General features: G+C 65.4%; 60 protein-coding genes (1 of these 60 running past the window's edge). 28 read left to right on the top strand and 32 right to left on the bottom strand.

From position 1 onward, the window contains the following. The 3 genes from GSQ92_RS31430 to GSQ92_RS11310 form a co-directional block, all read right to left on the bottom strand. Positions 1-162: PEP/pyruvate-binding domain-containing protein (locus GSQ92_RS31430; protein WP_159013454.1), on the bottom strand; the 162-nt coding region annotated here is incomplete at its 3' end. A gap of 11 nt (positions 163-173) precedes the next feature. Next, positions 174-2,249 carry a glycine--tRNA ligase subunit beta gene (glyS, locus tag GSQ92_RS11315; RefSeq protein ID WP_158805166.1) on the bottom strand — a complete coding sequence of 692 codons (2,076 nt, stop codon included), beginning with the start codon at positions 2,247-2,249 and terminating at the stop codon, positions 174-176. A 51-nt stretch (positions 2,250-2,300) separates the two neighbouring features. Next, positions 2,301-3,158: a glycine--tRNA ligase subunit alpha gene (locus GSQ92_RS11310; RefSeq protein WP_174246720.1), complete on the bottom strand. Its 858-nt coding sequence runs from the start codon at positions 3,156-3,158 to the stop codon at positions 2,301-2,303. 137 nt (positions 3,159-3,295) lie between these two features. Between GSQ92_RS11310 and GSQ92_RS11305 the strand changes: the two genes are divergently transcribed. After that, positions 3,296-3,697, top strand: a complete 402-nt coding sequence (locus GSQ92_RS11305; RefSeq protein WP_158805167.1) for a ketosteroid isomerase-related protein — start codon at positions 3,296-3,298, stop codon at positions 3,695-3,697. 214 nt (positions 3,698-3,911) lie between these two features. Here the strand turns inward: GSQ92_RS11305 and GSQ92_RS11300 are convergent, their stop codons facing one another. Genes GSQ92_RS11300 through GSQ92_RS11290 form a run of 3 tightly spaced genes read right to left on the bottom strand, consistent with a single transcriptional unit; the run spans position 3,912 to position 5,935 of the window. Further along, the gene (locus GSQ92_RS11300) at positions 3,912-4,571 is read right to left on the bottom strand and encodes a hypothetical protein (RefSeq protein WP_158805168.1); all 660 of its coding nucleotides are present in this window, start codon (positions 4,569-4,571) and stop codon (positions 3,912-3,914) included. Between the two features lie 9 nt (positions 4,572-4,580). Next, positions 4,581-5,234, bottom strand: coding sequence for a leucyl/phenylalanyl-tRNA--protein transferase (aat, locus tag GSQ92_RS11295; RefSeq protein ID WP_158805280.1), 654 nt, complete (start codon positions 5,232-5,234; stop codon positions 4,581-4,583). A gap of 56 nt (positions 5,235-5,290) precedes the next feature. Further along, positions 5,291-5,935 (bottom strand): helix-turn-helix transcriptional regulator, encoded by a 645-nt coding sequence (locus GSQ92_RS11290; protein WP_158805169.1) that lies wholly within the window; start codon positions 5,933-5,935, stop codon positions 5,291-5,293. Positions 5,936-6,383: 448 nt separating this feature from the next. On the opposite strand from GSQ92_RS11290, the gene GSQ92_RS11285 reads away from it, so the two are divergent. Next, positions 6,384-6,620: a hypothetical protein gene (locus GSQ92_RS11285; RefSeq protein WP_158805170.1), complete on the top strand. Its 237-nt coding sequence runs from the start codon at positions 6,384-6,386 to the stop codon at positions 6,618-6,620. 43 nt (positions 6,621-6,663) lie between these two features. On the opposite strand, the gene GSQ92_RS11280 is transcribed toward GSQ92_RS11285, so the two are convergent. From GSQ92_RS11280 to GSQ92_RS11230, 11 genes are all read right to left on the bottom strand, one after another. Next, complete coding sequence (locus tag GSQ92_RS11280; RefSeq protein WP_158805171.1) at positions 6,664-6,933, bottom strand: hypothetical protein; 270 nt, start codon at positions 6,931-6,933, stop codon at positions 6,664-6,666. 161 nt (positions 6,934-7,094) lie between these two features. Further along, complete coding sequence (locus GSQ92_RS11275) at positions 7,095-8,042, bottom strand: cation diffusion facilitator family transporter (RefSeq protein WP_158805172.1); 948 nt, start codon at positions 8,040-8,042, stop codon at positions 7,095-7,097. A gap of 23 nt (positions 8,043-8,065) precedes the next feature. Then, positions 8,066-8,728, bottom strand: a complete 663-nt coding sequence (locus GSQ92_RS11270; protein ID WP_158805173.1) for a tyrosine-protein phosphatase — start codon at positions 8,726-8,728, stop codon at positions 8,066-8,068. Between the two features lie 27 nt (positions 8,729-8,755). Continuing rightward, positions 8,756-9,538, bottom strand: coding sequence for a succinate dehydrogenase iron-sulfur subunit (locus GSQ92_RS11265; RefSeq protein WP_159013448.1), 783 nt, complete (start codon positions 9,536-9,538; stop codon positions 8,756-8,758). Positions 9,539-9,726: 188 nt separating this feature from the next. Continuing rightward, positions 9,727-11,538, bottom strand: coding sequence for a succinate dehydrogenase flavoprotein subunit (gene sdhA / locus GSQ92_RS11260; RefSeq protein WP_158805175.1), 1,812 nt, complete (start codon positions 11,536-11,538; stop codon positions 9,727-9,729). Between the two features lie 60 nt (positions 11,539-11,598). Beyond that, positions 11,599-12,000: a succinate dehydrogenase, hydrophobic membrane anchor protein gene (gene sdhD, locus GSQ92_RS11255; protein WP_158805176.1), complete on the bottom strand. Its 402-nt coding sequence runs from the start codon at positions 11,998-12,000 to the stop codon at positions 11,599-11,601. Between the two features lie 11 nt (positions 12,001-12,011). Next, a complete protein-coding gene (gene sdhC / locus GSQ92_RS11250) occupies positions 12,012-12,446 on the bottom strand; it encodes a succinate dehydrogenase, cytochrome b556 subunit (protein WP_158805177.1) in 435 nt (144 codons plus the stop codon). Between the two features lie 155 nt (positions 12,447-12,601). Then, a complete protein-coding gene (locus tag GSQ92_RS11245; protein WP_159013447.1) occupies positions 12,602-13,630 on the bottom strand; it encodes an aspartate-semialdehyde dehydrogenase in 1,029 nt (342 codons plus the stop codon). A 133-nt stretch (positions 13,631-13,763) separates the two neighbouring features. Then, positions 13,764-14,639: a CDP-alcohol phosphatidyltransferase family protein gene (locus GSQ92_RS11240; RefSeq protein WP_254065850.1), complete on the bottom strand. Its 876-nt coding sequence runs from the start codon at positions 14,637-14,639 to the stop codon at positions 13,764-13,766. Then, on the bottom strand, positions 14,636-15,394 hold the full coding sequence (locus GSQ92_RS11235; protein WP_158805179.1) for a phosphatidylserine decarboxylase: 759 nt from the start codon (positions 15,392-15,394) through the stop codon (positions 14,636-14,638). Before GSQ92_RS11235 ends, GSQ92_RS11240 begins: the two co-directional genes overlap by 4 nt. 16 nt (positions 15,395-15,410) lie before the next feature. Further along, positions 15,411-16,598 (bottom strand): LysM peptidoglycan-binding domain-containing protein, encoded by a 1,188-nt coding sequence (locus GSQ92_RS11230; RefSeq protein ID WP_158805180.1) that lies wholly within the window; start codon positions 16,596-16,598, stop codon positions 15,411-15,413. Between the two features lie 359 nt (positions 16,599-16,957). Here GSQ92_RS11230 and GSQ92_RS11225 point away from each other — a divergent pair, with 359 nt between their 5' ends. Beyond that, positions 16,958-17,542 (top strand): TIGR00730 family Rossman fold protein, encoded by a 585-nt coding sequence (locus GSQ92_RS11225; protein WP_158805181.1) that lies wholly within the window; start codon positions 16,958-16,960, stop codon positions 17,540-17,542. A 200-nt stretch (positions 17,543-17,742) separates the two neighbouring features. Beyond that, the gene (locus GSQ92_RS11220) at positions 17,743-18,558 is read left to right on the top strand and encodes a 23S rRNA (adenine(2030)-N(6))-methyltransferase RlmJ (RefSeq protein WP_158805182.1); all 816 of its coding nucleotides are present in this window, start codon (positions 17,743-17,745) and stop codon (positions 18,556-18,558) included. A gap of 172 nt (positions 18,559-18,730) precedes the next feature. Here the strand turns inward: GSQ92_RS11220 and GSQ92_RS11215 are convergent, their stop codons facing one another. The 3 genes from GSQ92_RS11215 to GSQ92_RS11205 all read right to left on the bottom strand — a co-directional run bounded on the left by GSQ92_RS11215 (position 18,731) and on the right by GSQ92_RS11205 (position 20,703). Next, positions 18,731-19,318 (bottom strand): NUDIX domain-containing protein, encoded by a 588-nt coding sequence (locus GSQ92_RS11215; protein WP_159013446.1) that lies wholly within the window; start codon positions 19,316-19,318, stop codon positions 18,731-18,733. A 5-nt stretch (positions 19,319-19,323) separates the two neighbouring features. Then, positions 19,324-19,956, bottom strand: a complete 633-nt coding sequence (locus tag GSQ92_RS11210; RefSeq protein WP_158805184.1) for a 2OG-Fe(II) oxygenase — start codon at positions 19,954-19,956, stop codon at positions 19,324-19,326. A gap of 84 nt (positions 19,957-20,040) precedes the next feature. After that, positions 20,041-20,703 (bottom strand): ribonuclease D, encoded by a 663-nt coding sequence (locus tag GSQ92_RS11205; RefSeq protein WP_174246721.1) that lies wholly within the window; start codon positions 20,701-20,703, stop codon positions 20,041-20,043. A 158-nt stretch (positions 20,704-20,861) separates the two neighbouring features. Here GSQ92_RS11205 and GSQ92_RS11200 point away from each other — a divergent pair, with 158 nt between their 5' ends. From GSQ92_RS11200 to GSQ92_RS11190, 3 genes are read left to right on the top strand one after another with little or no spacing between them, the layout of a single operon-like run. Next, positions 20,862-22,511, top strand: a complete 1,650-nt coding sequence (locus GSQ92_RS11200; protein ID WP_158805185.1) for an alpha-keto acid decarboxylase family protein — start codon at positions 20,862-20,864, stop codon at positions 22,509-22,511. A gap of 9 nt (positions 22,512-22,520) precedes the next feature. After that, positions 22,521-23,252, top strand: coding sequence for a YoaK family protein (locus tag GSQ92_RS11195; RefSeq protein ID WP_371418551.1), 732 nt, complete (start codon positions 22,521-22,523; stop codon positions 23,250-23,252). 3 nt (positions 23,253-23,255) lie between these two features. Next, positions 23,256-24,689 (top strand): aspartate ammonia-lyase, encoded by a 1,434-nt coding sequence (locus GSQ92_RS11190; RefSeq protein ID WP_159013445.1) that lies wholly within the window; start codon positions 23,256-23,258, stop codon positions 24,687-24,689. 212 nt (positions 24,690-24,901) lie between these two features. Here the strand turns inward: GSQ92_RS11190 and GSQ92_RS11185 are convergent, their stop codons facing one another. The 3 genes from GSQ92_RS11185 to GSQ92_RS11175 form a co-directional block, all read right to left on the bottom strand. Next, positions 24,902-25,264, bottom strand: a complete 363-nt coding sequence (locus tag GSQ92_RS11185) for a VOC family protein (RefSeq protein WP_159013444.1) — start codon at positions 25,262-25,264, stop codon at positions 24,902-24,904. A 65-nt stretch (positions 25,265-25,329) separates the two neighbouring features. Further along, positions 25,330-25,986: a YafY family protein gene (locus GSQ92_RS11180; protein WP_256367095.1), complete on the bottom strand. Its 657-nt coding sequence runs from the start codon at positions 25,984-25,986 to the stop codon at positions 25,330-25,332. 78 nt (positions 25,987-26,064) lie between these two features. After that, positions 26,065-26,940: an oxidoreductase gene (locus GSQ92_RS11175; RefSeq protein WP_158805189.1), complete on the bottom strand. Its 876-nt coding sequence runs from the start codon at positions 26,938-26,940 to the stop codon at positions 26,065-26,067. 69 nt (positions 26,941-27,009) lie between these two features. Between GSQ92_RS11175 and GSQ92_RS11170 the strand changes: the two genes are divergently transcribed. Further along, entirely contained in the window at positions 27,010-27,426 is a 417-nt protein-coding gene (locus tag GSQ92_RS11170) for a helix-turn-helix domain-containing protein (RefSeq protein ID WP_158805190.1), read from the top strand. Positions 27,427-27,793: 367 nt separating this feature from the next. Here GSQ92_RS11170 and GSQ92_RS11165 read toward each other — a convergent pair whose 3' ends face one another. Genes GSQ92_RS11165 through GSQ92_RS11150 form a run of 4 tightly spaced genes read right to left on the bottom strand, consistent with a single transcriptional unit; the run spans position 27,794 to position 30,456 of the window. After that, positions 27,794-28,615: a class III extradiol ring-cleavage dioxygenase gene (locus GSQ92_RS11165; RefSeq protein ID WP_158805191.1), complete on the bottom strand. Its 822-nt coding sequence runs from the start codon at positions 28,613-28,615 to the stop codon at positions 27,794-27,796. Positions 28,616-28,620: 5 nt separating this feature from the next. After that, positions 28,621-29,184, bottom strand: coding sequence for a YceI family protein (locus GSQ92_RS11160; RefSeq protein ID WP_158805192.1), 564 nt, complete (start codon positions 29,182-29,184; stop codon positions 28,621-28,623). Between the two features lie 24 nt (positions 29,185-29,208). Then, complete coding sequence (locus GSQ92_RS11155; protein ID WP_158805193.1) at positions 29,209-29,805, bottom strand: cytochrome b; 597 nt, start codon at positions 29,803-29,805, stop codon at positions 29,209-29,211. Between the two features lie 21 nt (positions 29,806-29,826). Continuing rightward, entirely contained in the window at positions 29,827-30,456 is a 630-nt protein-coding gene (locus tag GSQ92_RS11150) for a YceI family protein (RefSeq protein ID WP_158805194.1), read from the bottom strand. A 113-nt stretch (positions 30,457-30,569) separates the two neighbouring features. On the opposite strand from GSQ92_RS11150, the gene GSQ92_RS11145 reads away from it, so the two are divergent. The 7 genes from GSQ92_RS11145 to GSQ92_RS11115 all read left to right on the top strand — a co-directional run bounded on the left by GSQ92_RS11145 (position 30,570) and on the right by GSQ92_RS11115 (position 34,704). Then, positions 30,570-31,610 carry a LysR family transcriptional regulator gene (locus GSQ92_RS11145; protein WP_159013443.1) on the top strand — a complete coding sequence of 347 codons (1,041 nt, stop codon included), beginning with the start codon at positions 30,570-30,572 and terminating at the stop codon, positions 31,608-31,610. After that, positions 31,501-32,004 carry a GNAT family N-acetyltransferase gene (locus GSQ92_RS11140; protein WP_158805196.1) on the top strand — a complete coding sequence of 168 codons (504 nt, stop codon included), beginning with the start codon at positions 31,501-31,503 and terminating at the stop codon, positions 32,002-32,004. Before GSQ92_RS11145 ends, GSQ92_RS11140 begins: the two co-directional genes overlap by 110 nt. Positions 32,005-32,160: 156 nt before the next feature. Next, entirely contained in the window at positions 32,161-32,466 is a 306-nt protein-coding gene (locus GSQ92_RS11135) for an AtpZ/AtpI family protein (protein ID WP_254065853.1), read from the top strand. A 21-nt stretch (positions 32,467-32,487) separates the two neighbouring features. Then, positions 32,488-33,240: a F0F1 ATP synthase subunit A gene (locus GSQ92_RS11130; protein ID WP_158805198.1), complete on the top strand. Its 753-nt coding sequence runs from the start codon at positions 32,488-32,490 to the stop codon at positions 33,238-33,240. A 50-nt stretch (positions 33,241-33,290) separates the two neighbouring features. After that, positions 33,291-33,524 carry an ATP synthase subunit C family protein gene (locus GSQ92_RS11125; protein WP_158805199.1) on the top strand — a complete coding sequence of 78 codons (234 nt, stop codon included), beginning with the start codon at positions 33,291-33,293 and terminating at the stop codon, positions 33,522-33,524. 22 nt (positions 33,525-33,546) lie between these two features. Continuing rightward, positions 33,547-34,170, top strand: coding sequence for a F0F1 ATP synthase subunit B (locus tag GSQ92_RS11120; protein WP_158805200.1), 624 nt, complete (start codon positions 33,547-33,549; stop codon positions 34,168-34,170). A gap of 12 nt (positions 34,171-34,182) precedes the next feature. Further along, complete coding sequence (locus GSQ92_RS11115) at positions 34,183-34,704, top strand: F0F1 ATP synthase subunit B (RefSeq protein WP_158805201.1); 522 nt, start codon at positions 34,183-34,185, stop codon at positions 34,702-34,704. Positions 34,705-34,900: 196 nt separating this feature from the next. On the opposite strand, the gene GSQ92_RS11110 is transcribed toward GSQ92_RS11115, so the two are convergent. The 3 genes from GSQ92_RS11110 to GSQ92_RS11100 all read right to left on the bottom strand — a co-directional run bounded on the left by GSQ92_RS11110 (position 34,901) and on the right by GSQ92_RS11100 (position 39,575). Further along, positions 34,901-38,371: an AAA family ATPase gene (locus GSQ92_RS11110; RefSeq protein WP_159013442.1), complete on the bottom strand. Its 3,471-nt coding sequence runs from the start codon at positions 38,369-38,371 to the stop codon at positions 34,901-34,903. 8 nt (positions 38,372-38,379) lie between these two features. Further along, positions 38,380-38,991 (bottom strand): DsbA family protein, encoded by a 612-nt coding sequence (locus GSQ92_RS11105; RefSeq protein WP_158805203.1) that lies wholly within the window; start codon positions 38,989-38,991, stop codon positions 38,380-38,382. A 68-nt stretch (positions 38,992-39,059) separates the two neighbouring features. Further along, positions 39,060-39,575, bottom strand: coding sequence for a DUF721 domain-containing protein (locus GSQ92_RS11100; protein WP_254065854.1), 516 nt, complete (start codon positions 39,573-39,575; stop codon positions 39,060-39,062). Between GSQ92_RS11100 and GSQ92_RS11095 the strand changes: the two genes are divergently transcribed. Together GSQ92_RS11095 and GSQ92_RS11090 are read left to right on the top strand one after the other, a co-directional pair. Further along, on the top strand, positions 39,574-40,725 hold the full coding sequence (locus GSQ92_RS11095; RefSeq protein WP_159013453.1) for an A/G-specific adenine glycosylase: 1,152 nt from the start codon (positions 39,574-39,576) through the stop codon (positions 40,723-40,725). The two genes, GSQ92_RS11100 and GSQ92_RS11095, sit on opposite strands and share 2 nt — an antisense overlap. Positions 40,726-40,735: 10 nt before the next feature. Beyond that, positions 40,736-41,845 (top strand): S-(hydroxymethyl)glutathione dehydrogenase/class III alcohol dehydrogenase, encoded by a 1,110-nt coding sequence (locus tag GSQ92_RS11090; protein ID WP_158805204.1) that lies wholly within the window; start codon positions 40,736-40,738, stop codon positions 41,843-41,845. Positions 41,846-41,877: 32 nt separating this feature from the next. Here GSQ92_RS11090 and GSQ92_RS11085 read toward each other — a convergent pair whose 3' ends face one another. Next, complete coding sequence (locus tag GSQ92_RS11085) at positions 41,878-42,999, bottom strand: AI-2E family transporter (RefSeq protein WP_158805205.1); 1,122 nt, start codon at positions 42,997-42,999, stop codon at positions 41,878-41,880. A gap of 294 nt (positions 43,000-43,293) precedes the next feature. Here GSQ92_RS11085 and GSQ92_RS11080 point away from each other — a divergent pair, with 294 nt between their 5' ends. The 8 genes from GSQ92_RS11080 to GSQ92_RS11045 all read left to right on the top strand — a co-directional run bounded on the left by GSQ92_RS11080 (position 43,294) and on the right by GSQ92_RS11045 (position 50,885). Continuing rightward, positions 43,294-44,187: a helix-turn-helix domain-containing protein gene (locus GSQ92_RS11080; RefSeq protein WP_158805206.1), complete on the top strand. Its 894-nt coding sequence runs from the start codon at positions 43,294-43,296 to the stop codon at positions 44,185-44,187. Then, the gene (gene sseA / locus GSQ92_RS11075) at positions 44,184-45,035 is read left to right on the top strand and encodes a 3-mercaptopyruvate sulfurtransferase (RefSeq protein ID WP_158805207.1); all 852 of its coding nucleotides are present in this window, start codon (positions 44,184-44,186) and stop codon (positions 45,033-45,035) included. Before GSQ92_RS11080 ends, sseA begins: the two co-directional genes overlap by 4 nt. Before the next feature lie 49 nt (positions 45,036-45,084). After that, positions 45,085-46,251 carry a cystathionine beta-lyase gene (metC, locus tag GSQ92_RS11070; protein ID WP_158805208.1) on the top strand — a complete coding sequence of 389 codons (1,167 nt, stop codon included), beginning with the start codon at positions 45,085-45,087 and terminating at the stop codon, positions 46,249-46,251. After that, positions 46,248-46,658, top strand: a complete 411-nt coding sequence (gene hisI / locus GSQ92_RS11065) for a phosphoribosyl-AMP cyclohydrolase (RefSeq protein ID WP_158805209.1) — start codon at positions 46,248-46,250, stop codon at positions 46,656-46,658. Before metC ends, hisI begins: the two co-directional genes overlap by 4 nt. Before the next feature lie 112 nt (positions 46,659-46,770). Then, positions 46,771-48,324, top strand: a complete 1,554-nt coding sequence (locus GSQ92_RS11060; protein ID WP_159013441.1) for an ISL3 family transposase — start codon at positions 46,771-46,773, stop codon at positions 48,322-48,324. A gap of 85 nt (positions 48,325-48,409) precedes the next feature. Beyond that, positions 48,410-49,144 (top strand): DUF72 domain-containing protein, encoded by a 735-nt coding sequence (locus GSQ92_RS11055; RefSeq protein WP_159013440.1) that lies wholly within the window; start codon positions 48,410-48,412, stop codon positions 49,142-49,144. Between the two features lie 33 nt (positions 49,145-49,177). After that, positions 49,178-49,951: a VOC family protein gene (locus tag GSQ92_RS11050; protein ID WP_158805211.1), complete on the top strand. Its 774-nt coding sequence runs from the start codon at positions 49,178-49,180 to the stop codon at positions 49,949-49,951. A gap of 169 nt (positions 49,952-50,120) precedes the next feature. Further along, the gene (locus GSQ92_RS11045; protein WP_158805212.1) at positions 50,121-50,885 is read left to right on the top strand and encodes an SDR family oxidoreductase; all 765 of its coding nucleotides are present in this window, start codon (positions 50,121-50,123) and stop codon (positions 50,883-50,885) included. 35 nt (positions 50,886-50,920) lie between these two features. On the opposite strand, the gene GSQ92_RS11040 is transcribed toward GSQ92_RS11045, so the two are convergent. After that, entirely contained in the window at positions 50,921-51,835 is a 915-nt protein-coding gene (locus GSQ92_RS11040) for a LysR substrate-binding domain-containing protein (protein ID WP_158805213.1), read from the bottom strand. A 109-nt stretch (positions 51,836-51,944) separates the two neighbouring features. Between GSQ92_RS11040 and GSQ92_RS11035 the strand changes: the two genes are divergently transcribed. The 3 genes in view from GSQ92_RS11035 to GSQ92_RS11025 are tightly spaced (each overlapping or abutting the next) and all read left to right on the top strand, a layout consistent with a single transcriptional unit that may run on beyond the window. Further along, positions 51,945-52,697 carry an SDR family NAD(P)-dependent oxidoreductase gene (locus GSQ92_RS11035; RefSeq protein WP_158805214.1) on the top strand — a complete coding sequence of 251 codons (753 nt, stop codon included), beginning with the start codon at positions 51,945-51,947 and terminating at the stop codon, positions 52,695-52,697. After that, positions 52,690-53,535, top strand: a complete 846-nt coding sequence (locus GSQ92_RS11030) for a transketolase (RefSeq protein ID WP_158805215.1) — start codon at positions 52,690-52,692, stop codon at positions 53,533-53,535. Before GSQ92_RS11035 ends, GSQ92_RS11030 begins: the two co-directional genes overlap by 8 nt. Next, a protein-coding gene (locus tag GSQ92_RS11025) for a transketolase family protein (protein ID WP_158805216.1) crosses the window boundary here: on the top strand, positions 53,532-53,630 show its beginning. It continues 903 nt past the right edge of the window; the window shows 99 of its 1,002 coding nt (coding positions 1-99); it begins with the start codon at positions 53,532-53,534; the stop codon falls past the right edge of the window. The genes GSQ92_RS11030 and GSQ92_RS11025 overlap by 4 nt, the downstream gene beginning before the upstream one ends.

The following is a 53,630-nucleotide window of genomic DNA, read 5'->3' as shown; positions in this document are numbered from 1 at the left end:
GAAGGCCGTGCAGAGATCAGTTGTGATGGTGAAACCGGGCGGCACCGGCAGGCCGATCCCGGCCATCTCCGCCAGGTTTGCCCCCTTGCCGCCGAGCAGGTTGCGCATTTCGGCGCGGCCCTCGTTATGGCCGGCCCCGAAGTTGTAGACCCACTTCGTCATCACATCAGCCATTACACGGCTCCCGTGGTTTCTAGTCGCGAGAAGTCTGCGGCTCGATCCATCGTGCCGCGCAGCCGCTTGAGCAGCCGCAGCCGATTGTCCCGCAGTTCAGGCACGTCGGTATTAACGATGACCGCCTCGAAGAAGGCGTCAACCGGGGCACGCAACCGCGCGAGCGCCGCCATGGCGCCCGAGAAATCCTCGTCGGCAAGGCGCGGCCCGATCGCCGCTTCGGCGGCGTCGAGCGATTGCACCAGTGCCGTTTCCTCAGGTTGCGTCAGCCGCATCGTATCGACCGGGCCCTCGGGCAGTGGCGCCTTACGCTCCTCGATGCGGAGGATGTTGGCGGCGCGGCGGTAGGCGGCAAGGAGATCCGCGCCCTCTGTCGTGCCGAGCAAAGCCTCGACCGCATCGGCGCGGCGCAGCAGGCGATTGAGGTCGTCATCATTGGCGGCCGCGAAAGCAGCGGCGAGCACGTCGTGACGGCGGCCCTCGGTGCGAAGTTGCACGCGGAGGCGTTCGACGATGAAGGCGAGCACGTCGTCGGCGAGAGCGGCTTCGCTGTCCGTCGGCTGCGCGAATGCTTGGTGTGCATGCCGCACCAGTTGGCGCAGTTCAAGCCGCAGGTCGTTCTCGCGGATGAGGCGCAGGACGCCCAAGGCGGCGCGGCGCAGCGCATAAGGATCGCCCGAACCGGAGGGCTTCTCGCCGATCGCGAAAAATCCCGTGAGGATGTCGAACTTCTCGGCAAGTGACACTGCTATCGAAACTGGCGCGGTCGGCGTCGGGTCTTGCGGCCCGCGTGGCGCATAGTGGTCGCGCACGGCATCGGAGACTTCGATCGTTTCGCCGTCATGGAGCGCGTAGTAGCGGCCCATGGCGCCCTGAAGCTCGGGGAATTCGCCGACCATTCCCGTCGTCAGATCAGCTTTCGCGAGTTGCGCGGCACGACGCGCTTGCGCCGGGTCCGCACCTACCAATGGCGCAATGATTCCGGCGAGCGTTTCCATCCGCCACACGCGCTCTCCCTGATTGCCGAGCTTGGCGTGGAAGGTCACGCGGTCGAGGGCCGGGAGGCGCGACGCAAGGGTATCCCGGCGGTCCAGATCCCAGAAATGCCGCGCATCCGATAGCCGCGCGCGCAGCACGCGCTCGTTGCCCGCGACGATCGCCATGCCACCATCCGGGGCCGCGATATTGGCGGCGAAGACGAAGGCCGGTGCGGGTTTTCCGAAGGCGTCGGTGAGCGCGAAATAGCGTTGGTTCACGCGCATGGAGACCTGTCTCACCTCAGGTGGCAGCTCCATGAATTCGGCATCGATGCGGCCGAGCAGTGGCACCGGCCATTCGACTAGGCCGGTCACCTCATCGAGTAGGCCATCGTCGGGTACCATGTGGTATCCAGCGGTCTCCGCGACCCGCGCCAAACCCTCGGCGATCTGCGTTCGCCGTTCGACGGGGTCGGCGAGCACGAAGCGCGCGCGCAGGGCGGATTCGTAGTCGGCACTTGACGCGATGGCGACGCCGCCGGGCGCAAGAAAACGGTGGCCTTCGGTCTTGTTGGTGCTGGCCAATCCGTGGCCGTTATCCTCGCTTTGGGCGAGATCGAACGGCACGACGGTGCCATCGAGCAGGCACAGGATCCGGCGTAGCGGACGGACCCAGGTGAAGGCACTCGTGCCGCCCCAGCGCATGGATTTCGGCCAGGGGAAGCGCCGCAACAGGGCCGGGATTGCTTCGGCGATCAGCGCTTCGGCCGGGCGGCCGGCGGTGCGCTTGGTGAGCAGCCAGTAGCCACCCTCCTCGCGCAGATCGTCGCGCGCGGCGCCGTGTTTGCGGAGAAAGCCGGCGACCGCTTGCTCTGGCGCGGCGAGCTTCGGTCCGCGTTCGTCGGTTGTGGCGGCCGGAACCTCGGCGGCCACCGTGCCGATCCAGGCGATCCGCCGGGGGCCATACAGCACGCGTGTCGTAGTGGGGGCGAGAGTGGCCAGGGCTTCGGTCAAGAGACGGCTGAGGTCCTCGGCGGCGCGCTGCTGCATGCGCGCCGGGACCTCCTCGGAGAAGAGTTCGAGCAGGAGCTCAGGCATGGACCGAGCCCGGCCGTAGCGGTGGGCTAGCCGGTGGATCGGCCGACGCCATCAAACTTCACCCGCCAGCCAGGCCTCGGCGCAGCCACGAGCCAACGCACGGACCCGGCCGATATAGGCCGCGCGCTCCGTCACGCTGATGACGCCGCGAGCGTCGAGCAGGTTGAACAGGTGGCTCGCCTTGATGCATTGGTCGTACGCCGGCTGCGCCAGCTTGCAGCTGAGCAGGCTGGCGCACTCGGCCTCGGCATCCGCGAAATGCCGTATCAGCATCTCGGTATTCGCGACCTCGAAATTGTAGCGACTGTAGTCCCGCTCGGCGCGCAGGAAGATATCGCCATAGCTCACGCCCTGACCGTTGAAATCGAGGTCATAGACGCGCTCGACGCCTTGGACGTACATCGCCAGCCGCTCAAGCCCGTAGGTCAGTTCCATGCTCGGCAATTCGCAGGCGATGCCGCCGACCTGCTGGAAATAGGTGAATTGCGTCACCTCCATGCCGTCGCACCACACTTCCCAGCCGAGGCCCCAGGCGCCCAGGGTCGGGCTCTCCCAGTCATCCTCGACGAAGCGAATGTCGTGCAGGGCGGTGTCGATGCCGATGGCGCGGTAGCTGCCGAGCAACAGCGCCTGGGCATCCGCCGGGCTCGGCTTCATGAGCACCTGATATTGGTAATAGTGCTGAAGCCGGTTCGGGTTTTCGCCGTATCGCCCATCGGTCGGGCGGCGGCTCGGCTGCACATAGGCGGCTTTCCACGGCCGCGGACCGAGCGCCCGCAAGGTCGTCGCCGGGTGAAACGTACCGGCGCCCATCTCGACGTCATAGGGTTGCAGGATGACGCAGCCTTGCGCCGACCAATACTCGTGCAGGCGCAGAATTATGGCCTGGAAGCTCAGGGGCTTGGCCATCGATGAAGCCCCTTCGACGGGGGGCTTGCACTGGTCCATCGAACTCGGGTTCATGGGCTCGCCACGCTACGGGGCCACTCCCTTACGGCCCCTCAGGCGCCAGGGCAAGGCGAGCGAGCGAGAGGGTTGGATCCGGAATGAGCGAGACGGCGCGGGTAATCGAGGCTTACTACCGAGCCTTCAACGCGGGCGACAAGGCGGCGTTTCTCGCTTTGCTCACCGAGGATGTCGTCCACGACATCAACCAGGGCGAGCGACAGGTCGGGCGGGAGGCGTTTGGCCGCTTCGTCGACCACATGACGCGCTGTTACAGGGAGCGGCTGGAGAATCTGGTGATCCTAACCGGCCCGCCCGGTAGTGGCGCGGCGGAATTCACTGTCCATGGCAGCTACATCGGCACCGATGAGGGGCTGCCGGAGGCAAAGGGCCAGACCTATGTCTTGCCGGCCGGCGCCTTCTTCGAGGTGCGGGACGGTAAGGTCGCTCGCATCACCAACTACTACAGCCTGCCGGATTGGATCAGGCAGGTCGGCGGCTGACGTTCTCGAGGCGTTGGGACGGACGGGCGCCTCGAGCGGGATGCGTTTGGTTTGCGACCATGCTCATTCCAGCACGTCACGCTCGGCGAAGGCCGAGCATCCACGCCTTTGTTTGCCCGAACGAAGGCAGGCGTGGATGGCATGCGGGGGGCCGCCCCGCCTTCGCATGCCATGACCGATCTTTGGAGCGCCGTTCAGACCAAAGACACTAGGCTTAAGGTCCCGACAGCCCCGTGATGCCCGAAACCATGCTTTGAAACAGGCTCGGCGGAAGATTGACCGTTGGCATGCCGTCGGGCGGATCGAACAGATCGGGCGGCTGATCGACATAGTTCACACTCAGCGCCGTGACGCGGCCGGACGGGATCCGGCCGGAACTGTCAGGCTTGTCGCCCTTGCCCTCGGCGCTCAGGATAATGCCGTCATTGGTGATGCAGCTATCGCCAGCGCCATGCGGCCCCTCGATCCGCCAGACGGTGCAGGCGATGCCGGCGACGCTGCGGGTGCCGGCGCGGCTGAAATGGAGGTTCGACCCAGGGTCGAGCTGGCGGTGCAGGAAGCCGCCGGTCGCGACGGCGAAGCTCATGCCCTTATCAGGCGACACCAGGATGACCTGTTCGGCGCCCCGGTCGATCAGCAGGTAGTCGGGCCGGCCGACTTCCGATAGCCGCAGCTTCTGGTTGGCGGCTGAGATATCCGCCTCGACCCGCAACGCACCGCTTCCGGTGCTCTGGACATCATAGACGATGGTCGCGTCCCGCATCGGCAGGATCGAGGGATACTCCTGCGCCGCGGCACCGGTCGCGACGCAAAGGGCACCGGCGGCGCCGAACACGAGCCGACGCAAGATCAGGCCAGAGGGGAGGGATTGCATGAGGCGATGCTACTCCAATTCCGTAACGATACGGTTGAGAAGATCCGCGTCGATCGTCTCGACCCAACGCGCGTCGATCCGCAACGCCCTTTCGAGCCGGTCGCGGTAATCCTGTCGGGCGATCTCGATGGTGCCGAATTGCGCCAGGTGATCGGTCACGAACTGGGTGTCGAGGAGCGTGAAGCCACCCAGCCGAAGCCGCGCGACAAGCTGGACCAGGGCTACTTTGGAGGCGTCTCTCGCGCGGGAAAACATGCTCTCCCCAAAGAACGCACCGCCAAGGACCACGCCATAAAGCCCGCCCACCAGCCGGTTCCCGGACCAGCATTCGATACTATGGCCATAGCCCATCATATGCAGCTCGCAGAACAGCCGCTCGATCTCCGGATTGATCCAGGTATCGGCGCGGCGCGGCCCGGTTTCGGCGCAGAGATGCAGCACCTCGGCGAAGGCGCGGTCGGCCGTTACCTGGAACTCGCCGGACAGGACGGTCCGGCGCAGGCGGCGCGGCAAATGGAAGGTATCGAGCGGGAGCACGCCGCGCAGCTCAGGGTCGAGCCAATAGAGCCTCGGGCTGCCGCGCGTTTCGGCCATCGGGAACAAACCCGCCCGATAGGCACGGAGCAGAAGCTCCGGTGTGACATCGATCTGGCGGCGGGACATGCGAGGCATGTGGGGCGATTCCGCCTGGGGAGAACTAGCGCCGGGCGCGGTAAACATTATTGGCTCGCCCAGACGATGCGATGCATCCACAGAATCGCATCCACCGGCAGGCTGACATCGCCGCGCGCCGGGTTGAGCGACCGGGCGTCCACGCTCCGCGCCGAGCGGCGGGCGATCTGACGGACCAGGAAACGGCCCTTGCGATCCCGCAGCACCACGCGGTCGCCGCGCCGGATCGGGGCGAGGGGCGAGACGATCACAATGTCACCGTCACGATACACCGGCTCCAGCGCATCGCCGCCAACCTCGATGGCATAGGCGCGCGGATCGAGCACTTCGGGCAAGCCCGCCTCATCCCAGTCGCTGCCGGTCGGATTGCCGGTGTCGTCGAAAAAGCCGGGCAACGTCGCTTGGGCCAGGCCGATGAGGGGGAGGCGCCGGGTCGCTGGCCGGGAACCCGCGGGCAGCGCCCGCGCACCGCTCACGAGGGCGGCGAACTCCTCGAGCGTGGCGTCAGCCGCTTCGAGAACCTTGGAGACGCTTTCGGTGCTTGGCCAGCGCTCGCGGCCCGTTTGGGTCGCTCGTTTGGACGGGTTGAAGGTGGTCGCATCCAGGCCTGCGCGGCGAGCCAGGCCTGAGGCAGAGAGCCCACGTTCCGCTGCCAGCGTATCGATGGCGCGCCAGACGTCTTCATGCCGCATTCAAAATCCCATCACGCTCGGCCCGCCTGCCGGAGCGGCACTCTGACGAAGATCGTCCTGGCCGAAAATAAGATAATTTTCCTTGCGTCGAGCTTGAAAATCTCCTTCGCTAACGTTAGTTATTTCGTTATGGTAACGAGTGTCCCTCCTAACCGTCTCTATTTTGCGATATTTGCCTTCGCGACGACCAGAAAGGGTCTTTGAGGCGGTATAAAATTCTGGGCTATTCCATTGGCGGAGAGGCCGCTTGATCCGCAGAGACAAACCTGCGGTCGCCGAAACATACTTAGCCTGTGAGCACAATCTGTAGAATCCGAAAAGCCCGCAAAACCCGTTAAAGCGACAGAGCGGTCTCGGGAATTTTTTTAAGACACTAACATTTTAACAAGAATTAATTCCTGACGTAAATCTCTCAGGATTAAGTTCATAGAGATAAAGGATGGGACCAATGTCCTTCGCTCTCCGGAACCTTTGCGTTCTCGCCTATGCGAATGGCTTTACGCTTTGGCACTACAAGGCCGGGGCGGACGCGCTTGACGATATCGGCGGTCAGGGCTTCTTCGCCGACGCTTCCAATATGATGATGGCCGGCGACATGGTCATGATTTCGGCCCATGACGGCGGTCGAGTCGCGGCAGTTGCTAAGCGCCAGGGGGCCGTGGCCTTGGCGGAGTTGCAGGCATAGCGGGTTAGGGTCCGGCTGCTGGTCGCCGGACCCCGCCGCGACGCTAGTAGCCGCCGTAATAGCCGCCGTTGTTATAGTACTGAGGCCGCTGGGGTGTTGTGGCGGCGCCGCCAGCGGCGCCGACTGCGCCACCGATCAATGCTCCGATACCGGCACCCTGGCCGCCGCCTGCGATGCCACCGATGACGGCCCCACTTCCCGCGCCGATGGCCGCGCCGCCGAGGGCGCGCTGGCCGGGGCTATAGGGATCGGTACAGGCGCCGAGTAGCGTTAGGCCAGCCAATGCGGCGAGCGTGGTCAGCTTGGTCTTCATGGTTAAGGCTCTCCTTGTCCTAGTGACCGCAACATCTGGGTGTGCATGCGAGTTCCGGCATCACCCATCGCGCTACGGTTTGCTTCTGAGACCTAGATCGGCCCCGAGGCCGAATTGGCACCTTCCTGTGGTGGCGTTGTGGCGATGCGGCGGTGAGGCCGTTACAGAACCACAACGCCGGTATGCTTCGCCTTTCGTTCCGGCTCGACATGGATGGTGACGACAAGACCCTCCATTTCGGCACGCAGCGCGGCTTCGATCCGGTCGCAGATGTCATGCGCCTGATCCACTGGCATCGCACCTGGCACGACGAGGTGAAACTGGAGGAAGGTCAGCCGGCCCGCCTGACGTGTCCGCAGGTCATGGGCTTCCAAGGCGCCGTCGGCATGGGTGCTGACGAGGTAGCGGATGCGCGCCAGGGTTTCGGCATCCGGCGCCGCATCCATCAAGCCGCTGACGGAACTGCGCAGCATGCGAAGGCCAGACCACAGGATATAGACCGCGGTCGCGGCGGCGAGGGCCGAATCGAGCCACAGGATCCCGGTGGCCAGGACGAGGCAAAGGCCGAGGAGAATACCGCCTGAGGTTACCACGTCCGAGGCGAGATGCCGTGCGTCGCCCAGCAAAGCAGGGGAGCGCAGCCGCCGTCCCTGGCGGAACAGCACCGCCGACCAGGCGCCGTTAAACGCGGTCGCGACCAGGTTGATGCCCATCCCGGAGAGTGGCGCCGACAGGCTGTGGCCGAGCTTGAGATCGAACCAGACGTGGAAGAGGATCGAGCCCGCCGCGAGGATGATCAGCAGCGCCTCGACCACGGCCGAGAAGAATTCCGCCTTGTCGTGGCCGAAGGGGTGATCGTGATCGGCCGGGCGCGCGGCGATCGTCAGCGTCCAGAAAGCGACCACCGCGCCGGCGACGTTGACCACGGATTCGAGCGCGTCGGAATAAAGCGCGGCGCTGCCCGTCAGCCACCAGGCCGCAACTTTCAGGGCAAGCACCGTCAGCCCGACGAGGATTCCCCCCGCCGCGAGGCTGCGCGCCGGAAAGGCCCCGCGTGAGCGCGCCCAATCCGCTGCGTCATCGCTTAGATCGACTGCAGGCAAGGCCATCCGAGGAACACTCCCGGCTTCTGCTATTCGCGCCGGAGCACCCGGTCCACGACGAAGGCTGAGAGGCCGCCGGCGATAAAGTCCCGGCGGAGGGCCGCTTCGTCATACTCGGTCTTCACCCAATCCAAAAACGGGATTCGGCCTTCCGCCTCTCTCGCGTAGAGCAGGAAAAATGCATCGAGGATGCCGGTGCGGGCATTGCTCCAATGGCCGAAGCGCCAGGAGAGCTGGTTCAGGGCATCCGCGCTGGTGCCGCCGCGCATCACCAGATAGAGGCCGGCGGCAAGTCCGGTGCGGTCCGCGCCCGACTTGCAATGCATGATCGCCGGCTCGACCAGGGTTTCCAGGATCGAGGCGAAACGCAGAATGCGCTCCTTGTGCGGCGCGCCACGGCTCTCGAACGCCATGTCGATATGGTGCAGCCCGAGTTTCGCCGCTGCCTCGCGCGACAGCGCGTCGGATCCGCAGAACCGCTTGCCACGCAGATTGATGACCGTCTTGATGCCGAGCTTGCGCTGCGCCGCGGCCAGCCGCCAGGCATGCGGATGGTTGCAGCGATACATTCGCTTCGGCGCCACCTCCGCCCAATTCGCGAAGACGAAGCGGACGAAGGAATGGTCCATCACGAGCGAGTCGGACCAGGCGGCTACCCGGCCGCGGCCCGTCGTGAGATTTCCTCTGAACATGCGAGTTGAAGCGGTGCGCGCCCGGCCTTAGCCTCGGCGCTGCACCATGAGCTTCTTGATCTCGCCGATCGCCTGGGCGGGGTTCAGCCCCTTGGGACAGGTCTCGGCGCAGTTCATGATGGTGTGGCAGCGGTAGAGCTTGAACGGATCCTGCAGGGCGTCCAGCCGCTCGCCCTTATGCTCGTCGCGGCTATCGGCGATCCAGCGATAGGCGGCGAGCAGCACGGCCGGCCCGAGATAGCGGTCGCCGTTCCACCAGTAGCTGGGGCAGCTTGTGGTGCAGCAGAAACACAGGATGCATTCCCACATCCCGTCGAGCTTGGAGCGCTCCTCCACACTCTGCAGCCGCTCGGCATCCGGTGGCGGCGGCGTGTCGGACTGCAGCCAGGGCTCGACGCTGCGATATTGGGCGTAGGCCTGGCTGAGGTCGGGCACGAGATCCTTGATCACCGCCATATGCGGCAGCGGATTGATCCTGACCGCGCCACGGCAATCCTCGATCGGCTTGAGGCAGGCAAGGGTATTCGTGCCGTCGATATTCATGGCGCAGCTACCGCAAATGCCTTCACGGCAGGAGCGGCGAAAGGTCAGCGTGCCGTCGACCTCGTTCTTGATCTTGATCAGCGCGTCGAGAACCATCGGCCCGCAATCATCGAGATCGATCTCGTAGATATCGGTATGCGGGTTCTTTTCGTCGTCGGGGTTCCAGCGATAGATCTTGAATTCGCGCACGCGTTTGGCGCCGGCCGGCGCCTTGTAGCGCTGACCCTCGACGACCTTGCTGTTCTTCGGAAGGGTGAACTCAACCATTTCCGGGATCTCCTAGGAGTCGATGCGGGCGGGAGTGATCCGCGCCGGATGAGCAAGCACGACGTCATCCCATGCGAAGGCATGGGATTCACGCCTTGCCGCGGGCGGCCCCGCCTTCGTGACGCGCGTAAGGCGTGGATGCTCGGCCTTCGCCGAGCATGACGAGGTGGTTGCGATGGCCATCAGCCTCAATACACGCGCTTCTGCGGCGGGAAGACGGAGACCTCGTTGGTCAGGGTCTGCATCTTGACCGGCCGATAATCGAGCTTCACCGCACCGGAGTCGTCACACCAGGCCAGGGTGTGCTTCATCCAGTTCTTGTCGTCGCGATCGGGATAGTCGTCATGCGCGTGGGCGCCACGGCTCTCATGGCGGGCTTCCGCGCCGACCATGGTCACCATCGCATTGCCCATGAGGTTCTGCAGTTCCAGCGCCTCCACCAGATCCGAGTTCCAGATCAGGCTGCGGTCGCTGACACCCATATCGGCCATGCCGCTCCAGATCTTCTGCACCTTCTCGACGCCCAAGGTCAGACTCTTGGCGTTGCGGAAGACGGCGGCGTGGGACTGCATCGCACGCTGCAGATCTACACGCAGCTCGGAGACGCGGGTCGCGCCTTTCGCGTGCCGCACGTCATCGAAGCGCGCGATCGACGCCTCGCCGGCGCGTGGCGGGAGCGGCGCCTGGGTGGCGCCGGTCTGGATCGTCTCGGCGGCGCGATGCGCGGCGGCGCGGCCGAAGACCACTAGGTCGAGCAGCGAATTGGTGCCGAGGCGGTTCGCGCCATGCACCGAGACGCTGGCGCATTCGCCGATCGCCATCAGGCCGCGCACCACGCGGTCCGGATCGCTCGGCGTAGGGGATAGTACCTCGCCGTGATAATTCGTCGGGATGCCGCCCATGTTGTAGTGCACGGTCGGCAGCACCGGGATCGGCTCCTTGGTCACATCCGTGCCCGAGAAGACCCGCGCGGTCTCGGAGATGCCGGGCAGCCGCTCATGCAGCAGCGCGGCGCCGAGATGCTCCAGATGGAGCAGGATGTGGTCCTTGTTGGGACCGCAGCCGCGTCCCTCGTTGATTTCGATGGTCATCGATCGTGACACCACGTCCCGGCTCGCCAGGTCCTTGGCGGTCGGCGCGTACCGCTCCATGAAGCGCTCGCCCTCGCTATTGGTGAGGTAGCCGCCCTCGCCACGCGCGCCCTCGGTTATCAGGCAGCCGGCGGAGAAGATGCCGGTCGGGTGAAACTGCACGAATTCCATGTCCTGCATGGGCAGGCCGGCGCGGATCACCATGCCGTTGCCGTCGCCGGTGCAGGTATGGGCGGAGGTGCAGCTCTGATAGGCGCGGCCATAACCGCCGGTCGCGAGCACCACCGTCTGCGCTCGGAAACGATGGATCGAGCCGTCATCCAGGCACCAGGCCGTCACGCCGCGGCAGACGCCTTCCTCATCCATGATGAGGTCCAGCGCGATATATTCGACGAAGAACTCGACCTCATGCTTCAGGCTCTGCTGATACAGCGTGTGCAGGATGGCATGGCCGGTGCGGTCGGCGGCGGCGCAGGCGCGCATCGCCGGGGATTTGCCGAACTCCTTCATATGGCCGCCGAAGGGGCGCTGGTAGATGCGCCCATCCTCGGTGCGGCTGAAGGGGACGCCGAAATGCTCAAGCTCGTAGATCGCCGGGATGGCGTTGCGGCACATGTATTCGATGGCGTCCTGGTCGCCGAGCCAGTCCGACCCCTTCACGGTGTCGTACATGTGCCAGCGCCAGTCATCCTCGCCCATATTGCCGAGCGCCGCGCCGATGCCGCCCTGCGCGGCGACCGTATGGCTGCGGGTGGGGAAGACCTTCGTAAGGCAGGCGGTCTTGAGGCCGGCTGCGCCCATCCCCAGGGTCGCGCGCAGCCCGGCCCCTCCGGCACCGACGACGACAACGTCGTAGGTGTGGTCGATGACGTCGTAGCTGCCCAGGGTGGGCTTCGTGATCGCGTTCATCTCAGCCTCGTCGTGATGGGAGGGACGGCCGCATGGGAGGGCCGCCAGCCTCGCCTGAATTCAGATCGCGAGCTTCACCACGGCGAGCAGGGCCGCGAGACCGAGGAGCACCACTGCGGCTTTCATCACCAGCAGCACGATGAGCCGCGTGCCCTCGCCATGGATGTAATCGTCGATCACCACCTGAAGCCCGAGCTGCGTGTGGTGGAAGGAGGTCACGATCAGCGCCACCAGCAGTACGGCGACCAGCGGATGCGAGACCCAATGGGCGATGTCGGGCTGCGGATGGCCTGCCATGCCCAGAACCGAGAAGACGAACCAGAGGGTGAGCGGGATGAGCGCGACCGAGGTCACGCGCTCCATCCACCAGTGATGCACTCCGCTGCGCGCGGCGCCGAGCCCTTTGACGCGGCCAAGCTCGCTCTGCCGCACCGTGATCGAAAGCTTGTCCTTGGGCGCCATGATCGCGGTCCTCAGAGCCACACGGCCAAGCCGACGACCCAGCTCAGCACCGTGAGCACCACGGTCGCAACCAGGACCGCGAAGGCATTGCGGTGCGATGTTTTGACATCGAAGCCAAAGCCGGCGTCCCAGAACAGATGCCGGATGCCGTTGCAGAAGTGGTACCAGAGCGCCAGCGTCCAGCCGAACATCAGGATCAGGCCGATCGGCGAGCCCACGAAGCCCTGAGCCGAGGCGAAAGCGCGGGGACCCGTCGCCGCCGCCACCAGCCACCACACCATGAGCAGCAGCCCGACCGCGAGCGCGCAGCCGGTGATGCGGTGAAAGATCGAGGTCGCGGTGCTGATCTGCGGCTTGTAGATTTGGAGATGCGGCGAGAGCGGGCGTTGCACCAACTTGCCGTCGCTGCGCTTGCCGATGATCAATGCGTCGCGCACGTCCGCCATGGGTCGGTTCCAGTTAGAATGTCGGTCGGGCCGGGACCGTGCGTCCGGCAGAGGAGGGCCGAGGAAGGCTAGGTCTTTGGGACGCTTCTCTAATCTTCGACGGAAGATGGGTCAACGCAGGTGCAGCATCACGATCGTGGGTTGCCGGGGCAGCGCTACGCTGCCTGCCGGGCGAAGACTCCCTGGGCCACCAATGTTTCGGCGATCTGCACAGCATTCAACGCGGCGCCCTTGCGGAGGTTGTCGCCGACACACCAGAAGGCGATGCCGTTCGGCACGGTGGGGTCGCGGCGAATGCGGCTGACATAAACATTGTCCTCGCCGGCGACCTCGGTGGGTGTCGCATAGCCGCCATCTTCGCGCACATCCGTCACCGCAATGCCGGGGGCGCCACGCAGCGCCGCGCGGGCTTCACCGGGGGCGACCGGCCGTTCGAACTCGACATGAAGGGCGAGGGCGTGGCCGATGAACACCGGCACGCGCACGCAGGTCGCCATTACCGCGATATTCGGATCGAGGATCTTCTTGGTCTCCACCACCATCTTCCACTCTTCCTTGGTGGAGCCGTCATCCATGAAGGAGTCGATATGCGGGATGACGTTGAAAGCGATGTTCTTGGTAAATTGCTGCGGCGTCACAGGATCGTTGACGTAGAAGGCCCGGCTATTGGCGAAAAGCTCGTCCATGCCTTCCTTGCCTGCGCCAGACACTGACTGATAGGTCGCGACGACAACCCGCTTGATCTTGAACTCGTCGTGTAGCGGCTTGAGGGCGACAACCATCTGGATCGTCGAGCAATTTGGGTTCGCGATGATCCCTTCGCGGAAGCCGTGGAGTGCCTCGGGATTGACCTCGGGCACGACCAGCGGAACGTTCGGGTCCATACGGAAATGGCTGGTATTGTCGATGACGATACACCCAGCCTCGACCGCGCGCGGCGCGTGAATGGCGGAAACCGACGCGCCGGGGCTGAACAGTCCGATGTCCCAGCCGCGAAAGTCGAACTTCTCGAGATTCTGGGTTTTGAGGACGCGGTGCTCGCCGAAGGAGATCTCGGTGCCCGCCGAGCGGCCCGAGGCCAGGGCCGCGATGTCGCTCACCGGAAAGTTGCGTTCCGCGAGCGTCTTGAGCATTTCGCGTCCCACCGCTCCGGTGGCACCCACGACCGCGACCCGATAGCCCATGACCCTCTCCCGTCCCGGCGCCTGAATGCCGCGCCACCAACCCGAAGCGGTTAAGCCCAAGCGCCGCCGGCGACAAGCAGCGCTATAGGGGGGATGCCCTGCATAAGGCGCTTTCCACTTTTGGCTGCCATCGTCAGGCTTCCTCGTCTGAACCGGCCCGCATCGCTTCCGCCTCGTGCTTGAGCCGGTGGAAGCTGCGGAGGCTGAAGGGGAGCATGCCGAGATAGATCAGCCCCGCCGCGGCCAGGGCGGCCCAGGGCTCGGCGAAGAGGATGGCTGCGAAAATGCCGGTGCCGAGCAGCAGCGGCAGCACGTATTCCGCCGGCACCTTGAAGTTCTTGAAGCTCCAGACGGGCAAGGTCGAGACCAGCAGGATGGCGGTGCCGATCAGCACCAGCGCCCCGAAGAACGGCGAATGCGCGATCATCGAGAGCCAGCCGAGGTCGAGGGAACGCGCTTCGAGACCAAGGAAAACCGGGAGGAGGGCGAGCCCCGCTCCGGCCGGCGCCGGAACGCCGGTGAAGAAGCCGGAGGTATAGGTCGGCGCGGAATCGCTATCGAGCGCCGCGTTGAACCGCGCGAGGCGCAGCGCCATGCAGACCGCGAACATCAGCGACGGCACGAAGCCGATGCCGCCATAGGTGCCGAGCGACCAGAGATACATGACGAAGGCGGGGGCCACGCCGAAGCACAGGAAATCCGCCAGGCTGTCGAATTCGGCCCCGAAACGGGAGGTGCCTTTGAGCAGGCGGGCGATGCGCCCATCCAGCCCGTCGATAACCCCGGCAAGGCTGATGGCCACGACCGCGGCGTCAAAATGACCGCCAAGCGCGAAGCGCATGCCTGTCAGCCCCGCGCAGAGGCCGAGCATGGTGAGAAGGTTCGGCAGGAGCCGGTTGAAGGATGGACCCTTGAAGCGCGGGCGATGCGGCGGGCGCACCCGCCTCCGGCGCCTCCGGGCCGGCCAGATGCGCCCGTCGGGCTCGCCCGAAAGGCGCGGGCCGCTCAAAAGACTGTTCCGCCCGAGATTGTGGAGGCGCCCGCGTAGGTGATTGTCGGCCCCGTCGTCTCGGCCCGAGCGCGGGGTGCGAATTCGAGGTCGAGCTCGGCGATGACGCTTTCGCCGCCGACCATCTTCTGCCCTTCCGACACCAGGGGCTGGACGCCTTCGGGCAGATAGAGGTCAGTGCGGCTGCCGAAGCGGATGATGCCGAAGCGGCCGCCCGCCTGCACCGCGTCACCCTCGCGAACCTGGCAGACGATGCGCCGCGCGATGAGGCCAGCAATCTGCACCACGGCGATCTCCCGCCCGTCCGGCAAGCGGATGGCAAGGGCGTTGCGCTCATTCTCGTCGGCGGATTTGTCGAGATTGGCGCTCAGGAACTTGCCGTGACGATAGGCGATGCGGGTGACGGTGCCATCCGCCGGCATGCGATTCACATGCACGTCCAGCACCGAGAGGAAGATCGCGACGCGCCAGCGCGGCATGATGCCGAGGCCAAGTTCGGGCGGCGGTGTCGCCAGCATGACGCTCACGACATGGCCATCGGCAGGCGCCAGCAGCGCGCCGGGGCGCGGCGGGGGATGCCGCTCCGGATCGCGGAAGAAGTAGAGGCAGAACAGCAGGAACAGCACGCCGATCCAGGACAGCCAGTGCCCGAAGATCAGCCCGACGACGACGACCGCCGCGCCGATGGCGAGGAAGGGCCTCGCCGCCGGGTGGGGTGGGGAAAAAACGAAGCGAAAAGCGCTGCCGTGGGCCATGATGGCGGTGCTGTTATCAGCTCTTATGGTGGTGTGCCATCTTGTGCCATGGCGGCAGAGGCGGCGCATGGGCTGCCTCGTCGGCGGTCGGCATGTGGAAAGTCTGGCCAGGATAGATCAGGTCGGGGTCGCGGATCTGGTCCGTGTTCTCCTTGAAGATCGCAGTATATTCCGTGCCGTGCCCGAAACTGTGGCGCGAGATGAGCCAGAGCGAGTCGCCGGGCTGCACGATGGCCTGGCCTGGCAGCAGCAGATGCGCGAGGTCGGCGCGGGCGAAGGGCACTTCTGTGCGCGCCGCGACCTTGCCGCTGGCGCTCAGCTCATCCGCGCGCAGCTTGTGGACGCCTGACTTGAGTTCATCAATCGGCGAAAGCTGCCATTGGCCTGACGCATCGGCCTCGGCATCCCCAACAGCCTTGTTGTCGACGTAGAGGCGAACACTCCGGCCCGGCGCGGCATGGCCGACGAAGCGGATATGCCCTTGCTGGTCGTATTGCACGATATCGAGGCCGACCGGCCCCGGATGGCTGCCCGGCACTGGTTGCAGCAGGCGTGGCGGCGCATTGCCCTGCGACAGCACGACAAGGGAGCCGCTCGGGCCGATGCTGCTCGGCGGGTTTGCCGGGGGCGCGCCGCTTTGCGACATGGCCACGCTGCCCGGTGCGCTCGGGGTGGAAACGCCACCGGGGGGGCTTTCGGCGGGGATGACCTTCTGGACGGTGTTGTCGGCGACGCTGCCCTGGGGGCTTTGGGGCGCCGCGCCCTGGGGGGTCTCTGTCGCACCGGCGCTCTTCGGCGCGAGGGCAGCGACCACGCCGGGAACGGTCAGAAGGACGGTGGAACTGCCCGGCCCAACGGTTTTCGTGCCGGGCGTCGTGAGATGCAGCTCATGCACACCCGGCGCGAGCGGCGCATCGGGCAGGAAGACCCACTGGCCGTTGCTGTCGGAGGTGATCTCGCCAATGACGTTCTTGTCGTTGGTGATCGTGACAGTCGTTCCCGGCGCCGCGCTACCGGCCATGACAAGCGAGCCCTGCGGATCGACCCGCACGACGTCCACGCCTGGACCTTTGGTGGCAGCGGGTGGGGCGGGCGGTGGCGCGACGCTCGGCGGCATGGCCAGCGCGGTCATCTTTGGCGCACTCGCGGCCGGTGCCGCGCTTGCTGGCGTGGTTTGCGGTTTCGCGGGCGTGGTCGGAGCCATGGCAACACCGTGCGGCGCCGCGGGTTCGCTGCCTGGTCCCATACGTTCGTAGACGGTAGCGGCACCTGCGGCCAGTATACCGAGCAGGAGAACAAGTCCCAGGATGGGCCGCCAGGACGTCCGAGACGTCCCAGTACCTTCTTCTGGTGAATGGCGAGTCACCTCAGTCATCGATTCGCGGCCGCCCCTGTCGAAAAGCTCTCAATACATCCGCTCGTTATCATGAAATGAATAATTCTTGTGCACCCTTCGGGTTCGCAGGTTCTGATTGCGGTGCCGGGGCGGTTGCACCGCAGCCGAAGGGCTGCCACCAAGCGCTCGCTGGCGGAGACTCTGCTGGCGGCAAGGAAGGAGAATGCATGCCGGCGATCAAGGCAGTGACGGTCTTCGGCGGCGCGGCATCCGGCCAGGATCCCGCCTATCGGCGCGCGGCTCTGGCGCTGGGTGAGGGTCTCGCCCAGGCGGGCATCACCGTGATCTACGGCGGCGGCGGCATCGGCATCATGGGCGCCGTCGCGGATGGTGCTCTGGGCGCCGGTGGCCATGTCATTGGAATTATTCCGGACTTTCTGGCCCGGCGCGAGGTGGCGCATCGTGGCGTTAGCGAAATGATCGTCACCGACAGCATGCATTCGCGCAAAAGCCGCATGTTCGAGATGTCGGATGCCTTCATCACGCTGCCCGGCGGACTCGGGACGCTGGACGAGACCTTCGAGATGATTACCTGGCGGCAGCTCGACCTGCACAACAAGCCGATCTTGATCTGCGACATCGGCGGCTGGGCGGCGCCGTTCATGGCTCTGATCGACACGCTGGTTGGCCAGGGTTTCGCGCTGCCCTCCGCCCGCGCGCTTTATGAGGTGGTGGACAGCACGGATGCCGTGCTCGCCCGCTTACGTCAGGTGCCGGCCGGCGATCAGGCAGTGGAAACTGAGCAGCTTTAGAGGCGGATTTCTCTGGTTTGGACCGTGCCCAATCCCCCACGTCATGCTCGGCGAAGGCCGAGCATCCACGCCTTTCTTGCTCGACGAAGGCAAGGCGTGGATGGCACGCGGGGGCCGCCCCGCCTTCGCGTGCCATGACGGATCCTGGGGTCGGGGTTCAGTATTAGACCATCACGCCCTAGAAACGAGACGCCGAGCGGATGAATTATCGCCACGCCTTCCACGCCGGGAACTTCGCGGACTGCCTGAAACATGTGCTCCTGCTCTGGCTGCTGCGTGCCATGGCGCGCAAGGAGGCGGGCTTCGCGGTGCTGGATACTCATGCCGGGGCAGGGCGCTACGACCTGTCGGGCACCGAGGCTGAGCGCAGCGGGGAATGGCGGCAGGGCATCGGCCGGCTGCTGGATGACACGCCGCCAGCCCTTGCCGATTACCTGGGCATCGTGCGATCCCTCGGGCTCTATCCCGGTTCGCCGGCGCTGACCCAGGCCGTGCTGCGCCCGCAGGACCGTCTCATTTGCTGCGAATTGCAGCCCGAGCAGAACGCGGCGCTCTCCCGGCTGTTGCGCGGCGACAAGCGGGTCGCGGTCCATCTGCGGGATGGATTCGGGGCACTGAGGGCCCTGCTGCCGCCGGCCGAACGGCGCGGGCTCGTGCTAATGGACCCGGCTTTTGAGAACCCCGGCGAGTTCGACCGTATCCTGGTGGCTCTGCGGGAAGGGCTCGGCCGATTCCCGGCAGGCGTCTTCGCCGTCTGGTATCCCGTGAAATATCGCGCCCGGGTGCGGGCTTTCCATGCCGCGATCGTGGAGAGCGGGATGCGGGACGTGGTGGTGGCCGAGCTCTTGCTGCGGCCGCCTAACGAGTTCGAGCATCTCGGCGGTTGCGGTGTCCTTGTGGTCAATCCGCCCTGGCGCTTCGAGGAAGAAGCGGCGCCGATCCTGGCGGCATTGGCCGAGAGGCTGGGAGAGCCCGGGATTACCGAGGCGGTGCTGACGCGGCTGGCAGCGGAGTAGAGGCTGAGCGCCCGTTGCCAATCGGCAAGATACTGACCGATCCAGGAGTCCCCCCGTCATGCTCGGCGAAGGCCGGGCATCCACGCCTTACGCGCGCAATGAAGGCAAGGCGTGGATCCTCCGCCTTCGCGGAGGATGACGATGGTGGGCTTATTGCCAACGCTAGCTCGTATCAGTCCGCAATTCCGTGCAAAGCCGCCCATTGCAGCAGCAGAATCGTCTTCCCATCGACGATCTCGCCGCGGCCGATCATCGCCACGGCCGCTTCAAGCGTGATCTCCAGCACCTCGATATCCTCGCCCTCGTCGGCCAGGCCGCCGCCCCGGCCGGTGCGGTCGGCTTCGCCATAAGTCGCGACGAAGAACGAAATGCGTTCGGTCAAGCAGCCGGGGCTCATGAACGAGTCGAAGATTCGGCGCGGGTTGCGGATGACGCAGCCGATTTCCTCGCGCGCCTCGCGGATGATCGCGGCTTCCGGCTGTTCGTCGCCATCCAGCATCCCGGCGCAGACCTCGATCAGCGGGTGCGGATGGCCGTTGAGATAGGTCACGAAGCGGATCTGGCGGGTCAGCAGCACGGTGCCGCGCGCCGGGTCATAGGGTAGCAGGGCGACGGCATTGCCGTGGGTATAGACTTCACGGGTCAGCCTCGACCACCACCCATCGAAGTGGCGCTGGTCGAACTCCACCCGCCGCAGCAGGAACTTCTCGTCCGAGAGCACCGTTTCCTTGAAGTTCCGGACGGCGCTCTCCTCCGCCATGCGGATCAGGAGGCCATGGTGAGGCGTTTGACGAAGGCGGAGACCTTGTGGCGGCGCATTTCGGATCGGGCGGTGCTGTCGGTGGTCATGTAGTTGAGCTGGATCACGTAGCGCGTGCCGACGAACTGCTTATGGCCGTGCCAGGTGGTGGGGCCGTTGGGGAAGATCAGCAGCGTGCCGTTCACCGGCGGCACTTCCACCGCGAAATCCTCGATGTCGTCGGGGCCGCGCAGCAGGCGGAGGCAGCCTTCACGCCGCGCCCAGGCCTCGGTCTCGGGGTTGAGATACAGCAGGATGGTGACGCGTTTGGTGTGGCTGTCGCAGTGGATGCGGCCATCCTTCTCCCGGCTCGACCCACGCAGCGTCACCATCGTCGGCGCGCCTTCGAGGTCGAGGTCGAACTTGGCGGCGACGGCATCGCGGAACCGCGGGCCTTCCAGCTCCTCCATCAGTGCCTTGGCGTTCGGGCCGAGGCGCAACGAGCCGATCGGGAAGGAGCCGCCCTTGTCGAGCTTGGGCAATTCGCGCGTCACGGCGGCTAGCGAGGCGGGGCGGACGAAGTTCTCGATCACGATATGCTCGTACGGGTCCTCGGAAACCGGCGTCGCCTGCAACGCCTGATAGTCGAGATCGATCATGGTGACCCTCCATGCGGCAACGGACTCCCACCTAACATGGTGCGGGCGCGTCGCGTTGCGCGAAACTCGCGGGGCGGCGGCTCCTCAGCCGCGATGGGCGTAGATGTCGGGTTCCTCGTAGCCGAGGAGATCGAGCTCGCAGCGCGCCGGCAGGAAGGCGAAGCATTCCTCCGCCAGAGCCAGCCGATTTTCGCGGATCAGCAGCGCCTCTAGCCGCGCCCATAGGGGGTGGAGGTACATAACGTCCGAAGCGGCATAAGCGAGTTGCTCGGAAGTGAGTTCCGGGGCGCCCCAGTCACTGGTCTGCTGTTGCTTGCTGATCTCGACTCCGAGCAACTCGCGGCAGAGGTCGCGCAAACCGTGTCGATCGGTGAAGGTGCGGACCAGCTTGGCGGCGATCTTGGTGCATTTCACCGGCGCGGCGCGGATGCCGAGGGCGTGGTACAGCATCGCCACGTCGAACCTAGCGAAATGCATGAGCTTGACCCGGTTGGGGTCGCTGAGCTGCGCCTTCAGGTTCGGGCAATCATAGCCCCGGCCGCCGAGCGCGGGCGGGATGAGCTGCACCAGATGCGCCTGGCCGTCTCCCGAGGAAATCTGGACCAGGCACAGCCGGTCGCGCCTGGGGTCGAGCCCCATGGTCTCGGTATCGACCGCGATGACAGGTCCGAGCTCCAGCCCGTCCGGCAGGTCGTGCCGATGCAGGTGGATCGTGGCATTGGGCATGAATTGGGTAACGTCCGCCATGAGCGGTGGCCTACAGCATCAACCTTGGACCCTCAAGCGAAGCGGCGAAAAGAGTGGCGCCATGCATGTCTCGGCTGCGGTTCCGGTCGGCGGGCGTTCCTCTGGCCAGTCGCCGGAGAAAGGGTGCAACCTCCCCCGATTCAGCCGAAAGCCCCTTTATGTCACAAACCGTCATCCAGCATGTGCTCCGTCGCCTGACGGAGATTGGCCTCACCGATGTTTTCGGTGTTCCCGGAGACTTCGCCTTTCCCGTCAATGATGCGATCTGCGCCCCGGACTCGGGTCTGCGCTGGATCGGCACGGCCAATGAGCTCAATGCGGGATACGCGGCGGATGGCTATGCCCGGGTCCGCGGCTTCTCGGCCGTCTGCACGACCTATGGCGTGGGTGAGCTGGCCGCGCTGGCCGCCATCGCAGGCGCCTATGCTGAGCATGTGCCGCTGTTTCATCTGGTCGGCATGCCGAACATGGCGGTGCAGGCGAGCCATTCGCTGATGCACCACACGCTCGGCAATGGCGAATTCAATCTGTTCCACCAGATGAGCCAGCCCGTGGTCTGTGCCAGCGCCATCTTCACGCCGCAGAATGCCGCGTACGAAACCGAGCGATTGATCGCCGAGGCGCTGATGCACCGGCGGCCCGTCTATATGGGCTTCCCGGCAGATTACGCGTCGCAGCCGGTGCTGGGGCAGGCGTCGCCAATTCCCGCGCCCCGCAGCGATCCAGCAGCGCTCGAGGCCGCGCTGGTGGCGGTACTGGCCGAGCTTGGCGCCGCGAAATCAGCCTGCATCCTGCCCGGTACCCTCGCGGCCCGGCTTGGTCTGCAGAGCGCGATCCAGGCCATCGTCGATGCCAGCGGACTGCCCTTCGCGACGATGTTCATGGACAAAACGATGCTGGACGAATCCCAGCCCGGCTATCTCGGCATCTACATCGGCAAGCTGATGAACGAAGCGGTAAGGGTTTTCGTGGAAGGCTGCGACCGCATCCTCACCATCGGCACCATGATGACCGACTTCAACAGCGGATTTTTCACCGCGCGGCTCGATCCCGAGCGAGTCATTGCGATCCACCACCATCATGTGACGGTGCGCGGCCATGTGATCGCCAATGTCGAGATGGCCGATATCCTCGCGGCGCTGGCACCGCGGCTGACGCGCGGGCGGAGGATTTCGGCGCCGGCGCCGGAGCTTCTCGGCGATATCGAAGGCGAGGGCGACGCGCCGATCACCGCCGCCGCGCTTTATCCGAGATGGGAGCGCTTCCTGCGCGAGGGCGATATTGTCGTCGCCGATACCGGCACGGTCTCGATGGGTCTCGGCTTCGCCCGGATGCCGAAGGGCGCGACCTTCTACAATCAAAGCCTTTGGGGCGCGATCGGCTGGGCGACGCCGGCAGCGCTCGGTGCGGCACTCGCGGCGCCGGAAAGGCGCACCGTGCTCGTAACGGGCGAAGGCGCGCATCAGTTCACTGTGCAGGAGCTTGGCCAATTTGGCCGCCTCGGGCTGAAGCCGGTGATCTTCGTGCTCAACAACGACGGCTATCTCATCGAGCGTTTGCTCTGCCGTGATCCGGCGATCAGCTACAACGACATCGCGCAATGGAAATACGCGCAACTGCCGGAGGCCTTCGGTTGCGAAGGATGGTTTTCCGCCCGCGTCACGACATGCGGCGAATTGGATGCCGCGATGGAACGGGCGGCGCGCGGTGACGTCGGTGCCTATATCGAGATCGTCACCGACGCCTATATGGCGCCGGAATTGCCGCAACGGATGCACGAAAACGTTGCGAAGATGTATAAGCAGTGAGGCGGCACCGTGCCCTTCGACGGTCCCCATAGGCCCGAGCCCAATATCGTGGGAATCGGCGTTGGACTCGCGGTGGTCCTATCAATGATAGCGGGGATGACGGATGCCGTCGGCTTCATCCGCAGCCGGGACTTCGTGTCCTTCATGACCGGCAACACCACCCATCTGGCGATCGCTGTCGGGCAGGGTTTGTGGCGCGAGGCCCTGCCGCTGTTGCTCCTCATTCTGGGCTTCGTTCTTGGCAATACCCTGGGCGGCCTCGTCGTCATCCTGACACGCGGGCGGCAGACGCCGCTGCTTTCGCTTGTGACGCTGCTGCTTGCCGCCGCGGCGCTGGTATCGCCAGCGAACGCGCTATCGTTGCCAGCACTGCTTCTGCTCGTTCTCGCGATGGGCGCGAGCAATGCCGGGCTGCAGCGAATCGGCGGGACAGCGATGAGCGTCAGCTTCGTGAGCGGCGGTCTTTCCCGCTTCGGCATCGGTCTTGCCGGGTGGCTCATGGGCGAGCGTCGCTCCGGCTGGGTCATCCAGGCGGTTCCTTGGATCGGCATGCTGCTCGGCGCCATCCTGGGTACCGAGCTGGAATTGCGGGCGCAGGCGGTGGCGCTTTGGGTGCCCTGCGCCGCGATGGGCGGACTTGCATTTCTCACGCTCGCGCTGCCGCACGAACGGCAACAGGGCTTCACCACCGTTTTCTCCGCCCCATCAGGCGCGGGCAAGAGAAGATCATCGACAGGATGACGCATGACCGAGACCCGGATCGAACACGACAGCCTCGGCGAGATCGCCGTGCCGGCGGCTGCCTATTGGGGCGCGCAGACTATGCGCGCCGTGCAGAACTTCCCCATCAGCGGCCAGACGCTGACCCGGCACCCGGCCTTGCTGCGCGCGCTGGCCATGGTCAAGCACGCGGCGGCGCTCACCAATAGCCAGCTCGGCAAACTGCCAGATGCCAAGCGGGACGCCATCATCGCCGCAGCGCGCGAGATCGAGCGCGGGCGGCTGCACGACCAGTTCCCGGTCGATGTCATCCAGGGCGGGGCCGGCACCTCCACGAACATGAATATGAACGAGGTGCTTGCCAATCGCGGGCTGGAGCTGATGGGTCATCCGCGCGGCGCGTACACGCATCTGCATCCCAACGACGACGTGAATCTCAGCCAGTCCACCAATGACGCTTATCCGACGGCGGTGCGCCTCTCGGTGCTGCTGGAAATGGGCGGCTTGATGCGTGCCTTGGAAGCTCTGGCCGCGGCTTTCGAGGATCGCGGGCAAGCCTTCTCCAGCATCGTGAAACTCGGCCGCACGCAGATGCAGGATGCGGTGCCGATGACGCTCGGCCAGGAATTCGACGCCTATGCCGTGACGATCCGCGAGGATATCCAGCGCCTGCAGGAAGCCCAGCCGCTGCTCTGCGAGGTCAATCTCGGCGGCACGGCGATCGGCACCGGGATCAATGCGCTGCCGGAATACGGACCGCGCGCCATTGCCGCACTTTCGGCGATCTCCGGTTTCCGGCTGGTGCGCTCGGTGAACTTGCTCGAGGCGAGCTGGGACATGGGCGGCTTCGTCATGTTTTCGGGCGTGCTCAAGCGCGTTGCCTCGAAACTGTCGAAAATCGCCAATGATTTGCGGCTGCTGTCTTCCGGTCCGCGCGGCGGCTTGGCCGAGATCGCCTTGCCGGCGATGCAGCCGGGCTCGTCGATCATGCCGGGCAAGGTCAATCCGGTGATCCCCGAAGTGCTCAACCAGGTGTGCTTCCAGGTGATCGGCAACGACCTCGCCGTGACCATGGCGGCGGAAGGCGGCCAGCTTCAGCTCAACGCTTTCGAGCCACTGATCGCGCATAACATCCTGTCGTCGATCGAGTTGCTGGCCAATGGCGTCCGCACCTTCACCACGCGCTGCGTCGCGGGGATCGAGGCGCGGCCCGACCAATGCGCCCGCCATGTCGAGGCGAGCGTCGGCGCGGCGACCGCCCTGGTGCCACTGCTGGGCTACGAGCGCTCGGCGATCATCGCGAAGGAGGCCCTGGCAAGCGGTCGCACGGTCCGCGAACTGGCGATCGAGGCGGGGCTGCGATCCGACCAGGTCACCGACCTCCTCAACCCCGCCCACCTCATCCTGGCGCGCCGCGACGAATGGCTGAGCGCGGTGGAGAATACGCCGGATCCGTGAGGAGTGTGGGGTGTCTGTCTTCGGTTTGAACCGTGCTCGCCCCACCACGTCATGCTCGGCGAAGGCCGGGCATCCACGCCTTTGCTTGCGTGACGGAGGCAAGGCGTGGATGGCACGCCTTCGCGTGCCATAACGAATCCCTTGTTTGTGGTTCAATATCAAGCCATCGCGCTCTAAGAGTTCGGGGCGGGACGGTGGCGCCCCTCCGATTGCTACGCCGCCGCGGGTGCGAAGACCCTGAGGCGATGACCGTCCGGATCCAAGGCGACGAAGGTCCGGCCGAAATCCATGTCGGTCGGCGGCTGTGCGATGCGGAGGCCACGCGATGACCAATCCCGATGCACGGCATCAATATCCTCGGCGGCGAAAACCACCTCCGCGCCCCCGGGCCCAGCCAATACGGCGGGTTCCACGGCGTGGCGCGCCCAGAGGCCAAGTCCCATGCCGCCCGACAACGGGAACATGACGAAGTTCGGCGATGATTCCGCGGGCTCGCGGTCAAGCAGGTCGCGGTAGAAGGCGGCGCTCGCGGCGAGGCTGTCGACGTAGAAGACGACAAGATTCGGCTTGGTCATGTGTGTTTTCCGGTTGTGACCGAAGCAGCTTGGCGCCGAGCTGTGACAGTTTCCGGCAGTAGACGTCACACGTCCGAGTCCAACTCCCGGCTCCGCCAGTCCGCGAGAAGGATTCGCCGGCGTTTCGCGTAACGCTGCCCGGTTGTCTCGGCCGTCGCCATCCGGTCGAGGCGGAAGTGGCGGAAATCCTCTCGCATCTCACACCAGGCGGCGAGAACCTCGGCGGCCTGAAAAAAACCCAGGGCGATCGGCCAGACGATGCGTTCGGTGATAGCGCCCGACTTGTCCGTGTAGCGCAGCCGCAGTCTGTGCTCGGCGCGGATCGCCTGACGCAGCGTGCCAAGGTGGGGCGTGTCGTCCTGGCTACCCGGCGCGGCGAGGAGACCGCTGGTTGCGGCCGCATCCTCCATCTCCGGCGGCAACACGGCGGAGATCTTGGCCAGCGCATCCTCGGCCGCTTGCCCGAGCGCCTCGTCGCCGCGCTGCGTGACGAGGCGGAGGCCGAGGATGAGCGCATCAAGCTCGTCCTCGCCGAACATCAGCGGCGGGAGGAAGAAGCCCGGCTTGAGCACATAGCCCAACCCAGCCTCGCCCTCGATCGCGGCACCTTCGGCGACCAAACTGCCGATGTCGCGATAGATCGTGCGGAGGGAAACACCGAGTTCGGACGCGAGAACCGCCGCCGTCACCGGCAGCCTCCGGCGCCGCAGGGCCTGCATCAGCGCGAGGAGGCGTGCGGAGCGAGACAGGATTCTCTCCCAAAGCGGCGGAAGCTGCGCCTCCGCTCGATGATGGCGTCATCAGGCTGTGAGCGAAAGAACCGCGTGGTCCTGATCCGAAACCGTCAGCCCATCGAAGTCGGTCGAGCCGGTGACCGTGGCGTTGCGTTCCAACTCCGCCAGGCTCGCCTTCAAGCCGTTGCGCATGATGGCGAGCGCGTCGTTGCCAAGTGGGAGTCGTAGCGGTGGCGCCCGCATTTCGGCGATGTCGAGGATGACACGCGCCGCCTTGCGCGGATCGCCGGGAACCTCCGGGCCATGTGCCTTGATGAAGTCGCTGAAGGCGCCGACCGACGGGGCGTATTCTGGCATCGGCTCCGCATAGGCCATCGAGCTGCCCGCCCAGTCCGTGCGGAAACCGCCAGGCTCGACGATGGTAAGCTTGAGGCCGAGCGGCTTGATTTCCTGTGCCAGCGATTCGCTGAAGCCTTCGACCGCGAATTTCGCCGCGTGGTAGCCTGACAGGCCCGGCATGGCATGACGACCGCCGACGGAGCTGAACTGGAAAATATGGCCAAAACCCTGCCGGCGCAGATGCGGGAGGGCTGCGCGGGTGACGTTGACGGTGCCCCAGAAATTCGTGTCGATCTGGCCGCGGAACTGCGCCGGCGTCATCTCCTCGAAGGCGCCGATGAAGCCATAGCCAGCATTATTCGCCAGCACATCGAGCCGTCCGAAGCGCGCAAAGGCGGCCTCGATCGCCGCGGCCGCCTGTGTCTCATCCGTGACATCGAGCGCGATGGGGAGGATGCGGTCGCCGTAATGCTCGGCCAGCGACGCCAGTGACTTTGGATCACGCGCGGTCGCGACGACGCTGTGCCCTTGCTCCAAAGCGGCTTCCGCCAGATTGCGCCCGAGGCCGCGCGAGCTTCCCGTGATCAGCCATACCTTCGTCATGTCCGTCGTTCCTTGCATTGGCGGCCGGAACATAGGAGAGCTGGTTTCCATCGGAAAGAAGGCACCCGGATGTTCCATACTAACCCCGCGGATACTATCGGCGCTGTGACCGCTGCCTGCGACGCGCTGACGCCGGAGGAGGATCGGCTGGCGCGGGACATCATGAGCCGGGTCACGGACACTTGGTCGATGTGGGTGATCCACGTGCTTGGGGAGCACAGCCCAATGCGGTTCTCGCGGATCGCGGAGCAGGTGGAGGGCGTCAGCCAGAAGATGCTGACCAAGACGCTGCGTCAGCTTGAGCGGGACGGGCTGGTGACGCGGCGCATCTTCATGGAAGTACCGCCGCGCGTCGAATATGCGCTCACGCCCACGGGCCGGGAACTGATGCTGAAGTTCCTGCCGCTTTGGCTGTGGATCGTCGAGCAACTGCCGGTATTTGTCGCGGCGCGGCGGACATACGAAGCGCGGCTTGCGGCGGAGTGAAGAGGGCTCGGATGCGATAGTCGCTCGAAGTCAACAACCGCATATCACGCGATGGAACGAGATTCGTTTCGTAAGCAGCTCTTTAATTGAGCCTTTTCTTTTTGCGGCAATACAGTGAGGCTCAAGCAAGGAAAACGGTCATGTCAGTGAGTTATTGCGGTCGTCAGCGCTCCACCAGCGATACGTCGGACCACTCATCTTGGGTTAGCGACGATGTCTTCGAACCCGCAACCAATACAACTTATATTAGCTTTGCAACGGTGACGGTGGCGCCGCCGCCGCCCCGTCCAGCCTACAAACAGTCGGGACTGGCGAACCAGAGCTTCCAACGCCTTGGCGTCACCTACTACAGACTCCGCTAAGCGACCTACCCGAAGCGAAAGCCCGAAATCGCCTTGCCGAGAACGTGGTCGCTATAGGCGTGTGTGGCGGGTTCGTCTTCCGCCGCGCCGGCGGCGACCATGAGGGGGATGAGATGCTCCTCGCGCGGGTGGCATAGCCGGGCAGACGGCGCCGAGGCCCAGTCGATCAGCCGCTTGCTGCGGGTCTCGCCCGTCTCGTTGCAGACTGCCTCGCTGAGCCAGGCGTCGAAGGCTTCCGAGGCGGCGGCGCCTCGGGGGTCGCTGCCGAAGAAGCCGCGCAGGTTGTGGTAGCTCATGCCGGTCGCGACGATCGCCACCCTGTCGTCCCGCAGCGGCGCGAGCGCGCGGCCCATGGCGAGATGGGCGGCCGGGTCGAGATCCTGGCGCACCGACAGTTCCACCACTGGAATGGCGGCCTTGGGGAAGGCGAGGAGAAAGGGGATGAACACGCCGTGGTCGAAGCCGCGCGCGGGGTCCTGAATCGTGGGGAATCCGGCCTGTTCCAGCAGCCGCGCGACATCCGCCGCGAGCGCGGGATCGCCCGGCGCCGGGTAGCGCAGCGAATAGGTGCTCTCGGGGAAGCCGCAATAATCGTAGATCAGGTCCGGGGCAGCGCCGGATGTGACGGCGAGATCCGGCGTCTCCCAATGGCCCGTCACCGTCAGGATGGCGCGGGGCCTCGCGCCGAGATCGGCCTCGATACCGCGCAGGAAGTCGGCCATGCGGTCCCAGGTGCCAGGCGGTCCCATCGGCGGGTCCATGAAAAAGCAAGGGCCGCCACCATGTGGCAGGAAATAGGTCGGGAAACGCTGAGCGCCCATTGTCATCGCCTTTACGGAGCTGATTTCGCAGTGATGGCAAAATTCACGGCAACCTCAAGCGCCACATATTGCGCCGTGCTCCAGGCGCCCTGACCGACGCCGAACCGCGTACGGATGAGCTGGACATGGCCAGTGGCCTTGGCGATGTCGCCGGTGATCGCGAGGGTAAAGGGCAGGGTGACGGGCTTGGAGATGCCACGGATCGTCAGCGTGCCATTCGTCTCGAAGCCGCCAGCGGTGGTGAGCTTGAAGCCGGTCGCGACGAAATGCGCTTGGGGGAATTTTTGCGCCGCGAACCAATCGGCGCCGGGCATGGCGCCGTCTTTCTGGCTGTCGCCCGTGGTCGCGGTCGCAGTGTCGATCGTGACATCAGCATGGCCGGCGGCGGGGTTGGCGGGATCGAAGGCGATCGTGCCGGCGAAGCCAGTGAAGTGGCCGTTGAAGGGCGAGCCACTCTGCGAACCGGTGAAATCGAGGTGGCTCTGTGCCGTATCGATCGTCCAGTCGGCGGCATGGGCCGCGGAAAGGGAGGCCGTGAGCAGCACGGCACCGACGGTAAAGGCGACGGCCTTCATGGGAGAAGTTCCTTGGGAGGGGTGTCAGTCGCGGCTCGGCAGGCCGCGCCCGGGCAGCATGCGGCGCAGGATGGGCTCGCGCTTTAACAGGTGGTGGCGCAGCACCGCTGCGATATGGACGGCGAGGAGGCCGATGAGGGTCCAGGCGCCATAAGCATGGACCCAGGCCAGGATATGACTGACCGCTGCCTTATTCGCGAGATTGGGCAGGACCGGCAGATCGGGCCAGGGCACCAGGCTGTAGAGAACCGTTGGCAGGTTGAAGGGCGAGGACGAAACTACCGCCCAGCCTGTCAGCGGCATGCCGAACATGAAGACATAGAGCAGCCAGTGCAGCCCATGCGCCGCCCCCTTTTCAAGAGGTGGCGTCTGGGCCGGAAGCGGCGGCGGCCGATGCGTGAAGCGCCATAGCAGCCGGACTACCGCGAGCAGCAGGACGGTGATGCCGATCGATTTGTGGAGCTGGAAGAGCTTGAACTCCAGCATCTGCGTGATCTTGAGCTGCGTCATCACTAGGCCGATGACGATGAGTGCGAGAATACCTAGCGCGATCAGCCAATGCAGCAGGATCGCCACCAGGCTGTAGCGCGAGCGGCGCAAAGGAAGGATCGCGCGGGCCATGACCAATGCGCCGTCCGAATGTTAAGCGCGGCGCTCGAAGGCCGAACTGATCGTCACCGTCACGGTGTCGCCGATGAGCGGCACGTAAGTCTTGATGCCGAAAGCGCTGCGCTTGATCGTCGTCGTGCCGTCGAAGCCGATCGTGTATGCCTTGTCCAACGGGTTGACGCCGCCGCCGTTGAAATGGGCGTCCAAGGTGACCGGCTGGGTCACGCCGTGCAGCGTCAGCTCGCCCTTAATGCGGCCGGTGTCATGCCCGGTGCGGGTGATCGAGGTCGCGTTGAAAGTGATCGTCGGATATTTCGCCGCATCGAGCCAGGTCGGGCTCTTCAGCTCACCGTCGAGCTTCGGGTTGGTGGTGCTGATACTGTCGGTCGGAAGGGTGATCGAGAGCTTGCTATGGGAGGGCACCTTGGCGTCGAAGTCGAGCGAGCCGCTGGCGTCGGAAACGTTGCCGTACCAGGTCGTGAATCCCATGTGAGACACGGCGAAAAGAACGCGGGTATGCGCGGGTTCCACGGCGTAATTGCCGCTTTGGACATGGCCCGGATCCTTGGTCACGACCTGGGCAGAAGCGGGAGTCGAGACCGCGGCGGCACCGAATGCAACGCCGGCAGCGACGGCAACTGCGAAGAGAGGAGAACGTATCATGATTGGTCCTCGAGAGATTGAGCAGATGCCCAGCGGTTTATTGCAGCTGAAACATAGAGGAAATAGATAAAATATAGTGAAACTCCATCCAATCTTCGGATAGAGTGAGGGCGATGATTACGGACGGACTAACGCTCGACCAGGTTCAGGTCTTCCTCATCGTGGCGGACCAAGGCAGCTTTTCGGCCGCTTCGCGCAGTCTCGGCCGCGCACAATCCGCGATCACCTACGCGGTCCAGCGGCTGGAGGAGCAGATCGGCACCAGCCTCTTCGACCGCAGCGGCTATCGTGCCGTGCTTACCGAGGCGGGCGCGGCGCTGCTGCCGAGGGCCTGCCGTATCGCGCAGGAGGTCGCGGCCTTCCGCGCCCAGGCGCATGGCCTGACTGAGGGGTTGGAGCCCGAGCTGACCCTGGTGGTGGATGCCATGTTCCCGACCACGGCTCTGGTCGCGGCGCTGACGGATTTTCGCGAGCGCTACCCGACCGTGCCGACCCGCATCTATGTCGAATCCCTCGGCGCCGCGGCGGCTTTGGTGGCGGATGGCACCTGCACCATCGGTCTGCTGCTGTATTTTGCGGCCGAGGACCCGCTTCTGAGTTTGCGGCCAATCGCGCGGGTTCGCATGGTCGCGGTGGCAGCGCCGCAGCATCCCCTGGCGCTGATGCCGGGTCCGATTCCGACAGATGACTTGCAGGCCCATGTCCAGCTCGTGCTGACGGATCGTTCCGGCCGGACCGGCAGCCGGGACCACGGGGTCCTGTCCAGCCGCACCTGGCGTCTCGGCGACCTTGGCGCCAAGCATGCGCTGCTGCTGGGCGGCCTCGGCTGGGGCGGCATGCCGTGGCACATGGTGGAAGCGGATGTCGCGGCCGGGCGGCTGCGGATTATTTTGCCGGAGGAGTGGCAGGGGAATGACGGCGGGGTACCCCTGCAAATCTGCGTCGCGCACCGGACCGACCGCTCGGTGGGTCCAGCCGGGCGCTGGCTAATCGAGCGGCTGATGGCAACCCAGGACGAGACCATAGCGGAGAAAGAGCAAGCGAATGGAGATCAGGCCGGCCGAGGAGAGCGATCTGCCGCGCATCCTCGACATCACAAACGACGCGATCCTCAACACCACATCGAGCTGGAACATCACGCCGACCACGCTTGAGGCGCGCAGCCGCTGGCTTGCCGAGCGGCAGGCTGCCCGGCTGCCGGTACTGGTGAGTGTGAGCGATGGGTTTGTGACGGGCTTCGGGAGCTACGGGGCCTTCCGGCCCTGGGATGGCTATGCCCTCACCGTCGAACACTCGATCTACGTCGACGCCGCTTGCCGGCGTCATGGGGCCGGTCGCCGGCTGCTAACGGCGCTTCTCGATCATGCCGCGCGGGCCGGGATGCATGTGATGATCGGGGTGATTTCCGCCGACAACCTCATCTCGATCCGGCTGCATGAGGAGTTCGGCTTCGCGGTGACCGGCCGCCTGCCGGAGGTCGGCCGCAAGTTCGACCGTTGGCTCGGCCTCGTGCTCATGCAGAAGACACTCGATTTGCCGGAGGCTTGAACAAGTCGTTTGAAACTCAAATGAATTTCTTCGGTTCCGACAAGTCGCCGCGCTAGCCTCGGATCCTTGACACCTTAGGGGGCGGTCGGTAGCAGACGCTGTGCCCTGGGTGGGCCCGCTTGCGGCGGGGCTGTTCGGCTATGAGAGGGCATGGGAATGAGCGGCGGCGAGGGGAACGAATCGTTCGAACAACGGCTTGCCAAGGCTCGCGGAAGCGCCGGTATGGATCGGCCGCCGAGCAGTGGGAAGCCACCGGACAACTCTAACAGCAATGCCATCAGGCTCGCGATGCGCCTGGGTATTGAACTGGTCGCGGCGCTTGTTATCGCCGTGGTGATTGGTTGGGGTTTGGACCGGCTGTTCCATACGCGTCCCTGGCTGATGATCGCCTTCGTGCCAATCGGCGCGGCGGCAGGGATACGGAATTTGATCCGGGCCGTCGGTCCGGGTGACAAAAGCTGACGAGGCTACTGGGAAACGTTCATGGCTGGTCCTTCGATCGACGCGCTTGGCCAATTCAGGCTGACCACGGGACTGGGGCCTATCGGTCATGCCGTAAACTTCACCAATTCCAACGAAATGATGGTTGTCGCGGCCGGCATCATCATCGTGCTTTTCGCGCTCGGCCTGCGCGCCCGCGCCGTGGTGCCGGGCCGGCTGCAATCCCTCGTCGAGATGATCTACGAGTTCGTCCGAAATATGTGCGTGGATACGATCGGGCCGGAGGGGGTGAAGTTCTTTCCGCTGGTCTTCACGCTGTTCAGCTTCATCCTGCTGGGCAATCTGCTCGGCCTGTTCCCGTATTTCTTCGCTTTCACCAGCGGCATCGTGGTGACGCTGACGCTCGCGATCTTCGTGTTCCTGTTCTCGACGGGCGTGGGTTTCTATGTCCACGGCTTCCGTTTCCTGAAATTCTTTGTGCCCGACGGGGTGCCCGGCTGGCTATTGCCGCTGCTGGTGCCGATCGAGATCATCTCCTACCTGTCGCGGCCGGTTTCCCTCTCGGTCCGACTTTTCGCCAATATGACCGCCGGGCATGTGATGCTTGAGGTCTTCGCCGGCTTCATGATCCTGCTGACGGCGAGCCTTGGCATTTTTGGTGCTGTTGCCTCCATCGTGCCGCTCGGTCTCAATGTCGCGCTGATGGGGCTCGAAGTTCTGGTGGCGTTCCTGCAGGCTTATGTTTTCGCCATCCTCACCTGCCTGTATCTGCACGACGCCGTGCATATGCACTGACACGATCCGGTGCCTGTGCACTGATGAATTCCTGAAAGGACGATAGAACTATGGACATCAATTCTGCGCTTCTCGCCAAGGATATCGGCGCAGGCCTAGCCACTATCGGCGTCGCCGGTGCCGGCGTGGGTATCGGCAATCTGTTCGGCGCCTTCGTCTCCGCGGTTGGCCGCAACCCGGCCGCGCGTGACAAGATGTTCCGTGACGTGCTGCTCGGCTTCGCGCTGACGGAAGCGGTGGCGCTCTATGCGCTCGTCATCGCGCTGGTCATTCTGTTCACCTGATCCCGCGCCAAAGCTGATCCTCATGCGCCGCTTCGTCACCAGCGCCGGTTCCGTCCTCACCGGCCTCGTTCTCGCCGCCGTCTGCCTGCCCGGTTCTGCCTGGGCTCAGGAAGAAGGCAGCAAGACCATGCCGCAGATGGATTTCAAGAATCCGCTGACGGCGAGCCAGGTCGTCTGGCTGGTGATCATCATCGTCGCGCTCTACTTCATCCTGTCGCGCTGGGCGCTGCCCGCGGTCGGCGAGGTGCTGGCGGATCGCGCGAAGCGGATCGAGACGGATCTGGAGGCGGCGCGCGCGGCCAAGGCCGAGGCGGACGCCGCGGTCGCCGAGCTCAACTCGGCCATGAAGGCGGCCCGCGAGGGCGCCCATGCCGAGATCGCCGAGGCGGTGGCCCGTGCCAAGGCCGAGGCGGTCAAGGAAGCGGCGGCGGCATCGGCCAAGCTCGATGCGAGGGTGGAGCAGGCTGAGGCGCAGATCGCTGCCGCCCGTACCTCAGCGATGAGCGCGATCCGGCCGGTTGCGACCGACACCGCGAAGCTGCTGCTCGCCCGGCTGACGGGCGGGAGCGCGGACGAGGCCATGCTGGGCCGCGGCATCGATGGCGCGCTCGCGGCGCGCGGTCTGGCCGAAGCCGGCAAAGCCTAGAGGGAGCGGGACATGCAATACGAATCGCTCGCCAACGCGCCCTGGGTCCACGGGACCTTCTGGGTCTTCATTTCCGTCGTCATCTTTGCGCTGCTGTTCGGCAAGAAGATCCTGGGGCCGGTCAGCAAGGCGCTGGATGGCCGCGGCGAGGCGATCCGGCTCTCGCTCGAAGAAGCAGCGCGGCTGAAGGTCGAGGCCGAGGCGATGCTCGCCAGCGCCCGCATCAAGCGGGATGAGGCTCTGGCCGAAGCGCAGGAGATTTTGGCGCGCGCCAAGGACGAGGCGCTCCGCATGGCCGCCGAGCTCGCCGCCGAGGCGGAGACCCGGGCACGGGCGCGCGAGCGGATGGTTACCGAGCGTATCGCCGCCGCCGAGGCTTCGGCGATCACCGAGGTGCGTGCCGCCGCTGTCGAGATCGCCATCGCCGCGACGGCGCAGGCGCTACGCGAGGGGTTGGGCGCGGCGCAGGACGCGGCGCTGGTGGATCGCGCGATCGCCAATGTCCCAACGGCTCTGGCGGCGCGCGCGGCTTAGGGTCGTCTGCGTGGGCGTCGACGCCCGCCGAACAACAAGAGTCACGTCATGACCAACTGACTAACGTCATGCTCGGCGAAGGCCGAGCATCCACGCCTTTGCTCGCGTGACGGAGGCAAGGCGTGGATGGCACGCCTTCGCGTGCCATGACGGATCTTTTGGGTCGCCGTCCAATCTTAGATCGTCACGCCTGGCCCTACTCGGCCGCCAGCCGCGCCCCAGAATCCGTCATCTCCACCGCGCGCCCAAGATCGACCGAGAGCAGCCGGGAAACGCCGCGTTCCAGCATGGTGACGCCGTAAAGGCGGTCCATGCGCGCCATGGTGTGATGGTGGTGGGTCACGATCAGGAAGCGCGTGCCGGTCTCGCTGACGATCTCTCGGAGCAAGGTCGAAAGCCGCTCGACATTCGCGTCGTCCAGTGGCGCATCGACCTCGTCCAGCACCGCTAGCGGCGCCGGGTTGCAGCGGAAGACCGCGAAGATGAGGGAGAGGGCGGTCAGCGCCTGCTCCCCGCCCGACAGCAGTGATAGGGCCGAGAGCTTCTTGCCCGGCGGCTGGGCGTAGATTTCGAGCCCCGCCTCCAGCGGATCATCCGAGCCGACCAGCGCCAGATGGGCGCGCCCTCCGCCGAACATCCGGGCGTAGAGCGTCTGGAAATGCTTGTCGATTTCGACGAAGACGGTGGTGAGGCGCTCGCGTCCCTCCTTGTTGAGATGACCGACCGAGCCCCGCAGCTTGGCGATGGCGGAGGTGAGATCGCCTTTCTCGCTGTCGATCAAAGCAATCTGGCGGGCGAGTTCGTCCGCCTCGATCTCTGCCCGGAGGTTTACCGGACCCATCTCATCGCGTTCGCGTGTCAGTCTTTCGAAGCGGCGGCGTGCCTTGTCCTCGGCCTCGACGGTGGGTTCGCCGGCCAGCTCCGGGAAGCTGGGATTGGTGCCGAGGCGTTCCAGCACGCGCTCGGCGGCGGTGCCCCAGGCGTGTTCGGCTTGGGCCAAGGCGCCTTCCGCGCGCACCACCGCCTCGCGCGCCAGGGCCTGGGCGGTTTCGGCGCCGCGTACGGCCTTTTCGGCGGCTCGCGCGGCGCTTTCCGCTTCACCGAGGCGCGTGGTGGCGACCCGGTGCTCCGCCTCGGCCTCGCGCAGCAGGTCACCCTGGGCGGCGCGTTCGGCGGCGAGGGCGGCGGGTCGGTCGGTGAGTTCGGCGTGTTCCGTCTCGGCGGTGGCGCGCCGCGTCTCGAGCTCGGCGATGTGGGTCTCGGCGTCTCGTGCGCGGTCCGACCAGCCGGAGCGTTCGCGCGTCAAAGCCTCGCGGCGCTGAGCGCGGCCGGAGATGCCGCGCGAGAGGTCGTCGCGGATGGAGCGGCATTCCGATTCGTGTCGTCGCGCCTCGCTGAGCGCAGTCCGGGTCGCGTCCACCGTGGCGCGCAGGGCGGCGAGGTCGGGGAGATTTTCGGTTTCGGCGCGCGCGGCCGCGAAGGCGGCCTCCGCCTCGCGAGCCTCGGCCGCCGCCGCTTCGCTTTGCGCGGCGACACCCGCGAGCCGGGCGGTCGCGGCGGCGGCGCGGCCGCTGAGGGCGTGGGCGGTCTGGCGGCTGCGTTCGGCGCCCTGCTCGGCCTCCCGCCGCGCTGCTCGGGCGGCTTGTTCTTCGATGACGGCTGCGCGGTCGGCGGCTTCCGCGCTTTCCCGTAGTTCGCGCGCTTGGATGGCGGCGGCTTCAGCGGCGTCACGCTTCCGGCGTAAGGCAATGAGCCGGTTGCGTTGGGTGAGGCGCACGGTCGCGGCGGTCGGCGTGCCGGGTCGGATGGTGTAACCGTCCCACCGCCAGACACCGCCCGCTTCGGAGACGAGCATCTGGCCGGGGCCGAGGCGGGCTTGCAGTGCTTCTGCCGCGCCTTCGGGGGCGAGCGCGATCCCCGCTAATGCACGCGCGAGTGCAGGGGGGCCGCGGACGATCTCCGCCAAGGGTTTGCAGCCCTCGGGCAGGTCTCCGGCCGCGTCGAGCGGCGGCAATTCGCGCCAGTGGCGCGCCCCTTCGGGATTCGCCGCGGCGCCGAGTTCCTCGCCCAGAGCCGCGCCAAGCGCCTGCTCGAGACCCGGCGGCACGTCCAGCGCATCGACCATGGGCGGCCAGCGCTCGCCATCACTGACGCTCAGAACCTCGTCGAGCGCGCGGCATTCCGCCGCCAGCCGGCCCCGGGCGGTTTCGGCGGCGTGATCCTGCTCGCGGCCGGCGGTGAGCGCCGCCTGGGTGCCTTGGCGCGCTCGTTCGGCGGTCTCCAATCGAGCAAGCGCGGCTTCGCGCGCGGCGATGGCTTCGGCGACCGCAGCCTCAGCGGCAGCGATCTGTGCCTCGGGGATGATATCCGCCGCGAGTCGCGCCCGGTCGGCGGCGAGGCGGGTTGCCTGCTCGGTCAGGCGTCGCGCCCGCTGCTCGGCCTGGGTCAGGCGTTGCCGCATGGCCTGGCTTTCGGCGGCCAGCGCGGCATTTCGCTCAAGCGCCTCCTGGGACGCCAAGTCGGCCGCGCGCGCGGCTGCGACTGCCGATTCGAGCGCCGCCTCGGCGGCATCCAGGCGTGTGGCCGCGTCGATATCGGCGGTCGCGAGACTTTCCTCCTCGGCGGCGAGGCGGCGTTCCGCCTCCGCCGCGTCCCGCAACACGGCGCGTGCGCGGTCGAGGTCCCGGGCCGTGTGCTCGAGCCGGCTGGTCGCGGCGGCGAGCGCGGCGCGCACGCGATTCTCCTCCGCCGAGAGTTGCTCATGGGCGATGCGCTGGCGTTCGAGCGCCGTGCGGGCCGCGCTTTCAGCTTCGCGCAGGCCGGGCAGCGCCTCGTCGGAATTGCCGTGGCTGGACGCGGCTTCCCGCGCTGCCTCAGTGGCGGCGGTCGCCGCTATCCGCGCCTCGCCAAGCGCCGTGCGCGCCGCCTCCCGTTCCTGCTCGGCGCGGGTTTGCAAGATGGCGAGGAAGGTTGCCTCGGCGGTGCGGATGTCGCCGGAAATGGTGCGGTAGCGGGCCGCCTGGCGGGCCTGGCGCTGGAGCGCGAAAAGCTGCGTTTCGACCTGGCCGCGCAGATCTTCGGCGCGCTGGAGATTGGTTTCGGTGGCACGCAGCTTGAGCTCGGCCTCATGCCGCCGGGAGGAGAGGCCGGCGATGCCCGCGGCTTCCTCCAGGATCGCCCGCCGCTCATCGGGCCGGGCATTGACCAAAGCCGCCACCCGGCCCTGGCTGACAATGGCGCAGCTCCGTGCACCGCTCGCGAGATCGGCGAAGAGCGTCTGTACATCGCGCGCCCGGGTCTCGCGTCCATTAATGCGATATTGGCTGCCGGAGCCCCGCTCGATCCGGCGCGTGATCTCCAGCTCGCTCTGCTCGGCCAAAGGCGGCGGCGCGACGCCGATCGTCTCCTCCAGGCTCAGCGTGACCTCGGCAAGGTTGCGGGAGGGGCGGCTGGTGGTGCCGGCGAAAATGACGTCGTCCATCTCGCCGCCACGCAGGGACCGGGCGCTGGCCTCGCCCATGGCCCAGCGCAGGGCGTCGACGATGTTGGATTTGCCGCAGCCGTTGGGGCCGATGATGCCGGTCAGCCCCGGCAGTACGTCAAGGCTCGTGGTGTCGGCGAAGCTCTTGAAGCCTGCGATACTCAGGCGGGCGAGCCGCGCGGCCATCGGGCGCTCTAGCTCCCCGTGCGAATGGCGTTCGCGAACTCGTCGTAGCTCATGTCGCCGGCCTGGAGGTGGCCGTTGATCAGGAAGCTCGGAGTCGCGTCGATGTTGTATTTCTTGGCGTCCGCCGCCTGGCGCTGCAGGATCCAGGTCTTGAGCGCGTCATCCTTGATCGCCGCATCGAAGGTGGCGCGGCTCATGCCGGCGAGTGCTGCCATCTTCCACAGCTCGTCGGTGTAGTTCACGCCCTGGGCGAAGGCCCAGCGGTCCTGGCTGGCGAAGAGGGCGCTGCAGAAAGGGAAATACTCGTCGGGCGGCAGGTGGCGCGCGACCATCGCGGCCTCGAGCGCCACCGCGTCGAGCGGGAAGTCGTGATAGACGATTCGCAGCAGGCCCGGCTTGATGAGCTTGTCCATGACCTGGGGCATCGTGGTCATCGAGAAATGGGCGCAGTGGGTGCAGGTGAGCGAGAAAAACTCATCGACCGTGGTCTTGGCGGTCGGTGAGCCTACCGAGCGCGGCCCCTCGGTGTCCGGCAGCGTGTCGGCGCGGGCGAGGGATGGCAGGGCGGCGAAACCCGCGGTGGACACACCGGCAGCAAGCAGGAAGCGGCGCGAGATCATCTCTTGGTCCCTCAAGATCTAGTGGTCGTTAGCTCAGCCTATCCCAAGCTGTCGAGTTTTATGCCTGGTCAGGAGCGTTTCGGGGCGCTTTCGCGCCGAATGGCGGCGGCCGCCTTGACCGCGCCGCCGAGTCGGGCGAGCGCATCATGCAGCGGACCCGGCGAAATCCCCTCGATCGGCGGTGGAGTCGCCGTGGGGCGCGGGGCGCGGGGCGGCTCGATCACATGCGAGACGACGGCGAGTTGCACGAAGCGAAGGCGCTCGACGAGCCGCTGGCCGACATGGCCGTTGATGCGCGCGATGAGCTGCGGCGCGAGGTGCTGCAGCTCCATGGCGACGGGACCGTCGCAGGCGATGGTGAGGGTTCCGGCGGTGAAACGGTGGGGCGCGGTGCGCGCGCCGAGGTCGGGGCCGAGGATCGTCGCCCATTCCGTCATGATCTGGGAGGCGGCCGGAGAACGGCGGCGAAAGGCCGGACGCGCCACGCGGGCGACGAGGCCGCCGATGCCGCGCGGGCCATAGGCGCGCGGCGGCTCCATCTCGGTCTTGGCGGTGGTCTTGTTCGCGGCCCCGGCCTTCGCCATGGTGCCGCCCGTGTCCTCTGCCAGCCTGTCCTCGCCCAAGCCTTCCCCGCTTTCCGCGCCACCCGTGGCGGCGCTGCTGCACTGGTATGGCCGCCATCGCCGCCGCCTGCCCTGGCGCGCCGAGCCGGGCGAGACGATGGATCCATACCGCGTCTGGCTGTCCGAGATCATGCTGCAGCAGACCACGGTGACGGCCGTCATTCCCTATTATGACCGGTTTTTGCGCCTCTTCCCAGCCGTTGAGAGGCTCGCGGCGGCGGAGGATGACGCCGTCATGGCTGCCTGGGCCGGGCTTGGCTACTACGCCCGTGCCAGGAATCTCCTCGCCTGCGCGCGACGGGTCGCGGCGATGGGCGGGTTTCCCCGGGATGTGGCGGCACTGCGGCTGCTGCCGGGCATCGGCGATTACACGGCGGCGGCGGTGGGTGCGATCGCGTTTGGCCTGCCGGCGATCCCGGTGGATGGCAATGTCGAGCGGGTGGTCAGCCGCCTTTTCGCCATCGAGACGCCCTTGCCCGCCAGCCGGCCCGCGCTTCGTGTGGCGGCTCTTCGTCTTGCGGCGGATCCCATCGCGGTGGCATCGCCATCGGATACCGCGCAAGCCCTATTCGACTTGGGCGCTACGGTCTGCACCCCGACCCGGCCTGCCTGTGGGGTCTGTCCGTGGGCGGCGGAATGCGAAGGTCGTCGGCTGGGCATCGCCGAGACCTTGCCGCGCAAGGCGGCGAAGGTGCCGCGACCGGTGCGTCATGGCGCGGTTTTCCATCTGACGGATGTGGAGGGACGGCTGCTGCTGCAACGCCGCCCGCCGACCGGTCTCCTCGGCGGCATGACGGAGCTCCCAGGCACGCCTTGGCTCGCGGAGGCATTGACCAAGGCCGAGGCTCTGAAACTCGCGCCAATGATCGCCGCCTGGGAACGGGGTGGCGAAGTGCGCCATGTCTTCACCCATTTCGAGCTGCGACTCGACGTCTACGCCGCGTGGGTGGAAAGAATTTCCCCGACATCGGGCTTCCTCTGCACGCCCGAGGATCTGGCGGCGCAGGCGCTTCCCAGTCTCATGGTCAAGTGCCTAATCTTGGCAGCGAAGACGGCCACGACGGACTCCACGCCGAAGCCAAAAGAACCTGCCGTCACTCTTCTCGTTTAGGGAGCGATCCATGAAGACCCGCGCCGCCGTCGCCCGCGCCAAGGCCCAGCCGCTCAGTATCGAGACCATCGACCTAGAAGGTCCGCACGCTGGCGAGGTGCTGGTGGAGATCAAGGCCACCGGCATCTGCCACACCGACGAATTCACCCTGTCGGGCGCCGATCCGGAGGGCATTTTCCCCTCCGTCCTAGGCCATGAGGGCGCGGGGATCGTGGTGGATGTGGGCGCGGGCGTGACCAGCCTGAAGAAGGGCGACCACGTCATTCCGCTCTACACGCCGGAGTGTCGGCAGTGTGAGTATTGCCTCAGCCGCAAAACCAATCTCTGCGTCGCCATTCGCGCGACCCAGGGGCAGGGGCTAATGCCGGATGGCACGTCGCGCTTCTCCTCGGGCGGCGAGCCGATCCACCATTACATGGGCACCTCGACCTTCTCGAATTTCACGGTGCTGCCGGAGATCGCGCTGGCCAAGATCCGGGAAGACGCGCCTTTCGAGAAGGTTTGCTACATCGGCTGCGGCGTCACCACGGGCATCGGCGCCGTCATCAACACGGCGAAGGTCGAGCCCGGCGCCAAGGTCGTCGTCTTCGGCCTGGGCGGGATCGGGCTGAACGTGGTGCAGGGCGCGCGGCTGGCGGGCGCCGAGATGATTGTTGGCGTCGACCTCAATCCGGGCCGGGTGCCGATGGCCGAGAAATTCGGCATGACCCATTTCGTCAATCCGGCCGAGGTTGAGGGCGATCTGGTGCCCTATCTCGTTAGCCTGACCAAGGGCGGGGCCGATTACAGCTTCGAGTGTATCGGCAATGTGAAGGTCATGCGGCAGGCGCTGGAATGCGCCCATCGCGGCTGGGGTCAGTCGATCATCATCGGCGTGGCGCCGTCCGGGGCGGAAATCAGCACCCGGCCCTTCCAACTGGTCACCGGGCGGCAGTGGAAGGGAACGGCTTTCGGCGGTGCCCGTGGCCGGACCGACGTGCCGCGCATTGTCGATTGGTACATGGACGGCAAGATCAACATCGACGACCTCATTACCCATGTGCTGCCGTTCGAGCGCATCAATGATGGATTCGACCTCATGAAACGCGGCGAATCGATTCGGACGGTGGTGACCTACTGACGCCCGGTCCAGCGCCGGGCACGCCTGGCCACTCAGATTTCGCGGCTGCGACGGAGGGCGGCGATGGTTTCGGCCGCCTTGCGCGCGTCCTCGTGGCGCAGCGCGTGGATCTCGGCGGCGGGCGCCAGAGGCGCGCCACGGGAGAATTCCTCGACCAGGATGAAGCCCACGCCCAACAGCACGGGGCCGAGGAATATTCCCAGGAGGCCGAAGGCGAAGGCGCCGCCAAGGACGCCGATGAGGGTGAGCAGGAAAGGCAGATGCGCGCCACGGGCGATGAACCAGGGCCGCACGAAGCTATCCGCCACGGTGATGCCGATGGCGCACCAGGCGGTCAGGATCGCGCCGGCATAGGGGTGGTCCATGCTGAACAGCCAGATCGCGGCCGGCACCCAAATCACCATCCCGCCCCCCGGCACCAGGGAGAAAAACGTGCCCGCCAAGGCCAAGGTCAGCGCATTCGGCACGCCGCTGACCCAGAGGCCGAGGCTCAGCATGAGACCCTGAACCAGCGCGGTGCTCAGAATCCCATAGACGGCGCCACGAACGGTCGCTCCCGTGATCGTGATGAGACGTTCCGCCTGGCCGCCGATGATCCGATAGAGGAAACCTCGCAGCCGGCGCTCGATCGCATCGCCATAGAGGAAAAAGAAGAAAGCGATGAAGAGGGCGACCGCCATCCGCGCCACCCCGTCTGTAACTGTGATGACGAGGTGAAGCCCTTCCTTAGCAAACATTCCGAGATAAGGATGGATTGCGGCGAGCAGGCTTTCGAGATCGGCAGACCAGTGGTTCCACAGGTCGCTGACCGTCGAGCCCAGCACAGGAAGGGAGGAGAGCCATGTCGGAGCGGGCGGCAGACCGAAGATCAAGACTTCGTTGATCATGCGGCGAATATTGGCTGCATTCTGCAGGCCGCTCTCGGCGATCAATGCGAGGGGAAGGAGGATGACGACCGCGGTCAGCACCACCATGAGTAGAGCGGCCGGGACGCGATGGAGCCGCCAACGGAGCCGGAGCCATGCATAGATCGGCCAGGTGGTGAAGGTTAGGATCGCGGCCCATGCTAGTGCTGCAATGAAAGGCTGAAGAACTGCGAGGCAGCCGGCAATGAGACCGGCGAGCAAGACCCAGATCAGAAAGCGTTCGGTCACGGATCTCGATCCTTGTGGTCCGCATTGCAGCAGACGGGGCCGGAGCCGCTCAAAATGAGCGACCCAGCTAAGCGCGAAGGGGCTTGTAGGCGATATAGGCGCTCGTCGGGAGCCGTCTTGATAAGCTTTCGCTTCAAAGTCTCCGAAAAGGCTTGCCGAAGCTGGGTCTGTGTCGATATCACAACGTTCTCGACAAGGTTTTTTTAACCCTCTTCACAGTTTTGGAGCGTTTCATGGTATCCGGCTCCAGCGTCGTTCGCAGTCTCCAAAATGCAAATAGGGAATAGCCGGTCGGTGCGCCTGAACGATATCGGACAACAACTCCGTGCTTACAGGATGGAGTCGGGGCTGCGGGCGGACGAGATTGCTGCACGACTCGGTGTGTCTCGTGCGGCACTCTACCGTTACGAGAAGGGCGAGGTTATCAAGCTCGACACGGTACAGCGTCTCGCCGAGCTCCTCAAGATTTCCCCGCTCGCGCTGCTCGGTGTCGGCGTGGAATATTACACGCGGCTCACCGGCTATTTGGAGCGTATCCGCCAGATCGAGGAGAGTGCTGACCAGATATTGCACCTGTCTGGGCCATTCCATTATCTCATGACCTCGGACAATTTTGACACCATCTACGCGGAGGCCCTTAACGAATTAGTAGCGCAAGCCGGCGATGATCGAGCGGCGCTACGCGCGCAATCGGACCAGGTTCTCAATCTCATGGCGGAACGCCGTCGCTCATTTCAGAATAGGCGGCCCAATATCGTGGCTATCATCGCGGCCGAGGCGATCGACCAGTATATCCGGCGGCCACCAAGCACGCGCTTTACGGCCTCGCCACGACTCCGCCGGCGGATGCTCGACGCTTCGGTGACGGAGCTGATGACTATCGCAGATCTTATGGAGGCGGAACCGATTGGCTTCCAGTTTGGCCTGCTCACTAACGAAGTCCCGATTACCAACTTCACGGTGCTTCGATCGCGCGAGCGTGCGCAGATTGCGATCAATCCATTCCGCTCTGACGCACATCCGACCCAGGTTGGCTGCGTAATGATCACCTCTGCGGAGGAAGCGATCGGCGCGCATCAACGGGTAGCGGAGGTCTGCTGGCGCGACGCCCTGAAAGGCTCTGCTGGGGCACAGAAGCTCAGGGCTTTGGTGAAGGTAGCATCGGATGCGGAGAGCGCCATCGCATGATGCCGCTTGTCTCGACGAACTGGCTAGCCGAACATCTCGGTGAGCCAGGCATCGTGGTCTGCGACTGTTCCTTCCATTTGCCGGCTGACGCGCGCGACGCCACCGCCGAATATCGTGCGGCGCGTATCCCAGGGTCCCGTTTCTTCGATATAGAAACTATCGCCGATCGCAGTACCGGACTTCCGCATATGCTGCCCGAGGCGTCGGCTTTCGCCGACATGGTCGGCGCGCTGGGTATCGATAACGAATCCACCGTCATCTTTTACGATCAGACGGGACTATTTTCCGCGGCGCGCGGCTGGTGGATGATGGCGGCATTCGGGCATGACCGTGCCGCGGTGCTAGACGGTGGACTGCCGAAGTGGCGCGCCGAAGGCCGGCCGCTCGATATCGGGCTGCCCATGGAGGTTCCCGCCGCGTCCTTTACGTCGCGATCGCAGCCCGAACTCGTCCGCGACCTCGTCGCGATGCGCAATCTGGTGCAGAGCGACTCGGTGGTGATCCTCGATGCCCGTGCCGCCAATCGGTTCGCCGGCACCGTGCCCGAGCCCCGGCCGGGCTTGCGGTCTGGACATATGAGGGGCGCACACAATCTGCCGTTTACCGAATTGTTGGCCGGCGACGGTACGATGCTATTGCCCGACCAATTGCGTGCCCGCTTTGCAACGGCGGGCGTGGATGGCACCAAACCGGTGGTGACGAGCTGTGGCTCTGGCGTCACCGCGGCCGTGCTTAGCCTTGGCCTCGCCGTGGCTGGATTGCCGGGCGGCGCGCTTTATGATGGTTCTTGGGCGGAATGGGGCTCCCGCCCCGAGACAGCACCGGATTCTGAAACCTATGCCGCATGACTCGCCCGAAGACCATTCGCCGAGACGGGAGCTTCAACCTTCCACACGGATGACGCAGGTCGGTCGAACCTCCACCCGCGGCTACGGCTTCGTCAATCCCGCGGTGGTTCGCGGATCCACCGTTCTGCACCCGGATCTCGCCCATATGCGCGGCGTGGAGACGGCGCGTTACGAGCAGGCCGTCGTCTACGGCACTCACGGCACGCCGACCCATTTCGCTCTGGAAGACGCGGTCGCGGAGATTGAAGGCGGTACGCGTTGCCAGGTCGTTTCCTCGGGCCTGGCAGCGGTCACCACCGCGCTGCTCGCCTTCGTGAAGGCTGGCCAGCATATTCTGGTGCCGGATAGCGTTTACGGCCCGACGCGGCGCTTCTGCGGCGGCATACTCGCCGGCTTTGGCGTGGAGACTACCTATTACGACCCCATGATCTCGGCGGCGGGGCTCGATGAGCTGATGCGGCCGACCACTCGGGTGGTCTTCACCGAGAGTCCGGGCAGCCATACTTTCGAGGTGCAGGACGTTCCGGCCCTGGCGGAGGTGGCGCATCGCCACGGTGCCAAGGTGCTGCTGGACAACACCTGGGGCATCCATTTCTTCCAGCCCTTCACCCACGGCGTCGATGTCTCGATCCAGGCGCTGACGAAATATGCCGGCGGCCATTCCGACATTATCCTGGGGGCCGTGACCGTCGCGACGCCAGAGGATTGGATCAGGCTGCGGGACGCCGCCACGTCGCTCGGCCAATATGCGAGCCCCGATGACTGCTGGCTGGCGCTGCGAGGCATCCGGAGCCTCGGCGTAAGGCTGTCCCGCCAGATGCAATCCGGCCTCCTCGTGGCGCGCTGGCTGGAGCAGCGGCCCGAGGTGCTGCGTATTCTGCATCCGGCTTTGCCGGGTTCGCCGGGCCATGAAATTTGGGAGCGGGACTTCTCCGGTGCCCCAAGTCTCTTTGGGCTGGTGCTGAAGCCCGAATACAGCCTGCACGCGATGCACGCGATGATCGATAGCCTCGAGTTATTCGGCATCGGCGCATCCTGGGGGGGGTTCGAGAGCCTGGTGCTGCCGACCACCGAGACGATCCGCCGCTCCGCCGGAACCGGCGATTTCGGCGGCGAGATCATGCGGCTGCATGTTGGGCTGGAAGATCCCGCTGATCTGATCGCGGATCTGGAGCGTGGCTTCCGTCAGCTCCGCGAAGCCACGATGCGGGGATGACCAGGTCCGAAACCGTGCTGGCTGCCATCGCTTTCGATGCCGCCGGCTTGGTGCCCGCTATCGCGCAGCAGCACGATACCGGCGAGGTCCTCATGATGGCCTGGATGAATCGCGAGTCCGTGGCCGAGACCCTGGCGACCGGGCGGGTCTGCTATTTCAGCCGTAGCCGCAACCGGCTGTGGCGCAAGGGCGAGCAGTCCGGACAGGTGCAGCGCCTCGTGGAGCTGCGGATCGACTGCGACGGCGATGCGCTGCTTCTGCGCGTGGATCAAACGGGCGTCGCCTGCCATACCGGGCGTCGAAGCTGCTTCTACCGCGCCGCGACGCCGGACGGACTTGCCGAAATTGTCGCGCTGGAGGTCTCCCCGGAGGCTCTCTACGGCCATACGGAGGCGAGTCATGGCTAAGAGGGCGGAGACCGCGAAAGCGGGCGCCATCCGGGTCGGCGTTGGGCTCTGACTCACTTTTGATGGAATTGGGGTGCTTTCTGGCCTCGGATCAGCGAGGGAGTTCGCCACTGTGCCCCAGACTTTTCGCGCCTCTGCTCTCGTCCCGCGCGGCTTCCTCGTCGACGAGATCACGAGCGATGGCGCGAGCGCGCTGATCACGGTGCGCTCCATCGAGACCGCGAGCATCTGTCCTGGGTGTGGGACGCGATCCGACCGGGTCCATAGCCGGTATTATCGGCGCTTGGCTGACTTGCCGATCGCCGGGCGTCCGGTGCGCCTGATGGTGCGGGCTCGTCGGTTCTATTGTCGGGCCGTTCTATGCGGGCGCCTGGTCTTCGCTGAGCGCTTCGACGGTGACGTGCTTGCCCCATGGGCGCGCCGAACGGCGCGTCTCGATCATATCGTCCACCATCTTGGTCTGGCACTTGGCGGCCGACCGGCAGCCAGCTTTGCGCGTCGGCTCATGGTGCCGGTCAGCAAGGATACTTTGCTGCGGGTCATCCGAAGACGCGGCAGTCCGCCTTTCGTGCCGCCGACCATCATCGGGATCGACGACTGGGCATGGCGGCGCAATCAGCGTTACGGAACGCTGATCTGCGATTTGGAGCGGCGGCGGACCATCGCGCTTCTGCCTGATCGTGAGCCCGCAACAGCCAAGGAGTGGCTGTCGCGGCAGCCACAGATCGCAGTGGTGGCGCGCGATCGTGGTGGCGCATACGCGCTTGCCGCGGCCAAAGCGTTGCCCGATGCGACACAGGTCGCCGACCGCTGGCACCTGATGGAAAATGCGAGCCGTGCCTTTCTCGACGCGGTCCGCAAGTCGATGCGTCAGATCCGCTCTGTCGTTGGCGCGGCCACGATCAACCCCAAGCTGCTCACCGCTGCCGAACGGATTCAATACGAAGGTTATCTTCGCCGAGAGGAGGATAACGCCGCCATTCTCCGGCTGGCCAAGGACGGGATCGCGATCAAGGAGATCGTGCGCCGAACCGGGTATAGCCGCTGCCTCGTCCGGCGGATCTTGCGTGGACAGCGGTCCGATATCTTCCGCGTGCGGGAGAGCTCGCTCGAGCTCTATCTGCCTTGGCTCGACGAGCGCTGGGCCGCTGGTGATCGCAACGCCACTGCACTTTGGCGACGGCTGAAGCAGGAAGGTTTCCGCGGCTCTCTGCGCGTCATTAGCGAATGGGCGACGCGCCAGCGCCAAGCAGACAAAGTAGGTAGCGCGCCGAGCCGAACGCCTGCGGCACGGACAATTGCGCGGTTGCTGACGATCAGTCGCGATCAGCTGTCGCGGTCCGAAGCGCTCACAGTAGCCGCCATCGAGGACGGCGTGCCGCTCCTCGTGGAAGCACGCGAGATCGTTGCCGCTTTTCAAGCCATGGTGCGCAAGCGATGCCTAGACGTACTCGACCCATGGTTGGAGCGGGCGCGATCGAGCCTCGTCGTGTCGTTCGCCAACGGCGTGCTCAAGGACAAAGCGGCTGTTTCCGCCGCGATCACGTCACCCTGGTCGAACGGCCAGACAGAGGGCCAGATCACCAAGCTGAAGCTCGTCAAACGCCAGATGTATGGCCGCGGAAAGCTAGATCTCCTTCAGGCGCGCGTTATGGGCTCCGCGTAAGCCCAACATCCATCAAAAGTGAGTCAGAGCCGGCGTTGGAGGCTGGACCTTCGAGCCATGGCGCGGCGTCTTCTATCCCGAGGGTTTGGCGCAACGGCGAGAGCTGGAATACGCCGCCTCCCACCTCACCACGATCGAGATCAACGGCACCTATTACGGCTCGCAGAAGCCGGAGAGCTTCGCGAAATGGCGGGATGAGACCCCGGAGGGCTTCGTTTTCTCCGTCAAGGGTCCGCGCTTCACCACCAACCGACGCAAGCTCGCCGAGGCCGCGCCATCGATCGAGCGATTCTTCACGAGCGGCGTCATGGAACTGCGTGAGAAGCTCGGCCCGATCAATTGGCAGTTCCTCCCCACCAAGCAGTTCAATGCGGAGGATTTCGCCGCTTTCCTCGCCTTGCTGCCGAAAAGCATCGCAGGCGTGAAGTTGCGCCACGTGGTCGAGGTGCGGCATGCGAGTTTCCGCGTGCCGGCTTTCATCGCGCTGTTGCGGGAATACGAGGTCGCCACGGTCTGCACGGACAAGGCGGACTTTCCGCAGATCCCTGATGTGACCGCACCCTTCGTCTATGCCCGGCTGCAGGCCGCCGCGGAGTCGGAAACCGTCGGCTATCCGCTCAACATGTTGGACAGTTGGGCCGCGCGTGGCCGTGCCTGGGCGGCTGGGGGAGCGCCAGCGGACCTCGAAACGGTCGGTCCGTCCCAAAAAAATCAGGCCGCGGGACGCGATGTCTTCATCTACATGATCAACGGCTTCAAGCCGAAGGCCCCAGCTGCCGCGATGGCGCTGATCGAGCGTTTGTCGCGCGCCGAAGCGTAAGCGACCGCAAAAACCAAGCCTGGGAGACAGGAAATGGCCGACGCAATGGGACAGTTCGTCTGGTACGAGCTGATGACGACGGATGCCGACGCGGCTGAGGAATTTTACCGCAGCGTGATCGGCTGGGGTGTTCAGGACGCCAGCAGGCCCGAGTTTCGATACACCCTTCTCACGGCCGGGGAGATTCCGGTCGGCGGGGTAATGGACCTGCCCGATGCCGCGCGCGAGATGGGCGCGGGTCCTGGCTGGATCGGCTATATCGCAGTCGATGACGTCGATGGCCGAGCCGCCATGCTGGCCAAGGCGGGCGGCAAGATCCATCGCTCGCCAGAGGATATTCCCGAGGTCGGCCGTTTCGCGGTCGTGGCCGATCCGCAAGGCGCGGTTTTCGTTTTATTCAAGAGTTTGTTGAATCAGCCTGTGCCCTCCGCCCCCCTTGGGACGCCGGGCCATGGTGGCTGGCGCGAGCTGCATGCCGCGGACTGGGAATCGGCTTTCGCCTTCTATTCCGGCCTGTTCGGATGGAACAAGGGCGAGGCGATGGATATGGGGCCGATGGGCGTCTATCAGCTTTTCGCGCGAGGCGCGGAGCCGATCGGCGGCATGATGACCAAGCAGGACGCGGTTCCCCATCCCTTCTGGCTGTTTTACTTCAATGTCGAGGGCACCACGGAGGCGGCGGGCCGTGTGGAGGTCGCCGGCGGCCGAGTTCTCAATGGACCAGTGGAGGTGCCGGGCGGCATGTGGATCCTCCATTGTATCGATCCTCAAGGTGCCATGTTCGCCTTGGTCGCCGCCCGCCGTTAAGGCTTCGGGCAGGTGGGTCGGTGCGGCGTGTTGCTCGGGGCTCATATCGTCGCCGCATCGACAGGAAACTGATATGCCGGGCGCACTGTCTTGACAGGTCCTGCGCCGAGCGGCTGCCCTGCGGCGTGGTTCCTCACGGGAACACACGGTCTTCCCGGGGGAAATCGATATGAGTGCGTTCGGCATGGTTCAGGACAAGGTCGCCATCATCACTGGTGGGGCCAGCGGCATTGGTCTCTCGACCGCGACATTGTTCGCGCAAGAGGGCTCGAAGCTCGTCATCGCGGATATCAATGAAGCGGGCGCCATCGCCGCCGCGCGGGAACTTGGCGGCGGCGCGATCGGTGTCGGCGTGGATGTCAGCAAGGCGGCCGAGGTTCAGGCGATGGTCGCGGCCGCTGTCGCGGCCTTCGGGCGCATCGATGTGCTGGTCAATAACGCGGGTTTCGGCTTCAGAGGGACTGTGGAAACGATCGAGGAGGCAGACTGGGACCGGCTGATCTCGGTCAACCTCAAGGGCATTTTCCTCTGCGCCAAATATGTGATTCCGGTGATGGCGCGGCACGGTGGCGGCAGCATCGTCAACACCGGTTCGTACACGGCGACCTCGGCGATCGCGGATCGCGCGGCTTATGTCGCGTCCAAGGGCGGCATCGGCGCTTTGACGCGGGCGATGGCGATCGATCACGCGAAGCAAAACATCCGCGTCAATTGCGTGGCGCCGGGAACGATCTCGTCGCCCTATTTCGACAAGATGTTCGCGCAGGCAGCAGATCCCGAGGCGTTGCGCGCGGAGCTAGACGGCCGCGCGCTGATGGGCCGCATGGGCAAGCCGGATGAAGTCGCGGAGGCGATTTTGTGGCTCGCCTCGCGGCGTTCCGGCTTCGCGACGGGCAGCACTCTCACGATCGACGGCGGCACGAGCATTTGGTGACGAGACGATACGCGCCCCGGCAACGACATCGCCCGCTATGGCAGGGCGCGGCCGGGCAGTCCGAGCTCGGCCAGCAGCCAATCGAGAAATAGCCGTAAACCCCGGCTATGCGACAAGCCTCGCGGAAAGACCAGGTGGTGGCCGATATAGGTCACGTCCTGGCAGCGCCCGAGGAGCGGCCGGACAAGACGCCCCGAAAGCAATTCCCGCTCCGCGAGCAGTGTCGATTCCAGCGCGACGCCCAAGCCGTCAGCCGCCGCGCTGAGCGAAAAGAAGCTGCGATCGAAGCGCGGTCCGTGCGGCGCGGGCGCCACCATGCCATTGGCCTTGAACCAGGCATCCCAGCGGATCTTCTTATTGTCGCTCTCGATCAAGGGATGGTCGAGCAAGGCGGCGACCGAGGTAATGCGTGGCGCCATCGCCGGGCAGCAAAGCGGCGTTACGGTTTCCTCGATGAGCGGAAGGATGACGATGCCCTCATGCCCGCGCGGGCCGTAGGCTTTCGGCTCCGGCGCGCCATAGACGATATCGGCATCGAACTCGTCGGCGACGAAGCGCGTGTAGTCGGTACCAGCCGCAAGACGTAGTTCCAGGCCGCCTCGCCGCCCGAGTAGCTGTGGCAGGCGCGGCACCAGCCACTGCGCTGCAAAGCTCGGGGCGCAGTGTAAGCGCAGCAGTGTGGGACCGCGCGTCGAAACACTGAGAAGTCCGTGACGCAGTTCGCCGAAGCCGCGCTCCACATGCGTCATGAGCGTTTCGCCCTCGACTGTCAGCCGCACGGAACGGCCATCCCGCGCGAAAAGCGGCGCGCCGATCTGTCGCTCCAGTCCGCGGATGGCATGGCTGACCGCGCTGGGTGTCAGCGACAGGGAAACCGCGGCGGCGCGGAAAGAGCCGGTGCGGGCCGCCGCCTCGAAGGCCCTCATCGCGGAAAGGGGAAGAGCGCGCATAGCCAATGATGAGCCTGATTCACCCTTGGGTGCAAACTTCGCGCTTGTTTGTAAGGGGGTATATTAGGCATGGCTCCCTCAAGCGGACTACCGCAGGGAGGAAAATCGGATGCTGCTCGCGAATAAGGTCGCCGTCATTTCGGGCGCCGCCGGTCCCCGGGGCATCGGCCTCGCCACTGCCAAGCTCTTCGCGCAGCACGGCGCCCGCGTTGTCATCCTCGATCTCGAAGGCGCCAAGCCGAGCGAAGTGGCGAACAGCATCGGCCCGGAGCATCGCGGCTATGTCTGCAATGTCGTCAATCTCGACCAGTGCCACAAGGTGGCCACACAGGTCATCGCCGACCTCGGACAGGTCGATATTCTTGTCAACAACGCCGGCATCAGCCAGCCGCTGAAACTCCTCGAAATCAAACCCGCCGATTACGACGCGGTTTTGGATGTGAACCTGCGCGGCGTTCTCTATCTCAGCCAGGCCTTCATTCCCCATATGCGAGAGCGCAAGCAAGGCTCGATCATGTTCACGTCTTCCGTTTCGGCGCAGCGGGGCGGCGGCATCTTTGGTGGCCCGCACTATTCGGCTTCCAAGGCCGGGGTGCTTGGTCTTGCCAAGAATATGGCGCGGGAATTCGGCATTGATGGAATCCGGTCGAATTGCGTGACCCCCGGCCTGATCCAGACCGACATCACGGGCGGCAAGCTGACCGCGGAGATGAAGGAGGAAATCGCGCGGGGCGTGCCGCTCAACCGCCTTGGCGTGGCCGATGACGTCGCCGGAGCCTTCCTGTTTCTCGCCTCCGATCTTTCCTCCTACATCACCGGTGCCACCATCGACGTGAATGGCGGAATGCTGATCCATGGTTGAGGATCATCTCCGCAACGCGCCGAGCCTCGCCGCGCGCGCCTGGTCGATCCGGCGCAATGCGGTGCTGATGGGCGAAGTGCAAGGCCAGGGCTATATCGCCCAGGCCCTCGGCATTTCGGACGTGCTGGCGGTGGCGTATTTCCACGGCATGACCTATCGCGCGGAAGACCCGCATTGGGAACAGCGCGACCGTTTCCTGCTCTCCATCGGCCATTACGCCATCGCGCTCTACGCCGCCCTCATCGAGGCCGGCATCCTGCCGCGCGACGAATTGGAGAGTTACGGATCGGATGACAGCCGGCTACCGATGTCGGGCATGGCCTCCTATACGCCCGGCATGGAGATCACCGGCGGCTCGCTTGGGCAAGGCTTGAGCATCGCGGTCGGCATGGCGCTTGGCCTGAAGCGCAAGAAGAACCCCGCGTTCATCTATAACCTGCTGTCGGACGGCGAAGTCGATGAAGGTGCGACCTGGGAGGCCGCGATGTCCGCCGGCCACTGGAAGCTCGACAATCTTATTGCGCTGGTCGATGTCAACAATCAGCAGGCCGACGGACCCTCGACCGCAATGCTGAACTTCGAGCCTCTGGCGGACAAGTGGGGCGCTTTTGGTTGGCATGTGCAGCGTGTGAATGGCAACGATATTCCAGCTCTGGTCGCTGCCTTCGAGACTGCGCGGAACCTTTCCGATCCCAAGCCGCGCGTCATCATTTGCGATACCAAGATGGCGCGTGGTGTGCCCTTTCTGGAAGCGCGCGACCGCAATCACTTCCTGCGCGTCGAGCCCGCGGAGTGGACCGAAGCCCTCGCAATTCTTGATGCCACGAGGCCCGCATGAGCCAGTCGTCACCACCGCAAAAAGCGCGGCTCAAGACCTCGGCAATGATCGCCTCGCTGGCCGCCGAAGGGCAGCGGACTAAACCCGCGCCTTTC

This window comes from Acidisoma sp. S159 (assembly GCF_009766125.1).
GTDB lineage: Bacteria > Pseudomonadota > Alphaproteobacteria > Acetobacterales > Acetobacteraceae > Acidisoma.
The sequence above is the reverse complement of the archived record's forward strand: the minus strand, read 5'-3'. Positions and strand labels throughout refer to the sequence as shown.

What these genes read in the sequence shown, in the direction of transcription:
- GSQ92_RS11105 (WP_158805203.1), bottom strand. Translation starts at nt 38,991, where the DNA reads ATGATCTCGCGCCGCTTCCTGCTTGCTGCCGGTGTGTCCACCGCGGGT.
- GSQ92_RS11030 (WP_158805215.1), top strand. Translation starts at nt 52,690, where the DNA reads ATGGTTGAGGATCATCTCCGCAACGCGCCGAGCCTCGCCGCGCGCGCC.
- GSQ92_RS11045 (WP_158805212.1), top strand. Translation starts at nt 50,121, where the DNA reads ATGAGTGCGTTCGGCATGGTTCAGGACAAGGTCGCCATCATCACTGGT.
- GSQ92_RS11040 (WP_158805213.1), bottom strand. Translation starts at nt 51,835, where the DNA reads ATGCGCGCTCTTCCCCTTTCCGCGATGAGGGCCTTCGAGGCGGCGGCC.
- GSQ92_RS11185 (WP_159013444.1), bottom strand. Translation starts at nt 25,264, where the DNA reads ATGACCAAGCCGAATCTTGTCGTCTTCTACGTCGACAGCCTCGCCGCG.
- hisI (WP_158805209.1), top strand. Translation starts at nt 46,248, where the DNA reads ATGACCAGGTCCGAAACCGTGCTGGCTGCCATCGCTTTCGATGCCGCC.
- GSQ92_RS11225 (WP_158805181.1), top strand. Translation starts at nt 16,958, where the DNA reads ATGCCGGCGATCAAGGCAGTGACGGTCTTCGGCGGCGCGGCATCCGGC.
- GSQ92_RS11285 (WP_158805170.1), top strand. Translation starts at nt 6,384, where the DNA reads ATGTCCTTCGCTCTCCGGAACCTTTGCGTTCTCGCCTATGCGAATGGC.
- GSQ92_RS11230 (WP_158805180.1), bottom strand. Translation starts at nt 16,598, where the DNA reads ATGGCTCCGACCACGCCCGCGAAACCGCAAACCACGCCAGCAAGCGCG.
- GSQ92_RS11165 (WP_158805191.1), bottom strand. Translation starts at nt 28,615, where the DNA reads ATGACAATGGGCGCTCAGCGTTTCCCGACCTATTTCCTGCCACATGGT.
- GSQ92_RS11115 (WP_158805201.1), top strand. Translation starts at nt 34,183, where the DNA reads ATGCAATACGAATCGCTCGCCAACGCGCCCTGGGTCCACGGGACCTTC.
- GSQ92_RS11125 (WP_158805199.1), top strand. Translation starts at nt 33,291, where the DNA reads ATGGACATCAATTCTGCGCTTCTCGCCAAGGATATCGGCGCAGGCCTA.
- GSQ92_RS11155 (WP_158805193.1), bottom strand. Translation starts at nt 29,805, where the DNA reads ATGGCCCGCGCGATCCTTCCTTTGCGCCGCTCGCGCTACAGCCTGGTG.
- GSQ92_RS11110 (WP_159013442.1), bottom strand. Translation starts at nt 38,371, where the DNA reads ATGGCCGCGCGGCTCGCCCGCCTGAGTATCGCAGGCTTCAAGAGCTTC.
- GSQ92_RS11190 (WP_159013445.1), top strand. Translation starts at nt 23,256, where the DNA reads ATGACCGAGACCCGGATCGAACACGACAGCCTCGGCGAGATCGCCGTG.
- GSQ92_RS11150 (WP_158805194.1), bottom strand. Translation starts at nt 30,456, where the DNA reads ATGATACGTTCTCCTCTCTTCGCAGTTGCCGTCGCTGCCGGCGTTGCA.
- GSQ92_RS11050 (WP_158805211.1), top strand. Translation starts at nt 49,178, where the DNA reads ATGGCCGACGCAATGGGACAGTTCGTCTGGTACGAGCTGATGACGACG.
- GSQ92_RS11275 (WP_158805172.1), bottom strand. Translation starts at nt 8,042, where the DNA reads ATGGCCTTGCCTGCAGTCGATCTAAGCGATGACGCAGCGGATTGGGCG.
- sdhA (WP_158805175.1), bottom strand. Translation starts at nt 11,538, where the DNA reads ATGAACGCGATCACGAAGCCCACCCTGGGCAGCTACGACGTCATCGAC.
- GSQ92_RS11100 (WP_254065854.1), bottom strand. Translation starts at nt 39,575, where the DNA reads ATGGCGAAGGCCGGGGCCGCGAACAAGACCACCGCCAAGACCGAGATG.
- GSQ92_RS11145 (WP_159013443.1), top strand. Translation starts at nt 30,570, where the DNA reads ATGATTACGGACGGACTAACGCTCGACCAGGTTCAGGTCTTCCTCATC.
- GSQ92_RS11280 (WP_158805171.1), bottom strand. Translation starts at nt 6,933, where the DNA reads ATGAAGACCAAGCTGACCACGCTCGCCGCATTGGCTGGCCTAACGCTA.
- aat (WP_158805280.1), bottom strand. Translation starts at nt 5,234, where the DNA reads ATGTCCCGCCGCCAGATCGATGTCACACCGGAGCTTCTGCTCCGTGCC.
- sdhC (WP_158805177.1), bottom strand. Translation starts at nt 12,446, where the DNA reads ATGGCGGACGTGCGCGACGCATTGATCATCGGCAAGCGCAGCGACGGC.
- glyS (WP_158805166.1), bottom strand. Translation starts at nt 2,249, where the DNA reads ATGCCTGAGCTCCTGCTCGAACTCTTCTCCGAGGAGGTCCCGGCGCGC.
- GSQ92_RS11310 (WP_174246720.1), bottom strand. Translation starts at nt 3,158, where the DNA reads ATGGCCAAGCCCCTGAGCTTCCAGGCCATAATTCTGCGCCTGCACGAG.
- GSQ92_RS11245 (WP_159013447.1), bottom strand. Translation starts at nt 13,630, where the DNA reads ATGGGCTATCGGGTCGCGGTCGTGGGTGCCACCGGAGCGGTGGGACGC.
- GSQ92_RS11235 (WP_158805179.1), bottom strand. Translation starts at nt 15,394, where the DNA reads ATGGCCCACGGCAGCGCTTTTCGCTTCGTTTTTTCCCCACCCCACCCG.
- GSQ92_RS11265 (WP_159013448.1), bottom strand. Translation starts at nt 9,538, where the DNA reads ATGGTTGAGTTCACCCTTCCGAAGAACAGCAAGGTCGTCGAGGGTCAG.
- GSQ92_RS11220 (WP_158805182.1), top strand. Translation starts at nt 17,743, where the DNA reads ATGAATTATCGCCACGCCTTCCACGCCGGGAACTTCGCGGACTGCCTG.
- GSQ92_RS11210 (WP_158805184.1), bottom strand. Translation starts at nt 19,956, where the DNA reads ATGATCGATCTCGACTATCAGGCGTTGCAGGCGACGCCGGTTTCCGAG.
- GSQ92_RS11035 (WP_158805214.1), top strand. Translation starts at nt 51,945, where the DNA reads ATGCTGCTCGCGAATAAGGTCGCCGTCATTTCGGGCGCCGCCGGTCCC.
- GSQ92_RS11290 (WP_158805169.1), bottom strand. Translation starts at nt 5,935, where the DNA reads ATGCGGCATGAAGACGTCTGGCGCGCCATCGATACGCTGGCAGCGGAA.
- GSQ92_RS11090 (WP_158805204.1), top strand. Translation starts at nt 40,736, where the DNA reads ATGAAGACCCGCGCCGCCGTCGCCCGCGCCAAGGCCCAGCCGCTCAGT.
- GSQ92_RS11200 (WP_158805185.1), top strand. Translation starts at nt 20,862, where the DNA reads ATGTCACAAACCGTCATCCAGCATGTGCTCCGTCGCCTGACGGAGATT.
- GSQ92_RS11205 (WP_174246721.1), bottom strand. Translation starts at nt 20,703, where the DNA reads ATGGCGGACGTTACCCAATTCATGCCCAATGCCACGATCCACCTGCAT.
- GSQ92_RS11120 (WP_158805200.1), top strand. Translation starts at nt 33,547, where the DNA reads ATGCGCCGCTTCGTCACCAGCGCCGGTTCCGTCCTCACCGGCCTCGTT.
- GSQ92_RS11215 (WP_159013446.1), bottom strand. Translation starts at nt 19,318, where the DNA reads ATGGCGGAGGAGAGCGCCGTCCGGAACTTCAAGGAAACGGTGCTCTCG.
- GSQ92_RS11170 (WP_158805190.1), top strand. Translation starts at nt 27,010, where the DNA reads ATGTTCCATACTAACCCCGCGGATACTATCGGCGCTGTGACCGCTGCC.
- sdhD (WP_158805176.1), bottom strand. Translation starts at nt 12,000, where the DNA reads ATGGCGCCCAAGGACAAGCTTTCGATCACGGTGCGGCAGAGCGAGCTT.
- GSQ92_RS11270 (WP_158805173.1), bottom strand. Translation starts at nt 8,728, where the DNA reads ATGTTCAGAGGAAATCTCACGACGGGCCGCGGCCGGGTAGCCGCCTGG.
- GSQ92_RS11305 (WP_158805167.1), top strand. Translation starts at nt 3,296, where the DNA reads ATGAGCGAGACGGCGCGGGTAATCGAGGCTTACTACCGAGCCTTCAAC.
- GSQ92_RS11130 (WP_158805198.1), top strand. Translation starts at nt 32,488, where the DNA reads ATGGCTGGTCCTTCGATCGACGCGCTTGGCCAATTCAGGCTGACCACG.
- GSQ92_RS11175 (WP_158805189.1), bottom strand. Translation starts at nt 26,940, where the DNA reads ATGACGAAGGTATGGCTGATCACGGGAAGCTCGCGCGGCCTCGGGCGC.
- sseA (WP_158805207.1), top strand. Translation starts at nt 44,184, where the DNA reads ATGATGCCGCTTGTCTCGACGAACTGGCTAGCCGAACATCTCGGTGAG.
- GSQ92_RS11300 (WP_158805168.1), bottom strand. Translation starts at nt 4,571, where the DNA reads ATGCAATCCCTCCCCTCTGGCCTGATCTTGCGTCGGCTCGTGTTCGGC.
- GSQ92_RS11140 (WP_158805196.1), top strand. Translation starts at nt 31,501, where the DNA reads ATGGAGATCAGGCCGGCCGAGGAGAGCGATCTGCCGCGCATCCTCGAC.
- GSQ92_RS11135 (WP_254065853.1), top strand. Translation starts at nt 32,161, where the DNA reads ATGAGCGGCGGCGAGGGGAACGAATCGTTCGAACAACGGCTTGCCAAG.
- metC (WP_158805208.1), top strand. Translation starts at nt 45,085, where the DNA reads ATGACGCAGGTCGGTCGAACCTCCACCCGCGGCTACGGCTTCGTCAAT.
- GSQ92_RS11095 (WP_159013453.1), top strand. Translation starts at nt 39,574, where the DNA reads ATGGTGCCGCCCGTGTCCTCTGCCAGCCTGTCCTCGCCCAAGCCTTCC.
- GSQ92_RS11160 (WP_158805192.1), bottom strand. Translation starts at nt 29,184, where the DNA reads ATGAAGGCCGTCGCCTTTACCGTCGGTGCCGTGCTGCTCACGGCCTCC.